Source organism: Paenisporosarcina quisquiliarum, assembly GCF_043641925.1.
Classification (GTDB): Bacteria; Bacillota; Bacilli; order Bacillales_A; family Planococcaceae; genus Paenisporosarcina; species Paenisporosarcina quisquiliarum_A.
On record NZ_JBHZRU010000012.1, the window covers coordinates 57,672 to 108,472 of the forward strand.

The following is a 50,801-nucleotide window of genomic DNA, read 5'->3' on the forward strand; positions in this document are numbered from 1 at the left end:
ACGATTGTAGCACCTTCTGGAGCTGGTGGCGGATGGGATTTAACGGCTCGCTCTATTGCCAAAACAATGAGTGATACAAAATTAGTTGATGAATCTATTATGGTTGAAAATAAACCTGGTGGCGGCGGCGCTGTTTATATGGCAGAGTTTGCAACGAAGGAAGTAAAAAATGATTATGTACTTATGGTGAAATCACCACCGATTTTAATAAATAACAATAAAGCTGAAGGCAACAGTCCTTATGGATACAAAGATACGAAACCTCTTGCTCAATTGACACGTGACTATGGAGCTATCGTTGTTCAAGCAGACTCAGAATTCAAAACATTAAAAGATGTTTTAGATGCAATTAAAGCGGATGCAACAAAGGTAACGTTAGCTGGTGGATCAGCACCTGGATCAATGGATCATTTAGTTGGGATTTTGCCTGCCTATGAATATGGAATTGATCCAAAGTCGGTTAAGTACGTTTCTTATGATGGTGGCGGTGAAGCAATTGCTGCTCTACTAGGAAACAATGCGGACGTTATTGCAACAGATGCCTCAACAATCGCTGAATATGTGAAATCTGGAGATGTTCGTGTTTTAGCAGTTAGCTCGGCAGATCGTTTAGAAGGTGAATTAAGTGAAGTGCCAACGTTCAAAGAAGAAGGTATCGATGCTGAATTCACAATTTGGCGCGGACTATTCGGTCCTAAAGACATGTCTGATGATGCATTTGAATTTTGGACAAATAAGTTAGATGAATTAGTAGAGACAGATGAATGGAAAGCTGAACTTGAAAGAAATGGTTGGCAAAGTGAATATCGTAATGCTGAAGACTTTACGACTTATTTAGAAGATCAAGACAAAGTAATCGTTGAATTATTAACAGCCTTAGATATGCAAAAATAAAGCTCAAAGCGCTACTCTCACACGATACTGACGAGATGAAATGAATCATCCAGTTAGTGAAAATGAGACTGGCGTTTGAAGCTAGACAATACTATAACGGTGGCTCTATGAGTCGCCGTTTTCCTCAGGAGGTGAAGAATAATGAGTAAAACGTTCGATCGAATTGCGGGTATCGTCTTTTTACTGATTGGTCTTTTATTTGTGATTGAAAGTCGTTCAATCTCACAAAGTGCTTACGGTTCTTCAGTGGGACCTAATATTTTCCCAATGGCTCTAGGAATTATCCTACTTTTGCTAAGTATTAAGTTACTTTTTGAAACCATGAAATACGAACATGTGGAAGCTTCTAAGGAACCTCTTCAATATATGAAATTCGTCATTATTTTCATCAGCGCTGTTGTATATGCAGCTGTTTTGGAACCACTTGGTTATGTAATATCAACATTCATTTTTTTAGTGGTTGCATTTCAAACGATGGAACGTGGGAAATGGATTAGCACGATTCTCATCGCGAGTTTCTTTTCTCTCGGTGTGTATTACTTTTTTGCAGAGTTTCTTGGAGGATCATTACCTGGATTCCCAGAGTTTTAAAGTGAAAGGAGTTTTGGTATGACTACGTTAGATTTTCTATTTAATGGATTTACAGTCGCTTTCCAATGGCAGAATATATTATTTGCTTTTGTTGGGGTATTAATTGGAACAGCAGTCGGTGTCTTACCAGGGATTGGTCCAATGAGTGGTGTAGCTCTCTTAATTCCTGTTACAGCAACACTCACTTCTGGTATGCCTACAGAAGCTGCCGCCGCAAGTTCTATTATTTTACTTGCAGGTGTTTATTATGGAGCAATGTATGGAGGATCCACTACCTCTATTCTATTAAATACTCCTGGTGAATCATCTTCTGTTGTCACAACGCTCGATGGTTATCAAATGGCTAGACAAGGTCGCGCAGGTGCAGCTCTATCCATTGCTGCGATTGGTTCCTTTGTAGCGGGCATCGTTTCATTAATCGGATTGGTTTTATTAGCAGAACCACTGTCAAATGTGGCACTTAAATTTGGACCTGCTGAATACTTCTCATTAATGCTTCTAGGACTAGCAGCAGTTAGTGGATTAGCTGGAAAATCAATGACCAAGGCGTTAATCATGACGGTTTTCGGATTGTTACTCGCTACAATTGGAATTGATGCTGTTTCAGGGATTGCTCGTTTTACATATGATTTACCGATTTTGTATTCTGGACTTGAGTTTTTAACAATTGCCGTTGGTTTATTTGCACTTGGAGAGGTCTTTAAAACAATCATTGAGCGCGATAAAGAAGATGGTGCCATTGCTAAAATCGAACGGATTTTGCCAACTAAACAAGATTTAAAGGATAGTGCAAAACCAATTGTTCGTGGCTCACTACTCGGATTCTTCATAGGTGTTTTACCGGGAGCTGGTGCAACTCTAGCCTCCTTCTTCTCCTATATAGCTGAGAAGAAGTTTAGTAAACATCCAGAAAAGTTTGGTACAGGCGCAATCGAAGGTGTAGCTGGACCCGAATCAGCAAATAATGCCGCTTCAGGTGGAGCAATGATTCCTTTGTTAACTTTAGGAATTCCGGGATCCGGAACGACGGCTATTCTGATGGGTGCACTCATTATGTACAACATCCAGCCAGGACCTTTATTATTTGAAGATCACCCCGAAGTGGCTTGGGGTTTAATCGCTAGTATGTTTATTGGAAACTTAATGTTATTGGTATTAAACATGCCACTTGTGAAAGTATTTGCAAAAATTATACAGACACCTAAGAAATATCTATTACCGATTATTGTTGCGATATCTTTCTTTGGCGTATATGCCGTTCAATATACAACATTCGATTTGTACTTATTACTTGCATGTGGTGTATTTGGTTATTTATTAGCAAAAAACGATTATCCTTTAGCTCCACTTGTATTAGCTCTTGTTTTAGGGCCGATGATTGAAAACAATATGCGTCGAGCATTAACCATTTCGAATGGAGACTTCTCCATTTTCGTTATGAAACCAATGTCACTAATATTTATCATAGCTGCAGTTGCATGGCTAATTATCCCGCTTATTTTAAAACTTAAAGGTCGAAAAGTTATCATTAATGATGAAGAATAATCAAAAAAAGAGACTGTCCCAAAAGTGTTAAAAACACTTAAAGGCAGTTTCTTTTTTAATGTAGGCATCTGATCAAGGTGATAAAATTCAAACAGAAAAACAGGTAGCGAAAAACGACTCTATTTTCACTACCTGTTTTAATTAATGACTGTTATACTGCCACTTAAACAATATTTAATTTTAAGCTTTTTGGTAATTCAAATCCCACGTATACCCATACTTGTCGACTACTTTTGCATATTTTGCTCCCCAAAATGTATCTTGAAGCTCCATCGTTGCACTTCCATCGGTTAGCAATTCGTCATATAAGCGTTTTATTTCCTCTTCTGATTCACAACCAATCATTAATGCAACATTTGTAGATCCCGCGTCACCTGGTGTATGTGAATCAGCTAACATCAAATCAAAGTTTCCATTCGATAAATGACAATGCATTAGTAAGTCATTTGCTTCAGGAGGTGTTGGGAAATCGCCATCACTATACTTCATCATGCCTTCATTTTTTAAATCAAAAATACGCTCATAGTAAGACGCTGCTTCCTTGGCATTACCGTAAAAAGTTAAATAAGGTGTAATTGGTTTCATTGAAGAACATCCCTTTCATCAATTAATAAATCATACGTATATATGATTCGTTAACTGTTTAGAAAAGCCTTCTTATTTTTGAATTTTTTTCATAAGTCGTCAAAGCCATTATCCTGAACATTTATTTTTACGTATTGCCTCGATTTCTGTTCGAAGAAATCAGTCTTACCTAAATCAACTTCTTCGTATGCTTTAATCCATTTCAAAGGGTTTTTTCGATAGGTAGGAAAAGGCCGATCACTCTTTAGTTGTGCACATCGGACATTCGCGTAAAAGTAAATATAGGATTCCACTTCCTCCACATCAAGTCCATCGATTTTATTTCCAATGATTTCACCGGCCCATTCGATTTCAAGCTCAGCTGCTTCTTTAAATATTCTCTCTACATCTCTTTTTCTCTCCACCGTATTCATTTCTGGATATTCCTCTAATAATTCCAAATAGATTTTGACAAATAAATCGACGTGAATTTGCTCATCGCGATTAATGTAGTTAATCATTGTACTTGTTCCTACCATCTTTTGGTGTCGCGCCAAATGATAAAAGAAGGCAAAACCTGAGTAAAAGAACAATCCTTCTAGAACAACGTCATAGACGATGGCTGTTAATAAAGAATCGACATTCGGTTGATTGGTGAATTCTTCATAACCCTTCATCACGAATTTATTGCGTTTATGCAAAACTGGCTCCGTACGCCAAAAGTCAAATACACGATCTTGCTCTGTTTTTGCCACTAAACTAGACAATACATATGAATACGAATGATTATGAATTACTTCTTGTTGAGCTAAAATAATCATCAAGGCATTCAAGCTAGAATCCGTTAAGTAATCGGCTACCTTCCCTGCAAAATCTGTCTGTATGCTATCGAGCAGAGCGAGTAAGCCAATTATTTTCAAAAACGCTTCTCTTTCTTCATTCTTTAGTAGTGAAAATTGTTTTACATCGGTTCCCATATTGATTTCAAATGGGGTCCAGAAATTACCCAGCATACGTTTGTACTTTGGATACGCCCAACCAAAACGTACATCATCCCAGTTTAATACATTTGAGGAGGACCCATTCACGATACCTGTCGACCGATTTGGTGCTTCAATATCCATGAGCTTTCGCTTAATAATCGTCGTCATTTCTCTTTCCCCCTTAGCTTGAACAAGATTCACATTCGAGTAATTCAATTGACGTTGACCGAACATAGTAAGTCGTTTTTAATCCACTTTTCCATGCATCCATATGTAAATCGAGTAATTCTCTTGCTTTGATCGAATTTTGTACATAGAAATTCAAAGAAATTCCCTGGTCAACATGTCTTTGTCTCGCTGCATTTTGTTTTAACGTCCAATGTTGATCTATAAAATAAGCTGATTTGTAAAACCAAGTTGTTTCTTTATTCAAATCAGGAACCGTCACTGGAATTTTGTAATCCTTCTTTTCTTCCGAATAACTTTTTTGGAAGATTGGATCAATGCTAGCTGTGCTGCCAGCTATAATGGAAGTCGTTGAGTTTGGGGCTACAGCCATTAAATAACCATTTCTCATCCCGTTCATTGCAACTTCGAAGCGCAAATTTCTCCATTTACTTGACGTGTACCCTCTATTTTCAAAATAAGCTCCCGTATGAAAATCAGATCCTTCAAATAATGGATAAGAGCCTTTTTCTTGAGCCAATTTCATCGACGCTTGAATCGTTAAATACGCAATTTCTTCATAAAGGACATCTGCAAACTCAACCGCTTCATCCGATTCCCAGCGAATGCTCTTTAGTGCAAGTAAGTGGTGCCAACCAAATGTCCCTAACCCAATTCCACGATACCTGGCATTTGTTCTCTCTGCTTGAGGAACAGGAATCATGTTTAAATCGATGACATTATCCAGCATTCGAACTTGAACATCGATTAATCGTTCTAACATACCTGCGGGTACTGCCTTACCTAGATTAATAGATGACAAATTACACACCACAAAATCTCCAGGTTTTTTTCTAGTTATAATTACATCATTTTCAATCGTAATGGATTCAAATACTGTTGCACTCATATTTTGCATAATTTCTGTACATAAATTACTGCTGTAAATCATACCTTTATGTTTATTTGTATTACTTCGATTCACTTCATCTCTGTAAAACATAAACGGAACGCCTGTCTCAAGTTGGCTTCTCATAATTCGTTTTATCAAGTCGATTGCAGGAACTATTTCACGAGAAAGTCTTGTATCATTTACACACTCTTCATATTTCTTTCTAAACGTCCCTGCTCCTTTTGTTTCATCAAAATAATCTTCTAACGAATAGCCCTTAATTGACCTGATTTCATGTGGATCAAATAATACCCAATCCTCTCGAGCATCTACTTTCTCCATAAAAATATCAGGTAAACAAACCCCCGTGAAAATATCATGTGCTCGTTGCCTTTCATCTCCATTATTCAATTTCAAATCCAAAAAAGGCAGGATGTCTTTATGCCAAATATCTAAATATACAGCAATTGCTCCTTGACGTTGACCGAGCTGATCGACACTTACCGCTGTATTATTTAGTTGCTTGATCCAAGGTAATACACCACTTGATGCCCCTTTGAACCCACGAATGGATGAGCCCCTGCTCCTTACTTTCCCCATATAAATGCCGATTCCGCCTCCATATTTCGAAAGGGTCGCTACATCCGTATTGGAATCGTAAATTCCTTGCAGGCTATCATCCACCGTGTCAATAAAACAACTAGATAATTGCCCATGAGGTTTTCCTGCATTTGAAAGTGTAGGTGTAGCAACCGTCATGTATAAGTTACTCATAGCCCAGTAAGCTTCCTTGACCTTTACAAGTCGATTCTTTTTCTCGTTTTGCATTAAAGTCATTGCAATGATCATCCACCGTTCTTGAGGCAATTCAGCAGGTGAATGATCAAAGTTTCTTGCTACATATCTGTCCATTAACGTTTTCAAGCCGATGTATGTAAAAAGCTTGTCCCGCTCTAAATTAAGACATAAGCCAAGTTCAACAATCTCTTCGTTCGAATATACTTGTAACAACCGCTCATCATACAACCCATTGCGTATTAATTGAGTAACTTGCTCATAGAAGTAATCGTAGACATATTGCGTACCCAGATTTCGCATCTTCCCAATCACTTCGTAAATGTGGTGCAAATATATTCGCGCAGCAACAAAAGTCCAAAATGGCTCTTCTTCATCCAGTTGACTAAGTGCTTCGAGAACCATTGCCTTTGCCCATTCTTCATCTGTTCCCGTGGGGTTCCTTTTTTCCCATTTCGCATGTGCACGTTCTAGAGGAAGTAATTTTTCAAACCCATATTCCTCATTTAATTGGTCAAGTACCTCTTCTTTAATCGAAAATAATTTTTGCAAAAGAACCAAGCTCCTCTCACTAAACCTTTTAACACAATAATCGAAAGCACCACTTGCTTCAGTACATTCGTATAAAAAAAGCGATAGCTCAGCCTCTTCGGCTGAGCTATCGCTCAAAATTAAGTAAATGGAATTGAGTCAAAAAAGTTAAATAAGGGAATGGAAATCGCCTTATAACTAGGCTCGCTTCCACTCCTCAACCCCCGAAGAAAGTGTTGCTTATCCGAAAAAAGGCAGGTCTCCTGGCTCGTGCATCTTCCTCCTGTTACCCTTCCCGTGAATTTTCACAGTGGATGTGTAACATTTGTCCGCACTTACAGTTGCGGGGACAGCTTCGGCATTGACCGAATTCCCTTTTAAACCATACATGGTACCTTTTTTCGTTTGCATACTATATATTGTGTGTGTTTGTGGATTAAATCTACCATATTGTGTTTCATTCGTAAATAGTTAATTATTCATGTAACCGATTCGGCTTCTAATTCAGAAAGAAAATACGCACTGTCTTCCTCTTTTACTATACTTTCTGCGTCTAGTTGAATGGCAAGTTCCCGGTCCATATTCTCTTGTTTAATTGTCATATTAAATGTTCTCCTGATTTGTTGATTTTTTTGTGTTTTTATCATGATACATGCGCTCATCCGCTAGCATATATAGTTCATCATAATTCTTTCCTTCATTTGGATAGTTACTTATACCAACACTCGGTACAATTGGAATAAGGTCGTCATCTATAATTAATGGATTGATTTCGAATAATGCCTTCAATCTAGATATGATGAGTTCATCACTTGGGAATGTATCCAAATCATCTATCGCGAGAACGAATTCATCTCCCCCGAGTCTTCCCACGATTCCTGTTCCTCCGACAAATTGTTTTAAGATATTCGCCGTCACTTGCAAAACTTGATCCCCCACATGGTGTCCATAAAAGTCGTTTATTTCTTTGAAATAATCTAAATCGATCAGACCAAAATAGGCTGGCTTGTCTGGATTATCCGAAATATATTGTTCAGCGAATCTCACAAAAGCGCCTCTATTTGCAACTCCTGTCAGTTGGTCATAGTTAGCTACATATTCTAATTGGTCCATTGTTTTGCGTTCATTCGTGACATCACGCGCAGAATAGAAATAGGCAACTTTTCGATTTTTTATAAATCGTTTTCCATCAACTAGTAAATGATGAAGACCCAAATCGTTTCCAAAATCAACACTTAAGGGAAATTCATGTATACCATCAGTGTTTTCGAGCATATTTTTAAACTTTTCCATGTGTTCTTCCACATGATAAAAGTGTATGATTTCTTCAAATGACATTCCTATTTTTAAATTAAAAATCCTGGAAGGCTCATTCCAATCTGTTAATTCCCAATTAGAATTAAAAATTAGGATATAGTTGGATTGCATGTTGAACAAAGTCTCATATTGTTTATTCATAGGTGACAAAAAATTATATTTGTACATGCTATAAACAATTCCCCATCCAATGATTAGACCAATAAACTGGTACGGTTTTGGCGGCAAAATGTCATGAAAAGCTGGGAGACCCAGTATTAAAATCAATAAAATTGATATGCCCATCACCTTTGCTAAAAAGGTTAATAACTGGCGGTCTTGTGTGGTGTGTGTTCTTTCAATTCCTTTTCTTAACATCCAGTAGAATGGGATTAAAAATAAGCTACTACCAATTAAAGCGTAAAAACTAGCTTGATCTTGTCCAAAATAAATCCATACTTCCTGAACATCGAGTGGCTTTTCTAAATCCGTTCGCTCAATAAATAAGGCAATTAAAATCCCTGCTACTAATGGTATATAAAATAAAACAGGCAAACTCGATGCTTTCCGATCGTCGTTTCCTAAGGATACTTTCCAAAAAAAATGAAGGGCAAAAGAAAGAGCTGAAATTCCTACTGGTGTAGACACATATGTTTCAATTGGCACGCTATATTCCTCTGGAAGGAGATGTCGAATAAATTCGGACATATACAATATGGTGAACGTATTTAAGAGAGCAAACCCTAGCCAATGCTCGATATTGTTAATATTTCTTGTAAGAATGACAAACGAAAAAGCAAGCATTAGTGCAGCCGGTACAATGTAAGTGATGAAATAAATTAAAATATTTTCGAGTTCCATCACCATCACTCCCTATTAGTTTGAATTATCTGACTATTTACTCATAGTATACTTCAATTTGTAACCTATGTCCTTTTTTAATATTCTTTTTCAAGTTGTTGAAACTAGGAGTTTAGAAATAGAAAAAGACGACCATTTCGGTCGTCAAGAACTGTATATTATTAAAAAATGTTGATTTCCATTGCGCCGGACGCTTTCCGGGGGCACTTCTTTAGCTTCTTCCCTCGCTGCGCTCAGTCCAGGGTCTAAAGTTCGGGCTATTCCCCCAGGAGTCGCCGCCTCCATTCCATTCAACAGAAATCGTTGTTAAATATAATATTGTTCTTTTTGCCCAAATAAGGTTATACACATTTATAGTCGTTCTATAAAAGAAGAAATAAGTGAAACGTCAAAGTCATTCCATCTTTAAAAAACACCTTTAATCGATTCTGTGAGAATATTTGTATACTAACTTACGAGCAAAGTGGCCCGCTAGTTCTGAAGACTCCTACGGAAAAACGAAAAACGCTAGACCCCACAGACACAAACGTCAAAGACAGCTTGTGCTGAGGGGGCTAGCGTTTCGTCCGTGGAAACGAAAGAAATAGCCAACCACTTTCATTTTCAATCAAGTGGAATAGATAAGATGACATTTTTTATTGTGATTCTTTCTATTCTTCTATTTTCTTCAGTCTGAGCAGACCATTTCGGTCGTCTTTTTTACTTACATAATGATAATGACAAATAGGATAGCTGCTAATACCAAACGATAAATCGCAAATGGCGTTAATTTTACGCGCTCGATTAGCTTCAAGAAGAACTTAATTGAAATGAGTGCAAATACAAAAGCACTAATAAATCCGACAATGTAAAATGATAAATCATCTGGGTTAACATGCTCCCAGTTTTTAAATAAGGATACAAAGCTTGCACCAAACATAACTGGAACTGCCATAATGAAGGTGAAATCTGCAGCTGTTCTATGACTTAATCCGAACAATACACCACCAGAAATCGTGGCACCAGAACGTGAAAAGCCTGGCCATAATGATAGACATTGAACAAGTCCAACTGAAAATGCTTGTTTATATGTTATCTGATCTAATGTCTTTGTTTTAGGATCTTTTGGTCCATATTTATCTGCAATAAGCATTAAAATGGCACCAATAACTAAGCCAACTAGTACTGTTTCTACTGAAAATAAATGTTCATCAATAAAATCTTCAAACAATAAACCAAATACACCAGCAGGAATCAATCCTACTAAAACGTGCGTAAGCTTTAATTGTGAACCTGGTGCTACGTCTTTCATTTTATATAGACCAACTAAACTGAATAAACGCTTCCAAAAAACAATAACTACAGCCATAATCGATCCGAGTTGAATCACAATTTTGAAAGTATTCGCTGAGTATTTCCCTAAAAAATCAGATGTTTTCAACCACATATCATCCACAATAATTAAATGACCTGTAGAAGATACCGGTGCAAACTCGGTCATTCCTTCAACAAAACCTAATATTAACGCTTTTAGTAATTCTAATAATTCCATAATATCTCCTTATGCTCTTCTTTTTCTAAATTGCACATACCACCAAATGACAGCCAATCCCACGATGACAATCAGTACATACACAATATTTGAATACACATCCATTACGCCTACAATTGACTCCCAGTTATCTCCTACAGCTGCTCCAACTGAAACTAAAATCGTGTTCCAAATTAGTGTACCAACCGTTGTGAATAATAAGAATAAACCAAACTTCATATTAGACATCCCAGCAGGAATCGAAATCAGGCTTCGAATTAATGGGATCAGTCGGCAAAATAACACCGTCCAAATTCCATACTTATCAAACCATGAATCAGCCTTATGTATATCTGCTTTAGTTAAACGTAAGACTTTACCCCATCGGTCCACAATCTTTTCTAATCTTTTAACGTCCAATTGCAACCCAATCCAGTAAAGAATGATTGCACCTGCTACAGATCCAGCTGTTGATACTAAAATCACTCCAAGTGGCGTCATCGCTGATTGCGTGGTCATATAACCACCAAACGTCAAAATGACCTCTGAAGGAATGGGTGGGAAAATGTTTTCTAACATAATCAATAAAAATATGCCAATATAGCCGTACTGGCTCATAATATCCGTAATCCAGTTTTCCATGTCGAGCCCCCAACCGTTACCTAGTTTTTCTTCTTACTTATCGTAACAAGTTTATGTTGCTTTTCATACCGTTTCTTTAGAAGCAAATTTAACCGTAATCGACCATATTTCTGATCGAGAACCTAACCGAACAGGCGGACCCCAAAATCCAAAGCCTGAAGAAACAAAAGCATGCATCAAACCTTTATGTATATACCCATAATCTAATTCAAACAAACGACGTGTGAATAAATGATTGGGCCACATTTGGCCTAGATGAGTGTGTCCTGAAACGTGAACATCTACACCTAACTCTGAAGGTGTTTTCAAATTCAACGGAGTATGGTCCATAACAAACCAGGGATGCTTTGCATTTTCAGGCGCTAACTCCTGCAATGATTTTCGCTTTCGATTGGTTACATCTTCTCTTCCTGTTACATAGAACGCATTACCCACGCAAATGGTTTCATCTAATAACATCTGCACGCCTCCATCTTTCATTTCTTCTACTAATAAAGGAATTTTACGTCCATAGTATTCATGATTTCCAACTACCCCATAAATACCATATGTCGATTTCAGCTGTCTCATCACACTCGACATGCCATCTTTCACAAACCAAATCGGATCATCATCTACTAAATCACCAGCTAATAAGACGACGTCAGGTTTTTCTTTATTCGTCAAATTCACGAAACGCTGTAAATGCTTTTTATTGGACAATAACCCTAAATGAAAATCAGAAGCCATAATCAGTTTTAGGTCATTCAATTCAGTAGAAGCCTTTGTTAGGTGGATGGTTTGATGACGTACGACAGGTGAAAACGCATAGAAGGAACCTGCTACGAAAATCAGTAAGAAAATCGCTGCCACAACATTTCCGACCATAAACAATGTCTGTTCAGATGAATGAAATACATAAATAATCGTGGCAAGTGGGAAAAGAATCAACCCGTATTGCATCACAATAAACCAATACGAACCGATGATGGTAAATACTTTGAGTGAATGACTCACTCGACCAATCATATAACCAAATGAAATCGCAAACCAAATGACTGCAAAAAGGAGCGGATGAATAGACACGCCCCAAGTTTGCAACCAATTAAATGTAGCTAGACCGAAATAAAACACGATTAGTCCATAAATGACAACGATTGAAGTACCAATACTAATTCGTTTCATACGTTTACTGCACCTTCACATCACGAGATCGATCATATCGAATCGTAAATGCCACTTTCGCTTCTGATTTTGCATCAACTGGCACTGTCAGCTGAATGTCTCCGTTTTTTCGCACCCACTCATGAGTGGACTTAACCACTTCATATATCCCGTAACTGGTGCTGTGATTAATCAGTAGATCAATCGCTTCCTCTTTTTGGTTGCGCACCTCGTATTCAACTTCTTCAAATACATATACGCCATTTTTGTATTCATCCACGATGTCGCTTTCAACTGTAATATCAAACGCTTCACCCGATTGAATCCGTACCAATTCATTTACAGCTGTATGGGGGATCGTATCTTCTCCAATAAATTCGGTAGATCCGTCCAGCGGATTCTCTTTATATAATTTGAATCGCCCTTGCGGAAGGGGAACACCAAGACCATTCTCTTTTTTATTCAAAAATGTAAAGTAAATCGTTGGGTGTAATTGATAAGAATTGACTTCATAGACGAGTTTCGATTCAATTTGTGGGGCTGTAAACAATTCAACTTGCTTTTGTTGGCGATCCTTCACCGTTACTTTTTCAGGGATGGTATATAAATGTAAATCTGCGAACGCTTGATGTTCAGCCTGCATCGTCATCTGTTCCGTTACCGCAAACCTCATTTGGTCACGACGATATTCATCTGCACGATTGACTGTTCCAGCCATCAGTTTTAACGTAGCATCTGTGTAAGTCATGCCTGAATTATTCGTTAAAGTGACCCATGCTGTTAAATCAAAATCATTTTCACGAATTTGCGCAACGTAATCGACATCCCAGCTAAGACCACCCGTTAAATAAGTCACGCGTGTATCTTCCGCCGTTTTTTCCCTTATGCGCCACACAAGTGTCGGTTTAAGAATAAGACCATCTGGCAACTCAGGTAACCGCAGCTCCCCTTCCGCATCAATGATGATTTCATGCGTGATTAGATCTTCAAGAATTAATCCGTTTTGAGCGCTAATGAGTAAGTAGGATTTCTCTTCACCCGTTTTTTTATTGACGAGTTTAATTTCTTTTCCGATATATTTTTCTAAAAGCTTAAATTTATCTACCAAATCATATTCATAGTTTAGTTCCGCGACCAATAAACCTTTTACTTGAAGAGAATTCGTTTCAATTTGCTGTGGGACATCGAGATAATATACCAACTGATCATCAGTCAATGGAGGAATCATTCGAACCTCTTTGACCATGGCAAATCCATCATTATAGACCGTAAGTGTTAAATCTTTCGTTAAACTTCCAGGCATCATTGTCGGCAATGGTCGTTCCTCCTCCGCGTTTTTGGAAAGTATACCATGATATGCGCTAAAGCTCATGACAATACGTGGTTGGACTGAGGGAGTGTTTGTGGGTTTATCGGTCAAGTTTAGTAGTTTGTCGGTCAAGTAGAAGATGTATCGGTCAAACGCGTCTCCCCGCCTAGTTGACTAGGTGATCTATTTTCTCAATATTCACCACAACAGCAAAGAGACATGAAGCGCATAGCGAAATGGCTCCCAATTGGATGGTTTTGTTTTCGCTTCGCTTCTAGTTAAGAGAAGTTTGTATCAATGCAGAGTTTACTTGGTCAATGAGACAAATTTTTGGGGGAAGATCTAATTTTGAATATTTATCAATCAGTTTTGAGGATTTATCAATCAAACAGGAGATTTATCAATCAAACTCGCGATTTATCAATCAAAATGACACATTTATCAATCAAACAGGTCTCACCGCCAAGTTAACTAGACGATCGTTTTTCTCAATAATCACCACAACAGAAAAGAGACATGGAGCGAATAGCGAAATGGCTCCCAATTGGATGGTTTTGTTTTCGCTTCGCTTTTAGGTAAGAGAAGTTTGTTTAAATACAGAGTTTACTTGGTTAATGAGACAAATTTTTATGGGGTTGATCTAATTTTGAACATTTATCAATCAGTTTTAATGATTTATCAATCAAACTGGAGATTTATCAATCAAACTCGCGATTTATCAATCAAAATGGCACATTTATCAATCAAACAGGTCTCACCGCCAAGTTAACTAGATGATACATTCACAAAAATAGCCGCTTCAGTGAAGAAGCAGCTACCTTTTTATAATCCCATTTTCTTCGCGACAATGACTTTCATGATTTCATTGCTTCCTGCATAAATCGAGGCAACGGGAATATCTCGATATCTTCTTGCGATTTTGTATTCTTCCATATAACCGTACCCGCCATGAAGTTGCAGGCATTCACCAGAAATTTTCTTGGCCGTTTCAGTTAGCCAATACTTCGCCATGGAGACTTTCGATACGATATCCTTTCCAGCCATATGATCTTCGATTAAGGACTCCAAGAAGGAATGACCAAGTTCGACTTCAGTCGCCATCTCTACCAACTTGAATTGTGTGTTTTGGAATGAACCAATTGGCTTGCCAAATGCTTTGCGTGATTTCACATAGTCAAGTGTCATCTCTACCATATCTTCAGAGGCGGTTTGTGCTGAAATCGCAACCATTAGTCGCTCTTGTTGAAGTTTCTCCATTAAATACGTAAAACCTTGACCCTCTTCGCCAAGTAGATTTTCTACAGGCACTCGACAATCCTCAAAATACAGTTCAGCGGTATCTTGTGCGTGCATGCCGACTTTATTTAACTTGCGTCCTCGCGTAAATCCTGGCATTCCTTCTTCGATCACAAGTAAACTGATGCCGCGGTGCCTTGGTTCAATTTTAGTATCCGTCTTCACTGCCACAACAACCAAATCAGCGTTGATGCCATTTGTAATAAACGTCTTTGAGCCGTTCACAATATAGGTATCTCCATCACGCACAGCAGTCGTTTGGATTGCCGCTAAATCGGATCCCGCTCCAGGTTCAGTCATCGCAATTGCCGTAATATGATCACCTGTTACACATCCAGGTAGCCAGCGTGATTTCTGCTCTTGTGAACCGTACGCTTCAATATAAGGAACAACGATATCGTTATGCAGTCCAACGCCAGTCAGACTTGCACCAACACGTTCCATTTCTTCTCCAATAATGACGGCATAGCGAAAATCAACTTCTAATCCACCATAGGCTTCATCTACTTGCGGACATAAGTAACCCATTTCACCTAATTTGCGCCAAAATGTTTTTGGAATTAAACGATCCTCTTCCCATTGTTCGAAATGAGGAATGGCTTCTTTCTCCATAAATTTGCGTAGAGATTTACGGAACATGACATGCTCATCGGTTTCAAATCGATATTTACCCATTTAACTTCCTCCTCATTTCGGTTGCATGCGAATGGCACCGTCTAGTCGAATTACTTCTCCGTTTAATAAAGGATTCGTTAAAATGCTTTCAACTAACATGGCATACTCGCTCGGTTTGCCCAGTCGATTCGGAAAAGGTACTGTTCGAGCTAAAGATTCTTTTGCATCTTCAGGCAATCCAGCAAATAAAGGCGTTTCAACTAGTCCTGGCGCGATGGCCATAACGCGGATTCCATCCCGGGCAAATTCACGCGCAATTGGTAGTGTCATGCCTACGATACCTGCTTTTGATGCACTATACGCCGCTTGACCAATCTGTCCTTCAAATGCAGCAACCGAAGCGGTATTTATAATAACGCCACGTTCACCCTCTTCATTCGGTGGGTTTTGTTGCATCGCATGTGCAGCAACTCGTAACACATTAAATGTGCCAATCAAGTTCACTTTAATGATTTGCTCAAAGCGACTTAAATCCATTGGTCCTTTTTGAGAAATTACTTTTCCAGGTGTCGCAATGCCTGCACAATTCACCAAAGAATTTATTGACCCAAAACGTTGGACTACCGCTGCAACATTTCTTTCGACTTGTTCAGCATTCGTGACATTTGTTTGTAAATAAAATACGTTTTCTTCCCCTAGTTCCTTAACTAGAGCGAGCCCACGTTCTTCATTTAAATCAAAGATAGCGACTTTCCCACCACCTGCCACCAGAAGACGTGTAGTTGCTTCACCTAAACCAGATGCACCGCCAGTTACAATTGATATAATCTCTTTTATGTTCATGCATCTACCTCCGCGTCAGATAGTCTTTCAATGATTGTTGCATTCGCCATGCCCATTCCTTCACAAATAGAAAGCAATCCGTAACGGCCGTTCGTGCGATCTAATTCGTGTAATAAAGAAACGAGTAGCTTCGTACCTGTTGCACCAAGTGGGTGACCTAGTGCAATGGCTCCACCATTTGGATTAAGCTTTTCTGGGTCAGCACCGATTTCTTTTAACCACGCAAGTGGTACGGGTGCGAATGCTTCATTTACCTCATAAGAATCCATGTCTTCAATTGTCATATTGGCTTTTGCTAATACTTTTTGAGTGGCAGCAATTGGACCAGTTAACATCAAGGTTGGATCCGAACCGATCACAGTTCGTGCAACAATTCTTGCACGAGGCTTTAACCCAAGCTCATCCGCTTTTTCACGAGACATTAAAAGTACTGCAGATGCTCCGTCACTCATCTGACTGGCATTTCCCGCTGTGATGCGTCCATTAGGGTCAAAAACCGTTTTCAGTCCTGCAAGTACTTCCATTGTCGTTCCTGGTCGAGGACCTTCATCAACAGAGAACGTCTTTATTGATCCATCCTCTTGTTCAACTTCTATTGGAATGATCTCTTTTTCAAAATGTCCTGATTGAATGGCTTTTTGTGCACGTTCATGACTTTGCACAGAAAAAGCATCTAACTCTTTACGCGATAAGTCCCATTTCTCCGCTATACGTTCAGCTGATAATCCTTGATTAATAATTTCATAAGACTTTGTCAGTTTAGTACTTGGCTTGTAATCACCCATATTGGAAAACATAGGGACTCGCGTCATACTCTCTACTCCGCCAGCGATGACAATCTCCATATCACCAGAAGCGATTGCTTGAGCTGCAAAGTGGACCGCTTGTTGACTGGACCCACACTGACGATCAATCGTAACGCCCGGAACGTATGAAGGGAAACCTGCAATAAGCGCAGCGGTTCGTGCGATATTTCCACCTTGTTCACTTACTTGGGATACACAACCTAATATAACGTCCTCTACTAGGCTTTTATCGACACCAGCTTTATTTACAAGCTTATCTAAAACCATTGCGGCTAAATCGTCAGCTCTCGTATGCGATAGACTCCCTTTTCTTCTTGCGACTGCTGTTCGAATACCATCTATAATCACGACTTCTCTCATCGGGACACCTCTTTAATTTCAAAATTGAATGAATATTCACTCACTATCATTCTACCGAAAAACTGGAAGACTTTCCACCACTATCTTAGAAGTAACTACACCTCAAGTCTTAGATGAAAATGCATTCCAAGGCCGTTTGGTAAAAACAATTGCGTTGGTACGATAAGGGTACAAATTGAAAGGGGAAACAAACACATGAAAAAATTCGGATTAATTGTACTCGGAACCATCGCGGGGATTGTCGCACTTGCCAGCCTAGGATCCTTACTAGGTCTTGCATTGTCAGCATTACTTGTCTTTGCAGGCATGCATTTTTATTTAAAAGGAGAATCAAAGCTATCTAAGTTTTTCTGGATTGCAGTTGGGATTGTTGGTTTATTAACAGCAGTAGCAAACGTACCAGGTTTCTTCGGAATTTTAGCGATCTTGGCATTATGGTACGTCATTCGTGCATGGAAACAACAGCCAATGACTTTAACAAGCACACCTTACTCAGCTGACCCATTTACAAACTTTGAAAAACAATGGGATGAACTTACTAAATAGGAGGAACTAGACATGACAACATTATGGAAACGATTCAAATACGCATTCGAAGCAGACTTGCACAACACATTCGATAAAAAAGAACAACAAAATCCAATCGCCATGTTAAATCAATATATTCGGGAAGCCGAAAAACAAACCGCTCAAACGGGTAAATGGATTGACCGCCAAGTTCAATTAAAGCTTCAATTGGAGAAAGAACTTCAAGAAGCACAAGTTATGTTTGAAAAACGCACAAAACAAGCAGACCTAGCCCGTCAAACAAATCAACAAGAATTAATCGCATTTGCAGAGCAAGAAGTTCAAGCTTATGAAAACCGTGCGAATACATTACAAGCGAGTATTACCCGTACGATTGAAGAGTTGTTTGGTTTAGAACGAAAATTTGAAGAAATGAAACACAAAGTGAAGGACATGAAAGTTCGTCAGCTCCAGTTAATGGGTAAGGAAAATGTCACACGTGCCCACTATCAAATGGATCGTGTTTTACAACCTGAATCTGCTAAGCAGGCTGAAAAGCGTTTGGTCACTTTCGACGATATGGAACATTTCATTAACCGACTTGGTAATAAAATCGAAAAAGATCATGAAGTTTCTACGATGGAACGCCGTTTAGAAGAACTGACGGATGACGTTCAAAAAAATGAACACGCCAAACAAGAAATTGTGTAAACTTAGCTTAGATGGAGAAGGCACTCGTCTTCTCCTTTTCTTTATCATTACCTGATTCGAAAAAGGAGGAATAAGGATGCAAAAAATTTCAACGGATCGCATAACTTTTTGGTTACTTGCGGCGTTCTTAGTTGTTTTTGTGGAAGCGATGTTTTTCCATAACGGCAGCGTATTATTCGTTCTTTTTGGGATCGGGTTAATTTACTTCAGCCTTAGAAAACGAAGTCGTCTTATGTTTTGGGCAGGGATTTTTTGTTTAGGTATCTCCATTCTTTCCATGTGGAGTTTGCGATTATTAATTGCTTCAGCAATTGTTTATATTTTAGTGCGCTTGTGGAAAGGTGACGAAACACATCAAGTTATTGAACCTTTTCTAGGTGATGAGATGGAATCGATGAATGCCATCATTCAAAATAAATTATTCTCTGTTCAAAGCACTCCCTTCCAAGCATATGAATGGAAAGATGTTCATGTTCAAGGCATCTACGGGAACCTTACAATTGACGCAACTCAAACAGTATTACCAAAAGATGTGTCCCTAATTTCTGTTCGACATGGGATTGGAAAAATTAGAATTGTCGTTCCATACGAAGTCCCTGTTCGCATTCATTACTCAACTTTACTTGGGGATGCTCGATTATTTGGCGGTCAGAAAAAGCGATTATGGAATCAATCCATTACCTGTAAAAATGGATATGACCAGACACAGACTGCTTCAACCGCAGAACTTTTAATTTCCGTATCGACTTGGCTTGGAGATGTTGAGGTGATTCGTAAATGAACGGATGGATTAGTCGCGTATTCACGATTGCATTTCTACTTGCAGCTGGCGTGTTTGCCCTACTGTTTTCACTTTGGGGATGGCCGACAGTTGAAAAGTGGGATCTTCTTTGGAAGATGCAAGATGATAATTTACCGTTCGGCGTCTGGATTTTGGTAGGGGTTATCGGAATCAGCTTCTTTATTTCCACATCAACGACTTTACAGATTTCAAAAAAAGAACGGATTGTTGAGCAATATTTAAGGCATTCCATTGAATCTGAGAAGCAAATCAGTAAGGTGGATGTACCGAATGTGCATGCCAAATTGAATAAAACAATGAGTGACGTGTTTCAATTAGTAACTACGCAAAAACGCAGTCTACAAAGACTAACGGACGAACGTGCAGAAGGTGAAGATAAACGTATTCAAGAACGCGTTATACAAGAAAGGCAACGCTTAGCTAGAGAATTGCATGATTCTGTCTCGCAACAGTTGTTTGCGGCTTCTATGTTACTTTCTGCCATGACCGAACAGGAAGACGATGAAATAATAGTTTCTAAGCCATTAATGCAAGCTGAAAAAATGGTACAACAAGCCCAATTAGAAATGAGAGCACTGTTGCTTCATTTGCGACCAGCTGCTTTACATAACAAATCTTTGGCACAAGGGTTAGAAGAGTTACTAATTGAACTACAACAAAAAGTCCATTTCTCCATTCAATTTCGTTTAGAAGATATTGCTTTATCAAAAGGTGCGGAAGATCATTTATTCCGAATCGCTCAAGAAACTCTCTCCAATACGCTGCGTCATGCAAATGCTACGGAAGTGGAAATCCTTTTCATTGAAAGAGACGGTTTAGCCATTTTCCGCGTGCAAGATAACGGCGTTGGATTCAGGAATGAAGATGGCAAAGCTGGTTCATATGGTCTTCAACATATTGAAGAAAGAGCCATTGAAATGGGTGGTTCCAGCAAAGTCGTTTCCGTTCCATCTCAAGGAACGATTATAGAAGTGAAAGTACCTGTTGAAAAAGAAGGTGAAGCAAAATGATTCGAATCGTATTAGTAGATGACCATGAAATGGTGCGGATTGGTGTGTCTGCATACTTACAAGCACAAGCGGATATGGAAGTGATCGGTGAAGCGACAAACGGTCAAGAGGCAGTTGATGTCGTCTTATCTTTGAGACCCGATGTCGTCTTGATGGATATGGTCATGCCGATCATGAATGGGGCTGAAGCGACGAAAGCGATTATTGACCAATGGCCAGAAGCTAAAATCATGATCGTCACGAGCTTCCTTGATGACGACAAAGTATATCCAGCCCTTGAAGCAGGTGCTGTTAGTTACGTCATGAAAACGTCCAAAGCCAAACAAATTGCCGACGCAATAAGGGAAACCATGAATGGCCAAGCTGTATTAGAACCTGAAGTCACGAACAAAATGATGAAACGCATGAGAAATGGAAATGATCGACCTCTACATGAGGAATTAACCGACCGTGAAAATGAGATTCTGTTACTTATAGCAAAAGGTCGCAGCAATCAAGAAATTGCGGATGAATTATTTATCGCGATTAAGACAGTCAAAACGCATGTCAGCAATATTCTATCAAAGCTGGATGTACAGGACCGGACACAAGCAGTTGTATATGCTTTTCAACAAGGGCTGGTTCCAAAGAGTTAACTGCACTGCTTTGGGAGTCGAGTCGAGTCGCGAGTCGAGTCGATTTTACTCGTCACTTTTAGCGTTTTACTCGTCAACTTTCATTGTTTACTCGTCACTTTTTGGATTTTACTCGTCAACTTTATCTTTTTACTCGTCAAAATGGTCTCAATCCCAAGCAATCTTGGAGTTGAGACCATTTTTTAATAGACACTAATTTTACTCATTGCCGAGATGATACCCGAGTGAATTCCTTCATGCCAGACAACTGGTAGTTACATTTACTCGTCACTTTTGATGTTTTACTCGTCAACTTTCGTTGTTTACTCGTCACTTTTTGGATTTTACTCGTCAACTTTATCTTTTTACTCGTCAAAATGGTCTCAATCCCAAGTAATCTTGGAGTTGAGACCATTTTTTAATAGACACTAATTTTACTCATTGCCGAGATGATACCCGAGTGAATTCCTTCATGCCAGACAACTGGTAGTTACATTTACTCGTCACTTTTTGGATTTTACTCGTCAACTTTATCGTTTTCCTCGTCAAAATGGTCTCAACCCCAAGTATCTTGGAATTGAGACCATTTTTTAATAGACACTAATTTTGCTCATTGACGAAATGATACCCGAGTGAATACCTTCATGCCAGACTGCAAAATCCATTAGTGCTTCAACTGTAGCCATCTCATGTAAATTTCCGATTTTCATAGGTTCAGGTAAAGATCGATTCAATTTCCCTTCTAACACAGCTTTAATACGTGCCGGTTGTTCTGCGAGTGCAGTTAACAATTCCTCATTTGTTGGCGGTTCCACTGTCCAGTCAGCTGGTTTAGTTCCTGGAGCAAATAATGGAATCCACTCGGCGTGAACTGGTTCATACTCAGGTAATGCTCTTTGTACCAAAGTTTCCATGGAAACAAAAATATGTCCGACATTCCAGCGAATTGTATTATGAAATCCTTCTGGTTGAATATCCCATTGTTCTTCTTTCACTGATTGCAGTTTACCTTGTGTGTAAATACGTGCAAAATTCATTTGACCTAGTATTTCCATTTTCCACACCTCATTGATTTAGTATTTATTAAGCGTAGCTTAATCAATGAAAGAAAGAAATCAAAAATGAATTATTTATCCTAACTTTATTTCCCAAAGCTATTAACTACTTATTCAAATGCAACATTATGTTGTGCAGAATCTTGGTTTGTCCAAGTAATAACGGCTCCAGGAGCTACTGTAATAGTTTCTTCACTAAATTCATAATCCACGATTTCTAAAGAAACATCATCTGATAATTCCGCACCTTCTTCAACAACTACATTCATCTTCATCACTGGATGAGGCTCACAATAAATTGAAAAATCTCCTATTTCATTAAAAATAAAACTAGTCGAATCCCCTTTTTTTAATAAGGGTGATGCTTCTCCAACAGTTGCTTCAGTCGCTTCAGTCGTAGGTTCTTCGGCAGTCTCCACTTCAGGAGTTTCTGTTTCTTCAACTACCTCCTCTCCCACAACTTCTTCACCCATCATGTTATTTTCAACAGACTGTCCTTCCTCACTACATGCCCCAAGAACCAACATGCCTCCGATTGCTATCATTCCTAAAGACAATTTCATCTTAACTCCTCCTTCTCCTATTCATTTTCTAGCTAACGAAGTGAAAGGAGAAAAAGATTACTATAATGCAACTTAAATTCTTCTTTAAAAAGTAAGTGGTCGGCTATTTCTTTCGCTTTCCACGGATAAATCGCAAGCTTCATCCGTTCAGTTCAACTTGAAGAGCTTTATTGTCAATTTCTATGAACAAAAAACAGCAACCCCTTAGCGAAAAGGAGTTGCTGTTTCTGATTATCACGAAAATTTATGGACGGAAAGGATCGTCTTTAGGTTTCGTGTTATTCCAACTATCATGAGCATCCTTATTAAAAGTAGAACCCTCATTTGGAGGAGTTTCGTCATATGGATGTTCTTCATCTAAAGTTGGTGTATTAAATCCTTCTTCAATTGGATTAATTGGTGCTGCATTCTGAACTTCATCTACATGTGGTGTAGTACCATATAAACTTTGTTCTTTTTTCGATGCATCTTTAAACGTTTCTTTCATTGACTCTTTAATTGATTCTTTTTCAGCTTTATAGTTTTCTTTCGAAACTTCTGCATCTTGTAAACTCTTTTCCATTTTCGTTAAATAGCGAGATGCATGTTCACGTCCACCAAGACCAAATGCAAGGCCAAACGCTAGAGCAACTCCACCTAAGATTAAAATGAAGGCTGAGTTAATAATTGAAGCTGCAATTCCTAATTGATCTAATGCCATAAAGAATGCAAATGCTAGAATCGCATATTTTGCAACGTAACGTAGTACATGTGGTGAACCAGATGAATGGCTCATTACGCTTCCAACTAATTGCTCTGCTAAGTTAGCTAACCAGAATCCAACAGCTAGAATAATAATTGCTGCAAGAACGGATGGCAAGTAAGCAAAGATACCAGTTGCTAAAGTTACCATAAACTCAAGTTCTAGTAATTGTAGCGCTTCTACTACGAATAATAGAATGATTACAACTTGAACGACAGTTCCTAGTAATTTTGCAAATGATGGAGCTGTACCAGTTCCAGAATTGAAGCCCATTTTTCCAAAGATTGAGTTTACACCCAATTTTTCAAGCAATGAAACGACAATGTCTTTCACCCATTTAGCAACTACTATACCTACTAATACGAGAACAATCGCAACTGCAATTTTCGGTAACATTGCTAAAATGTCATTTAACATACCAACTGCTGGTTCTGAAATTCCATCTAAATCAAGAATTTCTAATGCAGTGATAGAAACTGGAATCATAATTAAGATAAACGCGATGATTCCTACAACTTTACTAATGCTTGTCCCTTCAAAGAAAGACGAGATGTTTAGACGATCTGCTAGGCGATCTGCGCCAGCAGATTGCAAGAATTTCTCAAGTAAATTACGAACTAATTTAGCAACCAATAATCCGATAAAGAAGACAATTGCTGCAGATACTAGTTTCGGAATGAATGTAAAGAAGCTTTCTAACATGCCTTCAAACGGTCCACTCAATCCATCGATGCCTAATGCATTTAAGATTGCTGGGATAAACAATAAGAAGATTAAATAATAAGCAACGTTAGCTGCTGTTTCAGTCCATTTTGCTTGGTCAGCTGGCGTAGGTTCTACGCCTGCTTTTCCAGTGTATTTGTTTAAATTCAGTTTATTGCCAGCCATTAAAATGACTTTTTTCACGATGGTAGCTAGTACCCACGCAAATAATAAAATTAATCCAGCTTTCAAAATATTTAAGAATGCGCCTGTTAATCCTGAATACATAGAGACAAACGGAGCTGCCATTGTATTCAAGTTTAAAATATTAAAGAATAGTACAAATGCTAGAATCAAAACGATAAAGAAGACGACTTTACTAATGATTTTTTCAACCGTCCATTTTTCATTTTTATTCCCTAAACGCTCATTAACACGCGCTTTACGTAATACTTTATACGTTAAATTCTCCAAGAACTTTGCAACAAAAAATCCAATTAATAATACCAGTAATGCTAATAAAAGTTCTGGTAAAAACGAGAGCGTATCACGCCAATACAAACGATCGTACATGTGGTGTCCTCCTTTTAATTTCAAAATAGTTAATTTCTTCATCCGTATTTATTTACCCTAAGCATTTCTTTTTAAACGCTTCACTCGCACCTTTTTCGCCATAAATAATTAGCACATCATTTTTTTGTAATTCTTCTTCTGCGGCTGGATTACTAATTAGCTCTCCATCTCTGCGAATCCCTAAAACAGTCACCTGCATATCTTGGCGGATGGCTGCATCTTTCAGTGTCTTTCCAACGAAATCACACGCTTGTTCCAATTTCACTTCTTCTAAAGCTTGATTTTTTTCTTTCGTATGAATCAATAAATTTACTAAATCCGTACTTTCGGGTCTTAACACAGAACTTACTAACTCTCTTCCACCAATTGTAGAAGGATTTACGACACGACTGGCACCTGCTCTTAATAAGACTTCTTCTGAACCTGCGTTCTCTACACGTGCTACAACCTCTAAATCTTCATTTAAAGCTTTGGATTTGATTGTAATAAAGACATTATCAGAATCACTTGGTAATGCCGCTATTAAACCTCGAGCTTTCTCCACATTTGCTTCTTTAAGAACACCTTCCTCTAATGGACTACCGATAATACGGAGTGTCCCTTCAGGGAGAACTGCCACCATGTCTTCTTCTGAATCATGAATATAGACAACTAGTACGTCCTCTTCTTGAAGTTGTTCAAAAACTTGTTTTCCTACTCGACCTAAACCGCAAACAATTATATGATTTTCTAAATTTTTTATTGTATGTTCCATTCTTTTATTCCACACCTTTTCTGAAAGTTGATGTTCAATGAAATAAGAAGCCACCGCACCTGTTGCATAGGTCACGACTGCAACACCGAAAGGAATTAACAGTAAAGCAAATCGCTTACCAGCATCTGATTCTGGAACGATATCTCCATATCCAACCGTCATTAACGAAATAATCGTTAAATAAAACGCGTCAAAAAAAGATAATTCTTCAATCGTCATAAAACCTATTGTGGCAACACTTACCAACAATACAAATCCAATGAGTGCAAATAATATATGTCGAAAACGCACACGTAAATCCATCCATTTTGAAGCGTTCATTCAGTCACCTTCTTTAAATTATTGACTATTCCTATGTACCCGCTTCGAATCTTTTTTAGACAAGATTCGTCCATGTAATTGGGAGTGATTTAAATGAAAAACTGGGTCTTAATGTACCCCTTTATTAGTATTTTGATTTTATTATGGATTGAACAAGGTATTGAAGTTACTTACATATGGAAGACAATCGCGAAAATCATGTTATTCGTTGTGGTTCCAATAGTTTATATAAACCGAGTGAATGGAAACATTCTAAAGCTCAAGCAATGGAAGAAAAATCATTTTGTCCTTCCATTCATTTTAGGATTCTTCACAATGGTTGCCATACTGGGTGCATTTAATCTGTTTAGTGATTATATTGATTTAGCAACATTAAGAGTGGATCTTGAAACTAGAGTTGGGGTTACCGCATCCATCTTTCCTTTTGTGGCAATATATATCTTGTTGTGCAATTCTTTTTTAGAGGAGTTTTTCTTTAGGGGATGGCTTGTTGATTTATTTCAGCTAACCAAATGGCAGTGGTTTATGCCAAGTTTCTTATTTGCCATTTACCACATCGCTATTTTCTTACCATGGTTTGATTGGCCGATTCTCCTGATTGCTGTCATCGGCCTGTTTATCGGCGGCTTACTCTTCCAATGGCTGAATAAAACAAGTGGCACCATATATCCCGGTTGGATTGTTCATATCTCTGCAGATATTGGTGTACTTTTAATCGGTTTTTACATGTTTTATTTCAACTGAAATAATTGCTCATAGGACCTTATCTAGACGTTTCTTCAAATTCAATGCCAACTAATTCTTCCGTATCAGAAATGAATTCAATTCTTATAAAAACGCCGAATTCCTTGTCACCTTCTTTTAACCAAAGCTTAAAATTTTCAAATGTTGAATCTCCATTGATTTCTCTTCCTTGATGTAGATAGTCAATAATGTCTGCATTTGGATATTTCAATTTCGTTTCTTTTACAGCGAGTAATCCCCACTTCGCATAAGAAGGCGTTTCGTGTTGTTGTTCTTGAGCTAAAGTTGAAAGCTCGGTGTGCGCAAAATTAACACCAATAAATAACAGCGCTAATAATGCCATTCCTAGTAATATAATCGGTTTCCGCATAATTGAATTCATCTCCTTTTAGAAAGGATGAGTCAATCGAATGAAATCATGCCAATTCGAAGGAGTTTTTTCGATTTAATCAGCTCCTATTTTCTGAATAAAAAAGGGGCTGATCCAAAAATCATTTTTAAAATGATTTTTGAAACAGCCCTGTCATCATATTACATAGTCTGTACTGATACCTTAACCTTAAATAAATCCCCATCCACTTCGATTTTCATGGATCCACCGTGTAAATCGACAATTGATTGCGATATGGCTAATCCTAATCCTGACCCTTCTGTATGACGAGACGTATCGGCACGTTTAAAGCGTTCAAACAACTCATCCACATTTTCTCCAAGCTCATATTTCGTGACGTTTTTAATGGTAAAATGCGCACAACCATCCAATTCTTTTAATGTGACATACACGCGAGTTCCTGGAAGAGTGTACTTAATCGCGTTCACGATTAAATTATCCAATACGCGCCACCATTTTTGTCCATCAACTAATGCGAAAATTGCACGATCCGGTTTAGCGATTCGGAAATCGAGACCAGCTGTTTGGATATCTTCTTCATGCTCGGCTAAGGCTTGCTGCATTAATTGTGTTAAATCTACTCGCTGTTTTAGTAATTCCATATTGCCACTCGCCATTTTTGATACTTCAAATAAATCTTCGATTAAGGTCTTTAATCTTTGTGATTTTCGATCTAGTATCCCTACATATGATAAGCGCTCTTCTAAAGGTAAATCAGGATTTTTCAATAAATCCGTATACGTGATAATCGACGTTAACGGCGTTCTCAAATCATGACTAACATTTGTGATCAATTCTGTTTTCAAACGTTCACTTTTTGCTTGTTCAGATTGTGATACACGCACCCCTTCTCGCAGTTTGTTCAAATGTTTCGCATGTTCAGCTAAAACTGATTTCCCACGAATATGGACATCATTTATTAAATGGCCTTTCGACATTTGTTCAGTAGCGATTGCGAGTTTATTGTAATCGGCAACTCGTTTAAATAAAAGATACAGCGCTGGTAAGACAAATACGATAAATAGTGGAATATAAATTAGTATTAACTCCGGCACCATGAGAATAATTGGTACTCCTATCCCTGCTAAAAACACTACGGAACAAAGAAGAACAATTTGAATGCCTAATGATCGTTTTAAGAAAGCATTTTTCATTGTGTGGAAAAGTTTAAGAGTTAAGCTATTTTCCCAAAACTTTTTATATCCGTCGTTTTTTATATCTCTGTACAACCACATGGTTTGTATAATAGTAATAGTCATCAGTACCATTAAAATAGTAAACATTATGATCCCATCAAAAATATTACTAGCATGCAAATTCGTTGGAAAATAATTAAGTAAAGAAAAAAATATCAAAGGAATACCCACTAAAGTGACTAAAACACCAACTAATCTAAATTCAAGATTTAATTTCTTTATGATTAATGGAGTGGAAAATTCCAAAACATCATTCTTTCTCGTCTTATACAATCTAAAGGCTAAACCTCCAGTTACTAATCCTAAAAACCAAATGGTGTAAAATATCCATTTGCTTCGTTGAAACATTGTTGCTTCATGATTAAAATCGCTTGGAAAACCATTTTTCAACATTGCAACTGTTCCAGTGTATTGAGCAGATTCAACTTTGATTAATTCATGAATATCATATATATTCAAAGGTTCAAGTTCATCATTTACAAAAGAGGAAATATCTGCATTTACAGGTGACACATATAAATTTCTAGTTTCTCCTCCATACGATTCCTCATATATTGCTGGCGCTTTTAAATCACCGAAGGTAAATCGTTCATTTGTTTCAATATTAACTAAATCATAGGCAAATGAATTGCGTATCCCCTCTGATTTTGACTTAACTTTGGATAATTTTTTTTCATACTTTTGTAATTCTTCTTTTTTCGCTGCAAGTATCTTTTCTTCAACAGCTTCTTCATCTCCAAAGTTTTTTCGGATTTCTTCGATTTTAAAATCTCGTTCTTTTTTAAGCTCAATGCTTAAGACTATATTATTATTCATTTCTGCATCATTAATCAAAGTTTGGTATTGATCTTGCACATTTTGGATTTGATCAACTTGAGTTCCAAAGAAATCTCGATATTGTTGAACTTCAGAAGCATCAACCGTAAGATTCTCAATTTCCTCTTGCACGTCCAATGGATTTAAAAGGACAGGACCAAAAGCTCCAATTTTTTGATCAACATTCCATTTAAAATCTTCCGTATCATAATAATTTGATGCAATATACTTCGCTGCATGTTCAGGGAAAGTTAAAAGAGCAAACAATGTAAAACTAATTAAGCCAAAAAATATCCATGTAATTCTCTTCATTTATTAAACGTCCCCTCTTAAAATCCTTGTTAGTTGAACGATCGTTCGATTGGAATGGAAAAATCCTTGCTCAAAAAGCTGTTGAATAAAGGAATAGCAATACATTAGACTAAGCATCCCAATAGTTAGTGCTACGATGGATAGCCAATGAGAAGCTTTACTTTTCGATTTTGTAGCCAACGCCCCACACCACCTTTAAATACCTTGGATTTTTCGAATCTGTTTCGATCTTTTCACGGATTTTGCGTATATGTACCGCAACGATATTTTCAGCGTTATAAGCTGGCTCATTCCACACTCGTTCGTAGATGTCACCAATGGAAAAGACTCGACCTGCATTCGTTATTAATAACTCAGTTATTTTAAATTCAATGGGTGTTAATTTAACAGGTTCGCCATCTAAGGTTAGTTCACGTGAATCTAAATCCAGCGCTAAACCATTTATAGCGATTGTCGTTTTTTTGTCTACAAAAGTACCTAGATGCACGTATCGTCTTAACTGTGATTTCACACGGGCAATCAATTCCATTGGATGAAATGGTTTTGTGACGTAATCGTCTGCTCCAACCGATAGTCCATGAATTTTATCCGAATCCTCCGCTTTTGCACTCAACATGATGATTGGGATGTTTCTTTCTTCTCGAATTTTAAACGTAGCTTGAATCCCATCCATATTCGGCATCATGATATCTAGTATGATTAAATGCACTTCGTGTTTTTCCAATAAAGCAAGTGCCTCTACTCCATCAGAAGCTTTTAATACGTGGTAACTTTCGTTTTTCAAATAAATTTCAATGCCGTCTCGAATATCTTGATCGTCATCTGTTACTAAAACCGTAAATTGAGTCATCCGTTCCACCTCTTCTTGTTCTTCTCATGTATCTAATTGTAAACGACAATTCTTAACAAATATGTAGGGTATTTCTGAAGAAATTCTTAAGAAAGTTTGATGAAGTTACCTTATTTATCTTGCATGGTACTGGTGGTGGCAACACAAAAAAAGCGTCCCTAAGTTAAGAGACGCACAAGTCTTATTCAAATTGTTTCAAACGTTTTCTTCCGCTGAATGTCAAAACGATAATTCCACCAAGTAAAAGGACGACACCAAGCCAAGATATCGGGCTTAGGACTTCTCCTACAATAACAACACTTAATACCGCCGCTGTTAAGGGCTCTCCTAAGCTTAGCGTTACTGCTGAAGAAGAAGGAACTTTTTTTAATCCAAACAAATACAATATGTACGCAGCACTTGTGGTCATAATTCCTAAGTATAGAATCGTCCCTATATTCTTAGGTTCAACCACCCATGAACTGTCGAAAATAAATAAAAACGGCATTAGCATGAATGCACTAATTGAAAAAGTCATCGCTACCGCAGGAATGGCTTCTACTTTGGCTAATAAAAATTTACTAACAATCGTGTAAATCGCAAAGACGAATCCTGCGAATAAAGATAATGTTACACCCACTGGATTGACAGTAAGCGCATCTTTATTCAAAAACAATAAAGCACATCCGATTACTGAAAGCGCAGTGGCCATCATCCAATCTCGTGAAGGTTTCATTTTCAAGAAAAGCCATTCGATTAATCCTGAAAATATTGGAGCACTTCCAATCGCAACAACTGTTCCGATGGCAATTCCAGTTACTCGCACTGAAGTGAAAAATAGTGGTTGGAATAAAGCCATACAAATCGCTGCGATAATCGTTAGCTTCCATGGCCAGGTGCCAAAACTGATTTTCTTCATGACGAGCATAATAATAAGTAATGAGAATCCTCCAATCGCTAAACGAGAAGCCCCAATGGTTAGAGGCTGTGCAGTTTGTGGGAGAAAAGTTTGAGATGTCCCTGTTGTTCCCCAAAGAATCGCTGCGAATAGGACAAGCAAATACGGAATGATCGTTTTCATGTCGTCACCTCAAGATGTTATTGACTGTACTTTACCATATATTGTACTTATTGAGATACACATTTTCGTCATCTATACTACATGTAAGAGGAGTGATACGTTTATGTATTTAACAATAGAAGAAACTGCTGTTTATTTATCTATGCCAGTCCATCAAGTACGAGATTATGTTTTGGAAGGACGCATTAAAGCGGTTCATGACGGCGACCAATTTTTGATTAACCAAGCACAATTCGAGAGACATTTAGATCAAGTTGAAGAAATGAAAAGACAGATTGATGAATGGAGAAACACGCCAATACCTGAAGATATTGATGTGAAAGATGAAGATTAATTTTTATGATGAAAACAGGTTTAAACTAACCTTAAAACAGGTATTAATAACTAGTCACTTTTTCTGGTGTGAAATGACTAGGAAAATGAAACATTACGCATACTTTAGTAAACGGACTGTTTGACATTAAGAGCCAAGTTGCGTAAGGTGAACAATTGTGTCACAAAATAAAAGAGAAAATCGAGGGGGAAACATGAAGAAAATTACAAATGTTTTTTGGATTACATTAGCACTTGTCGTGCTAGCTGTAGGTTACGGAGCTTTAGCACCTACAAGTTTTGAAACCATTACGGGAAATATGCAATCATTTATTACATCATCATTTGGTTGGTACTATTTAGCTTTAGTTTCAATTATGGTACTTTTTACGATGGTAATCATTTTCAGTCCTTTTGGAAAAATCCGCTTAGGAAAAGATACGGATCGACCTGAGTATTCAAGAATTTCTTGGTTCTCCATGCTGTTTTCAGCAGGTATGGGAATAGGTCTTGTTTTCTGGGGAGCGGCGGAACCGTTATCACATTATGCCATAGATCCAGCGACAGCTGACCCTGGTACTCGTACTGCTTTTCGTGAATCCATGCGTTATACGTTTTTCCATTGGGGATTACATGCATGGGCCATTTATGCGATTGTCGCTTTAGCGCTTGCATACTTCCAGTTCCGTAAAGGAGAACCTGGGTTAATTTCCACAACATTGAAGCCGATTTTCGGAGACAAAATGAACGGTCCTTGGGGCGTTTTAGTAGATGTTTTCGCTGTTTTTGCAACTGTAGTCGGTGTCGCAACTACACTTGGCTTCGGTGCTGTTCAAATTAACGGTGGCTTATCTTACATTTTTGGAATTCCAAATACTTTTGGAGTTCAAGTCATTATCATTGCAGTAGTAACTGTTTTATTCTTAATCTCAGCATGGTCAGGTTTAAGTAAAGGAATTAAATACTTATCCAATGTAAATATGATTTTAGCGGTTGTTCTACTAATTCTAGTTGTTATTTTAGGACCAACATTATTAATATTCAATATGTTTACGGATACGTTAGGTAGCTACATTCAAAATATTGTTCGCATGAGTTTCCGAGCTTCACCACTTGATGTTGGAAACCGTGAATGGATTAATGGGTGGACTATTTTTTACTGGGCTTGGTGGATTTCTTGGTCACCATTCGTTGGTATCTTCATTGCCCGCGTTTCAAAAGGACGCACGATTCGTGAGTTCTTAACAGGTGTATTGTTGCTTCCATCCATTGTTAGCTTCTTTTGGTTTGCTGCATTTGGAACAACTGCCATTAATATTCAAGACAAAGTAAAAGATTTAGTAGGCATGGAATTAGCTACGGAAGAAACATTATTCGCTGTATTTAATGAATTGCCAATGTCGATGGTTCTATCTATAATTGCTGTCATCTTAATCAGCACGTTCTTCATTACATCTGCCGATTCAGCAACCTTTGTACTTGGTATGCAGACGACAAACGGATCATTGAATCCTTCAAATGTAGTTAAAGTTATTTGGGGTCTAGCTCAATCATCAATCGCTGTTATTTTATTATCAGCAAATGGTTTAACAGCCCTTCAAAACATGCTAATTGTCGCCGCATTCCCGTTCTCCTTTATCATGCTCTTAATGATGATTTCTCTTTATAAATCACTAGCAGATGAAGCGAAGAAAATGAAAATTACTAAATCATAAAACCAAAGAAGCCAAGCTCTTGTTTCATAAGAGCTTGGCTTTTTCTTTGGGTTCAATTTTCGAATGATACGTAAATCAATTCTATATTTGATATTGTTTTGAGTATTTAGGGATTCTTTGTTCATTTAATACTCACTTATACTTGTTCCGCTTCAGGTGGACGCTTTCCGCGGGCGGTCCGTGAGCCTCCTCATTCGCGAACCTCACTGCGGGGTCTCACCTGGACTCGCTAATTCCGCCGGAGTCGCCACCTTCCGCTTCACACTTAAAAAATCATGTGAATAAATTGTTGAATAGTTTTATGTTTTTCTGAATTGTCTGCTAACGAATTAAGCGGGAGACATGAGGAACATACGAGACTGATAATTGTTGTCAAGAATGAAAGGTAATTTTGTCCTCTATATTTTCTTAAATCTTTTTTGTACAAAATCTTTTATTTCATTACATTGGGAAAGTTCTCGCTTCGGTAAGATGTAAGCACTCATTGATGTATTGTAGATATAGAGATTATAATCGTCCTCCGTTACTCGTTGAATTCCTTCCCATGAACATGACGTCTGTCGATTCTCCGCTACATCTAAAATTCCTTCTTCTGTTAATGTCATTTCATGTTTCCCAATAATGCCTTCATTGTTACCTTCTCGTATGAACTTCATAGTACGTTTTTTAACGGAACTATAAAAATACCGTGGATAGAATATAATCCAAATCACTCCAAGAATTGAAAATACAGTAAGTAAATAGACAAGGGACAATTCCGATACATAGGAAAGAATGAACGCAACGATCATATACAAAAAGGGAATTCCAAATCGTTGCAAATTTAACGATTTATGTACAGTTTTCGAGTTTTCAATGTGATGCATATTAAATTGAACATATGATTCTTCAGATATTTGATAGGTAAATTTCAAGTTATGTCTCCTCAAGCTTTGTAGGTACTTTGTTCATAGACTTCTGACTGTAATTACTGTGAATAATCATTCCCACAACTACGAGTAGCATTCCAATCCATGCAAGTGGAGATGGGAACACAATTGATAACAACCAAATCTCACCTGCTAGCGCAAATAGAACCTCTAACGATTGAGTTGCTTCAACTGCCCCAAGCTTCGTCATATCCCCGCGAACAAGATCGGTTGCCATGAAAAAGAGGACCGTCGCGATAACCCCTGAGAAAATAGCCACTAAAAAGGACTGCGTTACTTGAGATACCGATGGTGTTCCCACAGTAGTTGCCCCCACAACCGCGAGCAATATCCATAAAGGTAAACTCGCGATTGTCATCCCTAGCACACGTTGATATGCATCGATTCTGCCCTCACACATTTGCATCATCCTTCGATTGCCAAGCGGATACGCAAAAGAGGCAATAAGTACAGGTAGTAGTCCAAACAATAGCTGTTTGATTGAAATCGATTCTGCATGCTCTATTTGCATCAGCAAAATACCAGCTAACATAATCGCAGAAAACCCTATTCCTCTCCATACAATTCGATGACGAACTTTAAGAAATCCACTCTTCGTTTCAATCACAGTAAAAAATAAGGGAGCGAGCAGCGCACCTGACACAATCGTAACTTGCCATGTTCCAGCGATTAACCATCCAGGAGCGAACGCAGCGGCAAATGTAATCGGTGCGTAAAATAGTCCGAAACCAACAAAACTCCAAACGAACCACTGCATAGGGTTACGTTTCATTTCAATAAAAAGAGCGCGTAAATTCTTTCGTAACCCAACTAAAATAAGCAATAATGGCACCATAAAAAAATAACGAAGTGAAGCACTCCACAACCAATTACCGCCTGCACTCTCCATCGCCGCATTTAACACAAATGTAACAGCGAAAAAGAGCGATGCAAATACACCTAGTACAATGGGACGCATACCAAAATCCTCCAACAATATAATAAATCAATTATAACGAAAGCGAATGATAAAAGGATAGATGCATTCAACTTTTATGTGAACCACCGATTCCGTTATGCCTCTTTAATAATCATTTAATTCAGGAACTTACACATTTAAAGAGGTGGATATAGCTTAAGATTATTAATAACGTTTCTAATACTGGCTCTTAAATTTGTTTATTTTGTTCTGAAGGTTTCATTTTTAAATCTAACTCTATAGATTCATACTTTGATATGCCAATAGCTTACTTCGAAGCTTCTCATCGTACGCATATATATATAAACCTTTTATTCCTCGCTTCATTAAAATATTGAGAGAATTTAGTACAATCTTTTCTTTTGCCTCGGCAACATTTTCAATACCATCCATACCTGTATATGCACCTTTATCCATATATAAATCAGTATCAATGACAATTTCATCTTTAAACTCGTTATATTTTACTGATAGCCCTAAAACGACCCCAACAAAATTCAAATCAAATCCCTGAATCGTATAAATAGAACCCGCTTCATGGACTGTATTTGGATTTTCTGCCCATGTGAATTTAGGACTAGTAGTATTCCAAGGCAGTTGATAATCTCCATTGGATTCTTTTACATAGTAAGTATCCCCATCTTTTTTATGCAAAAAATCAAATGTCGAAACAACTCTACTCAACCCAAATAGTTCATTTTGATGTTTTATTGCCTCTGACATTTCTTTAAGCGTTTCAAAAACTTTCACTTCATACTTTGCATCAATAGGAAATTTCATCAGTTTTTTGCGTTTAAAGGCATTAATCCACTCAGTAACATCATCATTTGCTTGCATACGAAACTGATTTGTTAATTGATATTCTTCCACATAAGAACTTTTCTTTTTCAACATTTCAAGTGATTGCATATTCCACAAGCTTTTCAATTTCAAAACTTGATCTTGGTCAAAGATGATTACGACTACTTTTGCTAGTTTAAGTAATTCTTCTAAGTGATTATTTTCATGGAAATTGTTATATGTATCTGATTTCGTTAAAAGTAAATGCGCTTCATCCACAAATATTATGTCCACGTTTTTACTGTCTGCCTGCAGTTTAATAATTAATGGTGTAGGTTTAGCAAAATTTTTTGCTTTCAAATGCTTAACGTGCTTAGCAATATCTTTATACGTTTTATACATCTCTTCGTGATTTACAACCAAGTAATTTTTTTTTATATAATGCAGAAGAAGCTTCTCCTGATCTCTCTTGAATTGTATTAAAGATTGAACTGAGTACAACACTTTTGCCAACACCAGCTTCTCCTTCGATTAAATAGTATTACTTACTCTAGTACATATAATTCATAATTTTTCCTAAGATGAATTTTTTGTTTTTACAGTTTTTCGTCATATTTACAACGATTATTTTTCTAATTTTTATGAGATATTTGGCAAGACATGTTACGGGATACAAATAAATGAACGAGTACACTTCTACGAGCATCAGTTTTCTTCTTTATAGAAGCGCTCTCCCGATTCTGGGTTGAAATAGACTACAAAGCGCTTGTTGGTTGTTGGATCAAATGACACTTCTGAGGTTCTTTCAAATCCTTTTGGGACGAAATTTCCGTGTTTATTTTTAAATCTTCGATCCCAAATGAGCCATGATCCTGCGATAAGAATTAGTAGGACGACTAATTGAATTCCGTAAAATCCAATGATCCATTCCATTATATTTTCTTCTCCACTCTAACCGCGGTGCCATATGCAACAATCTCACTCATGTTTTGACCAATTTCCCCCGAGTCAAATCGCATCATCACAATTGCATTCGCACCCATTAAATTGGCGTTTTTCACCATACGATCCATCGCTTGTTTTCGTGCATCCTCTAGCATTTCTGTGTATTGACTAATTTCCCCCCCCATCAAACCTTTGAAGGATGCAATAATATCTTTCCCTAGTCCTCGTGCCCGAACCGTTAGACCGAATACTGGACCTAACACTTCTTTCACTTCGTAATTCTCAATTCTCTCTGTAGTGACGATAATCATTATAAATTCCCCCTTGGTTTAGCATATGAACTTTCTTTGATTATAATAGATAGTTAATTTTATTGGTAAATTTTTTCAAAGGATATTTTACAAATAAAATAAGAGAACCTCCTTGACATCTTTTAGAAAAAACAAAGACCATGTCTTCGATTCAACTGAAGCATGGCTAATTAAATGATATATTTTCTAAATATTTTAATGGGGGTCCTGCACCTTTTTGTTGTATATCTGAAGTAAATGATTTCAAGTACGTACCATCAGTTAATGTTGAATACGTAGCGTCCGCTTTCACTTCTACTCTCCATTTAGTCTCCGATAACACAACTTCAACATTCTCAGCATTTGCATCATTTTCAGTGATTATCGTTTGAACTGCACTTAACAATTCACCACTCAGTTCTGCGTCTTTGAATGTGTCTTCCATTTCCTTTTTGAATAAAGGATACTTCTCCATTTTTTCAGGTAATACAATATTGTAGGCTTGAATATATGCTAGTTGGACGTCCTCTCCTTCATCGATTAATCCATCAGCTTTATCTTTCACTTGTTCTTCAATCGTTTTTAAATCAGAAAGTTTTTGATCTAGAGATTTCACAGGGTCATCGTCAAAATTTCCAATACCCTTTGCCGTTGCTTCCAACAAAACAACGGTACCTGCAAAAGCTGCTTGCTGAGTTGCTGTATCTGCCTGTTGTTTGACCACATAGACTTTTGCAATGTTAACCACAATAACAAAAATAACAGCTGATAAGCCAAATATCCATAGTATATAAAATGCGGAATTACCACGTTCATTTTGTATGTAATTCATGGAACGAACACCTTCCCTGCGGCTTTTGAATTGAGGGAAACAGCTGTTTGTTCTTTCCATTCAGCAGGCACAAAAACGAGAGGATGATCAGCGTTAATGGAAATCGTAAAATTACCATTCGCCTGTGAAGTAATAGAAATGCTTGGATTCGCTAAGAGTGCACTACCATCAATGGATTGTAAAACCGCTGATTCTGCTTCACTAACATCATCAGTCATAGCATATACAGAAGCGCCGTCGTTTGCTGCAGATTTCAAACTTAATATAGCATAACCAGAGGCAACAACCTGCCACAACAGTATGAAGAGCATAAAATAAAACGGTAAAATACCAAGGAATTCAATACTTAAAGCACCTTTTTCATTTCTTAATACTTTTAATTGCTTCATCCAATCACCTCAAATCTATGATTACAAGTTAATTTATTTCAATTATTTAATACCTTTTAATCAACTTAATTAGCCTATCTAATTCCTCAGAGATTCGGCGTGATGAATTAGCAATTTCTTATTCGAAACCTCGAACCATATTAAATTTATTTATTCTTCACTAGGTTATCTTTATTAACGAATTTCTCGATTCGATGAGGTGGAAGTTTACCTTGTACACCAATGCTCATAACACCAGCTAAAGTACCAAACCAACAACCAACCACATATAATATATTGGTTAGGTAACTTAAAGTAATGGTTTCCCCAAAGATTTCACTCATATTTCTTATTATTAAGAAGTTACCACTACCAGAAATGACAAATAGGACTAAGAATATTCCATAATAGACAATCGTCGATTTTGACCTTGTCTCATTAGCACTGGGAATAACTATTTTAAATAGGACTTCGCATTTCACAACGAAAATGACATGCAAAATTAGCCATATACTTATTAATAAAAACTGAATCAGGATTCTACCATCAAATACTTTTACTAGAGGGATGATAAAGAAGACACTGAAACCTGTAAAATTCATATATCCCATGAACTTTAAAGAATTAAATCTTTTGAATCTTCTACCAATCACTTCCCCATAGTTACCATTAGCACATAACCAAAATACACAAAAACAGTGATGAATAAATATTTCTGATCATAATAGGGGATGGCTAAACTAATTAGAGCTGGAATAAGTGGCATTTTAAAAAAAATCCACATGGACGGTTTAGGCATAAATTAATTCTCCTTTAATGACAAAGGTGATTTATTAATCTTGTACTGCACATACATACATATAAAGAATTAATTTAAAAGAGTAACCAAACAATACAAAATAATAATGAACCACTTTTGAGATAATGTTCTCTATTTTAATTATTAAATCAAAGTTTTTATCTCAAAATTAAATCTAAGGAATGTGAAGTCACGTTTCAAAGAAGAATGAAGCTAATGTTTTAGTTTTTCCACTTCATCTGGGCGAACTAAAAACATTGGAGCCATAACCATAAACAAGAAACTTATAAAATAAAATAGGATTGAAACACCTGCATTTTCAGGAGCTTCATTTATATGCATTATTCCTATCAAAAATATTCCAATGACGATTAAAGCCATCATGTATACAGATAAAATCGTCACAAGTAATTTATGATTTTTATTCACAAAACTTCTGGCAGTTCTATTTTTAAAGAAATGAGAAGTAATAATGATTGCCAAAGTTGAAAATAGAAGAATCCAAAAATATATCGTTCCAAATAGTAGCTTAAATATAGGAGTAATTGCAAAAAAAACTATCCCCATTAACATTATATAAACTTGAAATGAATAGTATCTAACCGTATCGTACTTGTAATTCGTCCATAAGAAGAAAAGAATTCCTAAAAAAATGAAAGTGAAAATACTATTAATTAGTATCCAAGTCAGCACCGTTTTTTCTGGAATGAAACTTGTACCTATCATAATTATAAAAAATAAAAAAAACGTCATACCTAGTCGGTGGTCAGCAACTGTTTGAGGCTCTAAGTTAGACTGAGAAAACTCTCTATCATTATATTTATCCATGTTTTCATCTCCTCCACTACTTCTTCACGAATTAAAAATGTATAGCAATTAAAATAATCATTAAATTATTAAATAGAAAGTATGGAAACTCAGACATATTTGACATAATCGTTTAAATTCACAATATAGTTACTTTTGTCATCGCGCCTAATTCAGAATTCAAGTCTTTAACTTTTTGAAGAACCATATAACCTGTTGCAGCTGCCAAAATAAAAGCCAAGATGAAAAATACAGCCGCACGCCTCTTTGCCTCTAACATCAAACATTCCTCTTTTCAAATGGTCTTAATAAAACCTCATTAGGCAAATATATTTATTAAACAAGTATATTAATCTACTCCTATTTACCATTTACTTTCCTCAAATGTCAAAGATAGATAAGATTACCAGTTTGGTCTTACTAGTTCCCTTGTACCGTGCAAATAAACCTATACTACTAATTATTTTTTACCACGCCTTACGAAATGCTATTCTACGGTCATTTTAAAAAAAACACTATAAAATCAAAACTATAACCTTTTAACTTGTAAATACCCTTTTTTTTACTTTAAGAGGGTATAATGAATCGTTTATTTTTTCCACCAATTTCCAATAATCTTGAATTCAAGATACTTTACTTTAGGTATTTTGAATGTATTTTTTTATCTAACCATCTTTCATATTTTGAATATCAAAAACCGCTATATACCTCCTGGATGGAGATTATATAGCGGCTTGAATTTTTTTATAATGTAACCAAAAATTGAGTGTGTTTTCTAATGATGTCTGCGTAATCTTCAACCATTACACTGGCTGTAGGAAATTTGCCCGCTCCTGGGCCTGTCAAAGTTAATGTTCCAATGTAATTTGTATCAAGGCTAATGGCATTATCTACACCTTCAATCGCATATAGTGGGTGCTCTTGACCTACTAGTTTTAGCCTAACAAAAGCATGCAAAGACCCATCAACTTCTTGACTAATCTCTGCTATCTGTTTGAAACGCATCCCTCTACTTGAAGCATTTTGTACCTCTTCAAGTGTTATATTAGTTATTCCTTCAACCTCTACATCTTGCCATTCTGGCTGTTTACCAAAAGCGAGAGTACTCAATATCATTAACTTTCTAAAAGCATCTTGACCAGAAATGTCATTATAGGGATCAGCTTCTGCGTATCCTAGTAACTTTGCTTCCTGCAACGCATCTAAAAAGAGGCACTGTTGAATACGCATTTGGGTTAACATGTAATTTGACGTTCCATTTAAAATCCCTTGAATCTTATGCACTTGATTCACTTGAAGAAGATTTTTCAAGGTTTTAATAATCGGAACACCAGCTGCAGTAGTTGCTTCATATCCTATATGTACACCTTTCACTTTTGCCTGTTCTTCTAACTGCAAACCATACTTCGAGAACATGACTTTATTCGCAGTGATTACGTGACATCCTTTTTGAATAGCTCTACTCAAGTAATCAAACGCTGGTTCTTCACCTACGATGGCTTCAAACACAACTTGAATACCCGGGATAGCTTCGATTTCTTGAAAGCTATCCGTCACTAATACGCCTGGCGTTGCTATACGATTTTTTGCAAGATCTCGTATGAGAATAGCTTTTACTTCAATATCCAGCCCAAGAGATTGTTTCAATTGCACCTTTCTCTCATTAAGTATTTGGTAAATGCCTTGCCCAACTGTTCCAAAGCCTAAGATTGCAGCTTGAATGATTGCCACGCTTTCGCCTCCAAGTGAATCGTTACTATACTTCCCCATTTTTCAAATTCAGTCAGAAAGCCATCGTGACCGAATCGTGTATTGACCATGTAAAAATGATTATCCGGAACAAGAAGAGTAAAGAAACGTATGTCCTCAATTGGATAAATTAAATCATGTGTAAATGCGATAGATATCATTTTCGCCTTAAAATGACTAGCTGCTATTTCTATACTTCCTCTTCTCCAACCAATATCATGTGTATTCATTGCATGAAGTAACGTTAGATAGCTGTTTGCATCAAATCGACGGGTTAGCTTTCTTCCCTGATGTTTTAGGTAGGATTCGATTTCGAATAAACCGTCATCTCTGATTTTTCTGGAGAATCGTTCTTTATGTAGCTTTTCACTACGATAAGTGACCATTCCAGCCATTCTTGCTGTCTCAAACCCCTTAATATCAGATGATTTAGTGTAATTTCCATTGTGAAAACTTGCATCGGTTTCAATGGCATGAATTCCAATATAGTTAAACGCAATTCCTGTATCACTTAGATACGGGGTTACAGCTAATGGAATAAGTAAATTCATATCTTGTGGATAAAGCAATCCCCATTCCAGTACGCACATTCCGCCTAGAGATCCACCGATTACTCCATGAAGTCTATCAATACCTAACGCTAGTAATCCTTTTCTCTCAGCATGCACCATATCCCGTATTGTAATGTTCGGAAATGAAGATCGGTATGGTTCTCTTGTATCAGGATTAATCGTCAACGGCCCTGTTGAACCCGAACATCCACCTAGTACATTAAAAGTAATGACCCGAAAATTATTTGTATTGATATACTTTCCAGGTCCAATCAGTCCACTCCACCATCCGGGAGATTCTTCTGTTCCAACTGTATATTGGTTTCCAGTTAAAGCATGGCAAACTAAAACAACTGGTGCATCTGAAGGTCCAAGAGATTCATATGATAGTTCGACATTTTTTAACCAGTCTCCCGACTCTAATTGGAAGCTCCCTATTGTTACTTTGCCTGTTGACACTCTAACTCACCTCCAAGTTAAATTTCCACCACAGTTGCTTGTTCGATTGCTTGCGCTAAATCTGCAACTAAGTCTTCGATCGATTCCAATCCAACTGACAAACGAATCAATTCTTCAGTTACACCTGAAAGTTTTAATTCTTCGCTACTTAACTGTTGGTGAGTTGTAGAAGCTGGGTGAATGATAAGTGACTTGGCATCTCCGACATTCGCTACATGAGACCAAATTTGGACATTATCAATTATTTTACGTCCTGCATCTCTTCCTCCTTTTATTCCAAAGTTTACAATCGACCCATAACCATTTTTCAAGTATTTGTTAGCAAGTTGGTGAGATGGATGGGATTCAAATCCATTAAAACTCACCCATTCAACCGCAGGATGATTTTCCAAATAGTTGGCGACAGCTAATGCATTTTCATTGTGCTTCGGTACGCGTAAGTGCAGCGTTTCGAGACCTTGCAAAAAAGAAAATGCATTTTCAGGACTTAAACATGGTCCGAAGTCTCGTAGTAATTGAACACGCAGTTTAATAGCAAAGGCAACTTGAGGCACATCAATCCCATACCGCAATCCATGGTAACTCGCATCTGGTTCCGTGAATCCTGGAAACTTCTCGCTATTCCAATCAAACCTCCCTGCATCAACCACGACGCCGCCGATAGAAGTTCCATGTCCACCAATCCATTTAGTTGCTGAATGTACGACTACGTCTGCACCATATTCAATTGGATTACTTCCGTATGGAGTAGCAAATGTATTATCAACAATCAACGGAATTCCGTTCGCGTGTGCCACGTTAGCCACTTCTTCGACATCTAACACATGAAGGCTTGGGTTTCCGATAATTTCTCCGAAAAGAGCTTTTGTTTTTTCAGTAATGGCTTTTTGGAAATTCTCAGGATTTGCGGAATCGACAAACTTCACTGTTATTCCATACCTTGGAAGTGTATTAGCAAATAAATTATAAGTTCCCCCATATAGATTACTTGCAGCAACGATTTCATCACCCGCTCCTGCCACATTCAAAATGGAGAAAGCAATAGCAGCCATTCCGCTTGATAAAGCAACTGCTGCAGTACCTCCTTCTAGCAATGCAATACGCTGTTCAAATACATCCACTGTTGGGTTGCCTATACGTGAATAAATATGACCCGTTTCTTGTAACGCAAATAATTTTTGTGCATGATCAGTGTCTCTGAATACAAAAGATGTGGTTTTGTGGATCGGCACTGCCCGAGAACCTGTTATCGGGTCCGGCTGTTGCCCTCCATGTAAGAGTAGTGTTTCTGGTCGAAGATTTGTCATTGATAATTCCCTCCTGATTAGTGGTTTCGATGGAAGTGTGGAGGCGAAAGAGGAGTTTTTGGAATAGAAAAAAGCCCCATCTTCGCTTAAGAAGAGGGGGCTCGCAAGTGCGTATTCCTCCTCTTATCTTTCAGATCCACGTAAAGAAATCTGTAGGAATTAGCACCTTTGCAAGTTTGTCACTTGCCGGTTGCCGGGCATCGCAGGGCCTAGTCCCTCCGCCGCTCTTGATAAGAGTATTAGATTTAGTTTTCCATCTTGAGAAACATTATATGTTTTTAAAAAAGAAAAAGTCAAGAATTTTTAAATAAATTTTGAAACTTCAACCTACACTCAAACGTTTAAATGAATGTAATGCAAAGGGGTTGGAAAATATGAATCTTGTAATATGGACAACAATTGTTATTCTTTTTGGTTATATGATTGGCAGTCTCCACGGATCGAAAATAGCACAATGGTTATCCGGAGTAAATATAAAAGAACAAGGCGTAAAAAATTCAGGTGCATCAAATGCAACCATTGTTTTGGGGTGGAAATATGGAGCACTAGTTGCATTAATTGATATAGGAAAAAGTTTCCTTGCAATTGTATTCATGCATTATTTCTTAAACGATACGTTTTATTCGAATAAACAAATCATGTCTTTATTGTTTCTGACGGGTATGGCAGTTACTATCGGACATAATTATCCTGTATGGATGAAATTTAATGGTGGAAAAGGGACGGCATCAGTAATAGGCGTTCTCTTTGCACTAGATTGGAAAATGGGATTTGTCGGGTTAGCACTTCTAATTGTGACAACTCTTATGACAGATTATTTGCTTGTTGGCGTACTTTTTTTATACCTCACATTTACTGGCTACAGTTTGTGGTTTACTGAAGGAATTGCTCCACTATTAGTTGCTATTACACTATTCACTTTAGCCATGTGGAAACACAAAGAAAATATGGTAAGAATAAAAGGTGGCACTGAACCTCGAATTTCCACGGTATTAAAAAAGAAAAAAGGAGAAACGTCACAAAGGTAATGGTATCATTTTAAACAAGCACTTATTAAGACAATTCATACGAAATTTTCAAGGTAAATCATTATTTCGCGAAAACGATGTGAGTGCTAAACTAATTGTAGATTAGAATGTCTAAGGGAGATGTATATATGCAAGAAATATTAATCGAACGCCTCGTACGTTATGCCAAAATAAATACACAATCAGATACGGAAAGCACCACTTGTCCTTCCACTCCTGGACAATGGGATTTATTATACGAATTAGAAAAAGAATTAACTTCTGTCGGAATGGAAGATATCACTTTAGATGAGTATGGTTATTTATTTGCCACACTTCCTTCGAATACAGACCGAGACATTCCGACAATTGGGTTTTTGGCTCATGTCGATACGACGACTGATTACACGGGTAAAAATGTGAATCCTCAGCGCATTGATTGTTATGAAGGTGGACCAATCCAGTTAAATGAAGATACTGTGATGTCACCTGAGGACTTCCCTGAAATGAATAACTACATTGGACATACATTAATTACGACTGATGGAACAACTCTTTTAGGTGCTGATAATAAAGCTGGAGTTGCTGAAATCATGACTGCAATGGAGTTCTTGATTAAAAATCCTGATATCAAACACGGTAAAATAAGAGTTGGATTTACACCTGATGAAGAAATCGGGCGTGGTCCTCATAAATTTGATGTAGAAAAATTTGACGCTAAATATGCGTATACAATGGATGGCGGACCACTCGGAGAACTTCAGTACGAAAGCTTTAACGCTGCAGGTGTAAAAGTGACTGCTCGAGGAACTAGTGTGCATCCAGGTTCAGCGAAAAATAAAATGGTAAATGCCTTGACGATTGCAACCAAATTCCAATCACATATGCCTACTGATCAGGTTCCCGAAAAAACAGAAGGCTACGAAGGGTTCATTCATTTAATGAATTTCAAAGGCAATGTTGAAGAAGCAAAACTTTCATATATTATTCGCGACTTTAACCGCGAAAAATTTGAAGAGAAAAAAGCGATTTTCGAAAAAGCTGCTGCTGATATTCACGCTGAATATGGCGTGAATGCTATTACAGTTGAAATAAATGATCAATACTTTAATATGGGTGAAAAAATTGAACCTGTAAAACATATTGTGACAATTGCTCAAGAAGCGATGGAGAACTTATCAATTGAACCAATCATTTCACCAATTCGTGGAGGAACGGATGGCTCTCAACTTTCTTATATGGGCATGCCGACACCTAACATTTTCACTGGTGGCGAGAATTACCACGGGAAATTTGAATACATTTCAGTGGATAACATGGAGAAAGCAACAAAAGTGATTATCGAAATGGTTCAATTATACGAAAAACAAGCACTTTAATTAGATTTCTAAAACAGGCATGGGTATTTCCCCTATGCTTGTTTTTTCTATTAGACAATCATATATTTTTCACGCCTTCATTCATTTAATTATTCCCTTTAACATATAAAACACATATGTACTTCAAATTTCACCTCGACAAGATTCCACTATTTGAAACTAGAGACCTTCACAAATCAGCCAAAAATTCAACGTAATAATGAAAATCATTCTCACTGAATACGTAAATTGTGTTATCATATGTGGTAGTAAGAAAACCTATCAGCTATTTGGAGGCTTACACATTATGCAGACGGCAGTTAAAACTGATTCTTTATCCATTGGTTATACGAATCATTTACTATTCGAAAACTTAAATTTACATATACCTCAGGGTGAAATAACTGTATTTGTTGGAAGTAATGGTTGTGGGAAATCGACTCTTTTACGATCTATTGCCCGTTTATTGAAGCCTGAATCAGGCGCTGTTTTATTAGAAGGAAAAGATGTAAACCGAATGTCATCAAAAGATGTGGCTAAAAAAATGGGGATTCTCCCTCAATCACCAGTTTCACCAGAAGGATTAACCGTCCACGACTTGGTGAAACAAGGACGTTATCCACATCAATCTTGGCTGAAACGTTGGTCAGAAGAAGATACAGTTAAAGTAGAAGCTGCCATGGAAGCAACGAATATTAGTGATTTACGGGATCAAGCCGTAGACACACTTTCAGGTGGTCAACGTCAACGCGCGTGGATTGCTATGACTTTAGCTCAAGATACGGATGTTATTCTTCTTGACGAACCGACTACTTACTTAGACATGACACATCAAATCGAAATTCTAGATCTTCTTTTTGAATTAAACGAGAAAAAGAATCGAACGATTGTAATGGTGTTGCACGATATCAATTTAGCTTCCCGCTATGCACATAACATAGTTGCTATAAAAGACGGAGAAGTTCATGCTCAGGGTAAACCAGAAGAAATTGTGACATGTGATTTAGTCAGATCAGTTTTCGGAATGGAATGCCAAGTTTCTAAGGATCCAATGTTTGGAACGCCTCACTGTATTCCCTTTGGACGTGGCCGTTGTGTCGTGCCAGAATTACTTGCCTCTGCAGGGGCATAATTCATCAATTAAATATATAAAATTTCACCCATATGTATCATCATGCATTTGGGTTTTTTGTATACATTTTTAAGCAATCCTCCATAGTTAAAAGTTAAGAAACAAAGTAATTTACACACAAAAAAAGACTCATACGCACGGTTTGCGCATGAATCTTTTGTATACACAACTTAACGGTGAGGGGGGTTAAGTTTGTGAAATGTCAGCTTCATTTTGGAGAAAAGTCGCTGACTCGTCCTAACATGTTGACTAATATAGAAGGAATACCATTCCTTATACGATAATGATAATCATTATCAGTAAGTAAGTCAACACATTCTACAAAATTATTTGTATACTTGACCTATGACTACTTTAACGAACGATCAAATCCGCCAATTGAATATGTATAGCACGTATGTCAGTCAACCGAAGCATCCTTTATTCACATTGGAGCAACTACATCAAGTCGATATTCTCCCAGTAATAAAAACGGTTACTGGAATTGACAAAGACGCTGTTGCTGCCTCTTACTTCATGCGCAGATATGGCATGTTTGTCTCCACTCAATTTGTCATCTTTATTACATATGAAGAAATGTGGATGGGCAAAGCAAACCAAGTTCAATTTGGCGCAATAAATGAATACGGCAATATGAGTGTAAGTACATTTATTTCACCTATAGATTATCAAGATACTTCTTCTATTCCACCCAAAGAATTAGTTCATCACATTTTACACGAACAAATTCAACCGATGATCCATGCTCTACGAAATTATTCATCCGTCTCTCCCCTAACCTTATGGGAGAATGTTTTCGGATTTATGCTTTGGCATTTTCATGTGATGCTTAACACCACTTCAACGACAGAAATGGCGAGAGAAGTTCTTGATTTATTGAAGGAAGATGACATGTGGACTGGAATATCTTCGCACTCTTTATTCGCCACCTATCTAAAAGGTTCCGAACCTTCCCTTTTGCTCAATACAAAAATTCGAACAACCTGTTGTTTTTCCAAGGATGTGCCTGGATTACAAGCTTGTGGATTCTGCCCCTTACTGTAGTTAATAATACCTATTTTGCACATTGGTAGGTTTTAGGTTTGGGCAATTAGGATAAACCTAACAGTAAGAAGATGAAAAGGAGCGTGTCAATGACATGGAAAACATTCAAGGTAAAGTTCAAGAGGAATTAAACAATGTAAGTCCTGAAAAGAAAGATGAAATTTTAGCGAATTTTTCAACCTTTAAATCTTATTTAGGCGGTAAAGTTGCAACTGGTGAAAAATTAGGTTTAGGTGAAGAGCAATTGGCGAAAACAGCTGAAATGGTTGCTGGATACTTAGCTAATAATGAAGAACCACGTAATAGTGAAGAAAACTTGCTTCAAGAATTATGGAAGTCAGGCGATAAAGACCAACAGCACGCATTAGCACATATGTTAGTTAATATGGTGCGTAAATAAGGTCAGGAAAGGATCGACTTGTTATGACGAATAAGCCTTTCAATGAACGTGATCGTAAAGATGAAAAACATCGTGATTTAGATAATCCAGATGTAGTTAAAACGGACAAAGAAAGCCTCTTCGACATGCATGACGATATGCAAACCGTCGATGCGGTTCCTGTAGAAGAATTAAATCAAAAAGTAAAAGATGAAAAAAATCATCGTAAAACAAAAGACGATTCTTCTAGCGAAGAACGTTATCCAGATTAAAAATGAAACAGCGTGCATCAGTTTTGTGCACGCTGTTTTTTCTTATTCTGTTATCCCAAAATATATCATTTATAGGTGTAACAAAAATCTCCTAGCCGATAACCGGTTAGGAGATTTTTGTTATTAGTCCTCGTCTACAGTACTTGTCGCAGCATCGCGTATTTCTACTCGATGAGCATATATATTTTTGATGATCGTTTTAATGATTGCATAGGTAGGGATAGCTAAGATAATGCCCCATAATCCTGCGATATTACCTGCAGCTAAAATGACGGTAATAACAGTTAAAGGATGAATATCGAGTGCTTTACCCATAACATTAGGTGAAATTAAATTACTCTCAATTTGTTGAGCCACTAACATGATAATCGCAACATATAAAGCTAGTTGAGGTTCTTGAACAAATCCAATAATTAGAGCTGGAATAACAGAAATATATGGCCCTAAGAAAGGAATCACATTCATAAACATTCCGAAAATAGCGAGTAACAAGGCATAATCTAACCCAATGATCAGATAACCAATTAATAACATGATTCCTACTGCAAAACTAACTAATAGTTGTCCTTGAATATATGATTTTAACGTAATGTCAATATCGACCAACGTTTTACGAATCCAGGTTTTGCGATCTCCCTTAAAGAACCCAGCAATAAATGGGGCAAACTTTTCGTGATCTTTCAGCAAATACACAAGGAAGAATGGAACCAGAACTAAAAGGAACAATCCTTGGAAGAAACTTTGGATGAATGTGACTACCCAAGAACCAAAGCCCATCGCAATATCATTCACACGTCCTGATTGATCATCAATCGATTTTTCAATCGCTTTTGGCAAGCGATCTTTTTGATTAATGACATAATCGACCATATTTTCCACATCTTTTGTAATCTCTGGTGCATCTTCTACTAACGCGTTCACTTGATCCGTTACAGCTGGACCAATCATGGATGAGAAGAACCAAAGAGCTAAACCTATCGTTGCGAAGATAGCCAAAATACTTGTCCATCTCGCCCACCCTTTTGATTCTAAAAACTTAAGTAACGGTCTAGTTAAGTAAAATAACACTCCTCCAATTAATAGAGGAAGGAAAATCGTTTGACCTATAATGAGAAGTGGCGAAAAAATTCCTTTCACTTCCATAAACATTCGAATAATAACTAAGCCGAGTAGTAAGCCAACGCCTACTTGAAACCATAACTTTTTCGTCAATCTATACACATCCTTTATCTTTATCCGACAGAAGACTCCCACCTCAAAGAATGAAAAGGGCGAAGCCCCTAATGAGTAGGTGGGAGATGGATGTCGGTTGGCGGTAGTCAAAACTTTCCTCACGATGGTACAATGAGAACAAACATTCGTATCGTTAGGGGTGAAAATCATGTTAGTCAATAAGGCATACAAATTCCGGATCTATCCAACCAAAGAACAAGAAATCCTCATT

General features: G+C 37.4%; 54 protein-coding genes and 2 riboswitches (1 of these 56 only partly in view). Of the genes, 18 read left to right on the forward strand and 36 right to left on the reverse strand.

Going from position 1 to position 50,801, the window contains the following annotated elements:
• The 3 genes from ACHUE4_RS10390 to ACHUE4_RS10400 all read left to right on the forward strand — a co-directional run.
• On the forward strand, positions 1-894 hold the 3' portion of the coding sequence (locus tag ACHUE4_RS10390) for a Bug family tripartite tricarboxylate transporter substrate binding protein (RefSeq protein ID WP_394189697.1). 114 nt of this gene lie to the left of the window's left edge; 894 of the gene's 1,008 nt are visible here — the last part of the coding sequence; its start codon lies off the left edge, out of view; it ends in the stop codon at positions 892-894.
• 141 nt (positions 895-1,035) lie between these two features.
• Entirely contained in the window at positions 1,036-1,485 is a 450-nt protein-coding gene (locus tag ACHUE4_RS10395) for a tripartite tricarboxylate transporter TctB family protein (protein WP_394189699.1), read from the forward strand.
• 18 nt (positions 1,486-1,503) lie between these two features.
• Positions 1,504-3,030 carry a tripartite tricarboxylate transporter permease gene (locus ACHUE4_RS10400; protein ID WP_394189701.1) on the forward strand — a complete coding sequence of 509 codons (1,527 nt, stop codon included), beginning with the start codon at positions 1,504-1,506 and terminating at the stop codon, positions 3,028-3,030.
• Positions 3,031-3,210: 180 nt separating this feature from the next.
• On the opposite strand, the gene ACHUE4_RS10405 is transcribed toward ACHUE4_RS10400, so the two are convergent.
• From ACHUE4_RS10405 to ACHUE4_RS10460, 12 genes are all read right to left on the reverse strand, one after another.
• On the reverse strand, positions 3,211-3,615 hold the full coding sequence (locus ACHUE4_RS10405; protein ID WP_394189703.1) for a VOC family protein: 405 nt from the start codon (positions 3,613-3,615) through the stop codon (positions 3,211-3,213).
• 89 nt (positions 3,616-3,704) lie between these two features.
• Positions 3,705-4,745: a ribonucleotide-diphosphate reductase subunit beta gene (locus tag ACHUE4_RS10410; protein WP_394189705.1), complete on the reverse strand. Its 1,041-nt coding sequence runs from the start codon at positions 4,743-4,745 to the stop codon at positions 3,705-3,707.
• A 13-nt stretch (positions 4,746-4,758) separates the two neighbouring features.
• Positions 4,759-6,981: a ribonucleoside-diphosphate reductase subunit alpha gene (locus ACHUE4_RS10415; protein ID WP_394189707.1), complete on the reverse strand. Its 2,223-nt coding sequence runs from the start codon at positions 6,979-6,981 to the stop codon at positions 4,759-4,761.
• A 215-nt stretch (positions 6,982-7,196) separates the two neighbouring features.
• Positions 7,197-7,374: riboswitch (cobalamin riboswitch) on the reverse strand.
• Between the two features lie 65 nt (positions 7,375-7,439).
• Positions 7,440-7,562, reverse strand: a complete 123-nt coding sequence (locus ACHUE4_RS10420; protein WP_394189709.1) for a hypothetical protein — start codon at positions 7,560-7,562, stop codon at positions 7,440-7,442.
• Position 7,563: 1 nt separating this feature from the next.
• Entirely contained in the window at positions 7,564-9,117 is a 1,554-nt protein-coding gene (locus ACHUE4_RS10425) for a sensor domain-containing diguanylate cyclase (protein ID WP_394189711.1), read from the reverse strand.
• Between the two features lie 703 nt (positions 9,118-9,820).
• On the reverse strand, positions 9,821-10,648 hold the full coding sequence (locus ACHUE4_RS10430; RefSeq protein WP_394189713.1) for an undecaprenyl-diphosphate phosphatase: 828 nt from the start codon (positions 10,646-10,648) through the stop codon (positions 9,821-9,823).
• A gap of 9 nt (positions 10,649-10,657) precedes the next feature.
• The gene (locus ACHUE4_RS10435; RefSeq protein WP_394189715.1) at positions 10,658-11,269 is read right to left on the reverse strand and encodes a DedA family protein; all 612 of its coding nucleotides are present in this window, start codon (positions 11,267-11,269) and stop codon (positions 10,658-10,660) included.
• Positions 11,270-11,332: 63 nt separating this feature from the next.
• On the reverse strand, positions 11,333-12,433 hold the full coding sequence (locus ACHUE4_RS10440; protein WP_394189717.1) for a metallophosphoesterase: 1,101 nt from the start codon (positions 12,431-12,433) through the stop codon (positions 11,333-11,335).
• A 4-nt stretch (positions 12,434-12,437) separates the two neighbouring features.
• Positions 12,438-13,718, reverse strand: a complete 1,281-nt coding sequence (locus tag ACHUE4_RS10445; RefSeq protein WP_394189801.1) for a DUF4139 domain-containing protein — start codon at positions 13,716-13,718, stop codon at positions 12,438-12,440.
• A gap of 825 nt (positions 13,719-14,543) precedes the next feature.
• The gene (locus ACHUE4_RS10450) at positions 14,544-15,692 is read right to left on the reverse strand and encodes an acyl-CoA dehydrogenase family protein (protein ID WP_394189719.1); all 1,149 of its coding nucleotides are present in this window, start codon (positions 15,690-15,692) and stop codon (positions 14,544-14,546) included.
• A gap of 12 nt (positions 15,693-15,704) precedes the next feature.
• Positions 15,705-16,475 (reverse strand): 3-hydroxyacyl-CoA dehydrogenase, encoded by a 771-nt coding sequence (locus tag ACHUE4_RS10455; protein ID WP_394189721.1) that lies wholly within the window; start codon positions 16,473-16,475, stop codon positions 15,705-15,707.
• Complete coding sequence (locus ACHUE4_RS10460) at positions 16,472-17,641, reverse strand: thiolase family protein (RefSeq protein ID WP_394189723.1); 1,170 nt, start codon at positions 17,639-17,641, stop codon at positions 16,472-16,474. The genes ACHUE4_RS10455 and ACHUE4_RS10460 overlap by 4 nt, the downstream gene beginning before the upstream one ends.
• Before the next feature lie 195 nt (positions 17,642-17,836).
• Here ACHUE4_RS10460 and ACHUE4_RS10465 point away from each other — a divergent pair, with 195 nt between their 5' ends.
• From ACHUE4_RS10465 to ACHUE4_RS10485, 5 genes are all read left to right on the forward strand, one after another.
• Complete coding sequence (locus ACHUE4_RS10465) at positions 17,837-18,187, forward strand: lmo0954 family membrane protein (protein ID WP_394189725.1); 351 nt, start codon at positions 17,837-17,839, stop codon at positions 18,185-18,187.
• 12 nt (positions 18,188-18,199) lie between these two features.
• Positions 18,200-18,859, forward strand: coding sequence for a PspA/IM30 family protein (locus tag ACHUE4_RS10470; RefSeq protein WP_394189726.1), 660 nt, complete (start codon positions 18,200-18,202; stop codon positions 18,857-18,859).
• 76 nt (positions 18,860-18,935) lie between these two features.
• Positions 18,936-19,640 (forward strand): cell wall-active antibiotics response protein LiaF, encoded by a 705-nt coding sequence (gene liaF, locus ACHUE4_RS10475; protein ID WP_394189728.1) that lies wholly within the window; start codon positions 18,936-18,938, stop codon positions 19,638-19,640.
• Positions 19,637-20,671 (forward strand): sensor histidine kinase, encoded by a 1,035-nt coding sequence (locus ACHUE4_RS10480; protein WP_394189730.1) that lies wholly within the window; start codon positions 19,637-19,639, stop codon positions 20,669-20,671. Before liaF ends, ACHUE4_RS10480 begins: the two co-directional genes overlap by 4 nt.
• Positions 20,668-21,306, forward strand: coding sequence for a response regulator (locus ACHUE4_RS10485; RefSeq protein ID WP_394189732.1), 639 nt, complete (start codon positions 20,668-20,670; stop codon positions 21,304-21,306). Before ACHUE4_RS10480 ends, ACHUE4_RS10485 begins: the two co-directional genes overlap by 4 nt.
• A 569-nt stretch (positions 21,307-21,875) precedes the next feature.
• On the opposite strand, the gene ACHUE4_RS10490 is transcribed toward ACHUE4_RS10485, so the two are convergent.
• The 4 genes from ACHUE4_RS10490 to ACHUE4_RS10505 all read right to left on the reverse strand — a co-directional run bounded on the left by ACHUE4_RS10490 (position 21,876) and on the right by ACHUE4_RS10505 (position 25,995).
• The gene (locus ACHUE4_RS10490; protein WP_394189734.1) at positions 21,876-22,340 is read right to left on the reverse strand and encodes a DinB family protein; all 465 of its coding nucleotides are present in this window, start codon (positions 22,338-22,340) and stop codon (positions 21,876-21,878) included.
• Positions 22,341-22,450: 110 nt separating this feature from the next.
• Entirely contained in the window at positions 22,451-22,903 is a 453-nt protein-coding gene (locus tag ACHUE4_RS10495) for a plastocyanin/azurin family copper-binding protein (protein ID WP_394189736.1), read from the reverse strand.
• Positions 22,904-23,147: 244 nt separating this feature from the next.
• Entirely contained in the window at positions 23,148-24,920 is a 1,773-nt protein-coding gene (locus tag ACHUE4_RS10500; protein WP_394189738.1) for a mechanosensitive ion channel, read from the reverse strand.
• 52 nt (positions 24,921-24,972) lie between these two features.
• Entirely contained in the window at positions 24,973-25,995 is a 1,023-nt protein-coding gene (locus ACHUE4_RS10505; protein WP_394189740.1) for a potassium channel family protein, read from the reverse strand.
• A 93-nt stretch (positions 25,996-26,088) separates the two neighbouring features.
• On the opposite strand from ACHUE4_RS10505, the gene ACHUE4_RS10510 reads away from it, so the two are divergent.
• Positions 26,089-26,739 (forward strand): CPBP family intramembrane glutamic endopeptidase, encoded by a 651-nt coding sequence (locus ACHUE4_RS10510; RefSeq protein WP_394189742.1) that lies wholly within the window; start codon positions 26,089-26,091, stop codon positions 26,737-26,739.
• A 19-nt stretch (positions 26,740-26,758) separates the two neighbouring features.
• Here the strand turns inward: ACHUE4_RS10510 and ACHUE4_RS10515 are convergent, their stop codons facing one another.
• The 5 genes from ACHUE4_RS10515 to ACHUE4_RS10535 form a co-directional block, all read right to left on the reverse strand.
• Positions 26,759-27,109 carry a DUF3889 domain-containing protein gene (locus tag ACHUE4_RS10515; RefSeq protein WP_394189744.1) on the reverse strand — a complete coding sequence of 117 codons (351 nt, stop codon included), beginning with the start codon at positions 27,107-27,109 and terminating at the stop codon, positions 26,759-26,761.
• Between the two features lie 161 nt (positions 27,110-27,270).
• Positions 27,271-29,454 (reverse strand): histidine kinase dimerization/phospho-acceptor domain-containing protein, encoded by a 2,184-nt coding sequence (locus ACHUE4_RS10520; RefSeq protein WP_394189746.1) that lies wholly within the window; start codon positions 29,452-29,454, stop codon positions 27,271-27,273.
• A 3-nt stretch (positions 29,455-29,457) separates the two neighbouring features.
• On the reverse strand, positions 29,458-29,634 hold the full coding sequence (locus ACHUE4_RS10525) for a hypothetical protein (protein ID WP_394189748.1): 177 nt from the start codon (positions 29,632-29,634) through the stop codon (positions 29,458-29,460).
• On the reverse strand, positions 29,612-30,304 hold the full coding sequence (locus ACHUE4_RS10530) for a response regulator transcription factor (RefSeq protein ID WP_394189750.1): 693 nt from the start codon (positions 30,302-30,304) through the stop codon (positions 29,612-29,614). Before ACHUE4_RS10530 ends, ACHUE4_RS10525 begins: the two co-directional genes overlap by 23 nt.
• A gap of 181 nt (positions 30,305-30,485) precedes the next feature.
• A complete protein-coding gene (locus ACHUE4_RS10535; RefSeq protein ID WP_394189752.1) occupies positions 30,486-31,364 on the reverse strand; it encodes a DMT family transporter in 879 nt (292 codons plus the stop codon).
• Positions 31,365-31,467: 103 nt separating this feature from the next.
• Here ACHUE4_RS10535 and ACHUE4_RS10540 point away from each other — a divergent pair, with 103 nt between their 5' ends.
• Complete coding sequence (locus tag ACHUE4_RS10540; RefSeq protein WP_394189754.1) at positions 31,468-31,698, forward strand: helix-turn-helix domain-containing protein; 231 nt, start codon at positions 31,468-31,470, stop codon at positions 31,696-31,698.
• Positions 31,699-31,891: 193 nt separating this feature from the next.
• Positions 31,892-33,391 (forward strand): glycine betaine uptake BCCT transporter, encoded by a 1,500-nt coding sequence (locus ACHUE4_RS10545; RefSeq protein WP_394189756.1) that lies wholly within the window; start codon positions 31,892-31,894, stop codon positions 33,389-33,391.
• Positions 33,392-33,789: 398 nt separating this feature from the next.
• Here the strand turns inward: ACHUE4_RS10545 and ACHUE4_RS10550 are convergent, their stop codons facing one another.
• The 14 genes from ACHUE4_RS10550 to ACHUE4_RS10615 form a co-directional block, all read right to left on the reverse strand.
• Complete coding sequence (locus ACHUE4_RS10550) at positions 33,790-34,305, reverse strand: YcxB family protein (protein WP_394189757.1); 516 nt, start codon at positions 34,303-34,305, stop codon at positions 33,790-33,792.
• Position 34,306: 1 nt separating this feature from the next.
• Entirely contained in the window at positions 34,307-35,278 is a 972-nt protein-coding gene (locus tag ACHUE4_RS10555; protein ID WP_394189759.1) for a DMT family transporter, read from the reverse strand.
• 237 nt (positions 35,279-35,515) lie between these two features.
• A complete protein-coding gene (locus tag ACHUE4_RS10560; protein WP_394189803.1) occupies positions 35,516-36,562 on the reverse strand; it encodes a DUF2075 domain-containing protein in 1,047 nt (348 codons plus the stop codon).
• Between the two features lie 201 nt (positions 36,563-36,763).
• Complete coding sequence (locus ACHUE4_RS10565; RefSeq protein WP_394189761.1) at positions 36,764-36,991, reverse strand: hypothetical protein; 228 nt, start codon at positions 36,989-36,991, stop codon at positions 36,764-36,766.
• Positions 36,991-37,314, reverse strand: coding sequence for a YbjQ family protein (locus ACHUE4_RS10570; RefSeq protein WP_394189763.1), 324 nt, complete (start codon positions 37,312-37,314; stop codon positions 36,991-36,993). The genes ACHUE4_RS10565 and ACHUE4_RS10570 overlap by 1 nt, the downstream gene beginning before the upstream one ends.
• A 166-nt stretch (positions 37,315-37,480) precedes the next feature.
• Positions 37,481-38,125 (reverse strand): hypothetical protein, encoded by a 645-nt coding sequence (locus ACHUE4_RS10575; RefSeq protein ID WP_394189765.1) that lies wholly within the window; start codon positions 38,123-38,125, stop codon positions 37,481-37,483.
• The gene (locus ACHUE4_RS10580) at positions 38,122-38,514 is read right to left on the reverse strand and encodes a pilus assembly protein (protein WP_394189767.1); all 393 of its coding nucleotides are present in this window, start codon (positions 38,512-38,514) and stop codon (positions 38,122-38,124) included. Before ACHUE4_RS10580 ends, ACHUE4_RS10575 begins: the two co-directional genes overlap by 4 nt.
• 146 nt (positions 38,515-38,660) lie before the next feature.
• Positions 38,661-39,095, reverse strand: a complete 435-nt coding sequence (locus tag ACHUE4_RS10585; protein WP_394189769.1) for a hypothetical protein — start codon at positions 39,093-39,095, stop codon at positions 38,661-38,663.
• 47 nt (positions 39,096-39,142) lie between these two features.
• Positions 39,143-39,292, reverse strand: a complete 150-nt coding sequence (locus ACHUE4_RS10590; RefSeq protein ID WP_394189771.1) for a hypothetical protein — start codon at positions 39,290-39,292, stop codon at positions 39,143-39,145.
• Positions 39,293-39,505: 213 nt separating this feature from the next.
• Complete coding sequence (locus ACHUE4_RS10595) at positions 39,506-40,120, reverse strand: hypothetical protein (protein ID WP_394189773.1); 615 nt, start codon at positions 40,118-40,120, stop codon at positions 39,506-39,508.
• 118 nt (positions 40,121-40,238) lie between these two features.
• On the reverse strand, positions 40,239-40,379 hold the full coding sequence (locus tag ACHUE4_RS10600; RefSeq protein ID WP_394189775.1) for a hypothetical protein: 141 nt from the start codon (positions 40,377-40,379) through the stop codon (positions 40,239-40,241).
• A 464-nt stretch (positions 40,380-40,843) separates the two neighbouring features.
• Positions 40,844-41,830: a homoserine dehydrogenase gene (locus ACHUE4_RS10605; RefSeq protein ID WP_394189777.1), complete on the reverse strand. Its 987-nt coding sequence runs from the start codon at positions 41,828-41,830 to the stop codon at positions 40,844-40,846.
• A complete protein-coding gene (gene metX / locus ACHUE4_RS10610) occupies positions 41,803-42,858 on the reverse strand; it encodes a homoserine O-acetyltransferase MetX (protein ID WP_394189779.1) in 1,056 nt (351 codons plus the stop codon). Before metX ends, ACHUE4_RS10605 begins: the two co-directional genes overlap by 28 nt.
• Before the next feature lie 17 nt (positions 42,859-42,875).
• On the reverse strand, positions 42,876-44,165 hold the full coding sequence (locus tag ACHUE4_RS10615; protein WP_394189781.1) for an O-acetylhomoserine aminocarboxypropyltransferase/cysteine synthase family protein: 1,290 nt from the start codon (positions 44,163-44,165) through the stop codon (positions 42,876-42,878).
• 120 nt (positions 44,166-44,285) lie between these two features.
• Positions 44,286-44,402: riboswitch (SAM riboswitch) on the reverse strand.
• A 137-nt stretch (positions 44,403-44,539) separates the two neighbouring features.
• Here ACHUE4_RS10615 and ACHUE4_RS10620 point away from each other — a divergent pair.
• From ACHUE4_RS10620 to ACHUE4_RS10645, 6 genes are all read left to right on the forward strand, one after another.
• The gene (locus tag ACHUE4_RS10620; RefSeq protein ID WP_394189783.1) at positions 44,540-45,193 is read left to right on the forward strand and encodes a glycerol-3-phosphate acyltransferase; all 654 of its coding nucleotides are present in this window, start codon (positions 44,540-44,542) and stop codon (positions 45,191-45,193) included.
• A gap of 128 nt (positions 45,194-45,321) precedes the next feature.
• Positions 45,322-46,551, forward strand: coding sequence for a peptidase T (gene pepT, locus ACHUE4_RS10625; RefSeq protein WP_394189785.1), 1,230 nt, complete (start codon positions 45,322-45,324; stop codon positions 46,549-46,551).
• Between the two features lie 286 nt (positions 46,552-46,837).
• Positions 46,838-47,662, forward strand: coding sequence for an ABC transporter ATP-binding protein (locus tag ACHUE4_RS10630; protein WP_394189787.1), 825 nt, complete (start codon positions 46,838-46,840; stop codon positions 47,660-47,662).
• Positions 47,663-48,007: 345 nt separating this feature from the next.
• Positions 48,008-48,706 carry a hypothetical protein gene (locus tag ACHUE4_RS10635; protein ID WP_394189789.1) on the forward strand — a complete coding sequence of 233 codons (699 nt, stop codon included), beginning with the start codon at positions 48,008-48,010 and terminating at the stop codon, positions 48,704-48,706.
• A gap of 94 nt (positions 48,707-48,800) precedes the next feature.
• Positions 48,801-49,106, forward strand: a complete 306-nt coding sequence (locus ACHUE4_RS10640; protein ID WP_394189791.1) for a DUF3243 domain-containing protein — start codon at positions 48,801-48,803, stop codon at positions 49,104-49,106.
• A 23-nt stretch (positions 49,107-49,129) separates the two neighbouring features.
• On the forward strand, positions 49,130-49,357 hold the full coding sequence (locus tag ACHUE4_RS10645) for a hypothetical protein (protein WP_394189793.1): 228 nt from the start codon (positions 49,130-49,132) through the stop codon (positions 49,355-49,357).
• A 123-nt stretch (positions 49,358-49,480) separates the two neighbouring features.
• Here the strand turns inward: ACHUE4_RS10645 and ACHUE4_RS10650 are convergent, their stop codons facing one another.
• Positions 49,481-50,569, reverse strand: coding sequence for an AI-2E family transporter (locus tag ACHUE4_RS10650; protein WP_394189795.1), 1,089 nt, complete (start codon positions 50,567-50,569; stop codon positions 49,481-49,483).
• 169 nt (positions 50,570-50,738) lie between these two features.
• Between ACHUE4_RS10650 and ACHUE4_RS10655 the strand changes: the two genes are divergently transcribed.
• A partial coding sequence (locus ACHUE4_RS10655; RefSeq protein ID WP_394189805.1) for a helix-turn-helix domain-containing protein occupies positions 50,739-50,801 on the forward strand: 63 nt, incomplete at its 3' end.

Bases quoted from the DNA above. Each gene is read 5' to 3' on its own strand.
- ACHUE4_RS10395 (WP_394189699.1), top strand. From the start codon at position 1,036: ATGAGTAAAACGTTCGATCGAATTGCGGGTATCGTCTTTTTACTGATT.
- ACHUE4_RS10400 (WP_394189701.1), top strand. From the start codon at position 1,504: ATGACTACGTTAGATTTTCTATTTAATGGATTTACAGTCGCTTTCCAA.
- ACHUE4_RS10405 (WP_394189703.1), bottom strand. From the start codon at position 3,615: ATGAAACCAATTACACCTTATTTAACTTTTTACGGTAATGCCAAGGAA.
- ACHUE4_RS10410 (WP_394189705.1), bottom strand. From the start codon at position 4,745: ATGACGACGATTATTAAGCGAAAGCTCATGGATATTGAAGCACCAAAT.
- ACHUE4_RS10420 (WP_394189709.1), bottom strand. From the start codon at position 7,562: ATGACAATTAAACAAGAGAATATGGACCGGGAACTTGCCATTCAACTA.
- ACHUE4_RS10425 (WP_394189711.1), bottom strand. From the start codon at position 9,117: ATGGAACTCGAAAATATTTTAATTTATTTCATCACTTACATTGTACCG.
- ACHUE4_RS10430 (WP_394189713.1), bottom strand. From the start codon at position 10,648: ATGGAATTATTAGAATTACTAAAAGCGTTAATATTAGGTTTTGTTGAA.
- ACHUE4_RS10435 (WP_394189715.1), bottom strand. From the start codon at position 11,269: ATGGAAAACTGGATTACGGATATTATGAGCCAGTACGGCTATATTGGC.
- ACHUE4_RS10440 (WP_394189717.1), bottom strand. From the start codon at position 12,433: ATGAAACGAATTAGTATTGGTACTTCAATCGTTGTCATTTATGGACTA.
- ACHUE4_RS10445 (WP_394189801.1), bottom strand. From the start codon at position 13,718: ATGATGCCTGGAAGTTTAACGAAAGATTTAACACTTACGGTCTATAAT.
- ACHUE4_RS10450 (WP_394189719.1), bottom strand. From the start codon at position 15,692: ATGGGTAAATATCGATTTGAAACCGATGAGCATGTCATGTTCCGTAAA.
- ACHUE4_RS10455 (WP_394189721.1), bottom strand. From the start codon at position 16,475: ATGAACATAAAAGAGATTATATCAATTGTAACTGGCGGTGCATCTGGT.
- ACHUE4_RS10460 (WP_394189723.1), bottom strand. From the start codon at position 17,641: ATGAGAGAAGTCGTGATTATAGATGGTATTCGAACAGCAGTCGCAAGA.
- ACHUE4_RS10465 (WP_394189725.1), top strand. From the start codon at position 17,837: ATGAAAAAATTCGGATTAATTGTACTCGGAACCATCGCGGGGATTGTC.
- ACHUE4_RS10470 (WP_394189726.1), top strand. From the start codon at position 18,200: ATGACAACATTATGGAAACGATTCAAATACGCATTCGAAGCAGACTTG.
- liaF (WP_394189728.1), top strand. From the start codon at position 18,936: ATGCAAAAAATTTCAACGGATCGCATAACTTTTTGGTTACTTGCGGCG.
- ACHUE4_RS10480 (WP_394189730.1), top strand. From the start codon at position 19,637: ATGAACGGATGGATTAGTCGCGTATTCACGATTGCATTTCTACTTGCA.
- ACHUE4_RS10485 (WP_394189732.1), top strand. From the start codon at position 20,668: ATGATTCGAATCGTATTAGTAGATGACCATGAAATGGTGCGGATTGGT.
- ACHUE4_RS10490 (WP_394189734.1), bottom strand. From the start codon at position 22,340: ATGGAAATACTAGGTCAAATGAATTTTGCACGTATTTACACACAAGGT.
- ACHUE4_RS10495 (WP_394189736.1), bottom strand. From the start codon at position 22,903: ATGAAATTGTCTTTAGGAATGATAGCAATCGGAGGCATGTTGGTTCTT.
- ACHUE4_RS10500 (WP_394189738.1), bottom strand. From the start codon at position 24,920: ATGTACGATCGTTTGTATTGGCGTGATACGCTCTCGTTTTTACCAGAA.
- ACHUE4_RS10505 (WP_394189740.1), bottom strand. From the start codon at position 25,995: ATGAACGCTTCAAAATGGATGGATTTACGTGTGCGTTTTCGACATATA.
- ACHUE4_RS10510 (WP_394189742.1), top strand. From the start codon at position 26,089: ATGAAAAACTGGGTCTTAATGTACCCCTTTATTAGTATTTTGATTTTA.
- ACHUE4_RS10515 (WP_394189744.1), bottom strand. From the start codon at position 27,109: ATGCGGAAACCGATTATATTACTAGGAATGGCATTATTAGCGCTGTTA.
- ACHUE4_RS10520 (WP_394189746.1), bottom strand. From the start codon at position 29,454: ATGAAGAGAATTACATGGATATTTTTTGGCTTAATTAGTTTTACATTG.
- ACHUE4_RS10530 (WP_394189750.1), bottom strand. From the start codon at position 30,304: ATGACTCAATTTACGGTTTTAGTAACAGATGACGATCAAGATATTCGA.
- ACHUE4_RS10535 (WP_394189752.1), bottom strand. From the start codon at position 31,364: ATGAAAACGATCATTCCGTATTTGCTTGTCCTATTCGCAGCGATTCTT.
- ACHUE4_RS10540 (WP_394189754.1), top strand. From the start codon at position 31,468: ATGTATTTAACAATAGAAGAAACTGCTGTTTATTTATCTATGCCAGTC.
- ACHUE4_RS10545 (WP_394189756.1), top strand. From the start codon at position 31,892: ATGAAGAAAATTACAAATGTTTTTTGGATTACATTAGCACTTGTCGTG.
- ACHUE4_RS10555 (WP_394189759.1), bottom strand. From the start codon at position 35,278: ATGCGTCCCATTGTACTAGGTGTATTTGCATCGCTCTTTTTCGCTGTT.
- ACHUE4_RS10565 (WP_394189761.1), bottom strand. From the start codon at position 36,991: ATGGAATGGATCATTGGATTTTACGGAATTCAATTAGTCGTCCTACTA.
- ACHUE4_RS10570 (WP_394189763.1), bottom strand. From the start codon at position 37,314: ATGATTATCGTCACTACAGAGAGAATTGAGAATTACGAAGTGAAAGAA.
- ACHUE4_RS10575 (WP_394189765.1), bottom strand. From the start codon at position 38,125: ATGAATTACATACAAAATGAACGTGGTAATTCCGCATTTTATATACTA.
- ACHUE4_RS10580 (WP_394189767.1), bottom strand. From the start codon at position 38,514: ATGAAGCAATTAAAAGTATTAAGAAATGAAAAAGGTGCTTTAAGTATT.
- ACHUE4_RS10585 (WP_394189769.1), bottom strand. From the start codon at position 39,095: ATGAATTTTACAGGTTTCAGTGTCTTCTTTATCATCCCTCTAGTAAAA.
- ACHUE4_RS10590 (WP_394189771.1), bottom strand. From the start codon at position 39,292: ATGCCTAAACCGTCCATGTGGATTTTTTTTAAAATGCCACTTATTCCA.
- ACHUE4_RS10595 (WP_394189773.1), bottom strand. From the start codon at position 40,120: ATGGATAAATATAATGATAGAGAGTTTTCTCAGTCTAACTTAGAGCCT.
- ACHUE4_RS10600 (WP_394189775.1), bottom strand. From the start codon at position 40,379: ATGTTAGAGGCAAAGAGGCGTGCGGCTGTATTTTTCATCTTGGCTTTT.
- ACHUE4_RS10615 (WP_394189781.1), bottom strand. From the start codon at position 44,165: ATGACAAATCTTCGACCAGAAACACTACTCTTACATGGAGGGCAACAG.
- ACHUE4_RS10620 (WP_394189783.1), top strand. From the start codon at position 44,540: ATGAATCTTGTAATATGGACAACAATTGTTATTCTTTTTGGTTATATG.
- pepT (WP_394189785.1), top strand. From the start codon at position 45,322: ATGCAAGAAATATTAATCGAACGCCTCGTACGTTATGCCAAAATAAAT.
- ACHUE4_RS10630 (WP_394189787.1), top strand. From the start codon at position 46,838: ATGCAGACGGCAGTTAAAACTGATTCTTTATCCATTGGTTATACGAAT.
- ACHUE4_RS10635 (WP_394189789.1), top strand. From the start codon at position 48,008: ATGACTACTTTAACGAACGATCAAATCCGCCAATTGAATATGTATAGC.
- ACHUE4_RS10640 (WP_394189791.1), top strand. From the start codon at position 48,801: ATGGAAAACATTCAAGGTAAAGTTCAAGAGGAATTAAACAATGTAAGT.
- ACHUE4_RS10645 (WP_394189793.1), top strand. From the start codon at position 49,130: ATGACGAATAAGCCTTTCAATGAACGTGATCGTAAAGATGAAAAACAT.